Source organism: Secundilactobacillus silagei JCM 19001, assembly GCF_002217945.1.
GTDB classification, from domain to species: Bacteria; Bacillota; Bacilli; order Lactobacillales; family Lactobacillaceae; genus Secundilactobacillus; species Secundilactobacillus silagei.
Window position 1 is genome coordinate 1 of the sequence record NZ_BCMG01000009.1, and the last position, 57671, is coordinate 57671.

The following is a 57671-nucleotide window of genomic DNA, read 5'->3' on the forward strand; positions in this document are numbered from 1 at the left end:
CCGTTTGCGCGTCCTTGTTATGTTAAGGACAAAAACAAAACACCCAATCATCAAATAATGATTGAGTGCATTATGGTCGTTACCAACAACAGTTGACAGAGAACCACTTAACTTGTGCAATTAAACATGACCATACAAAAAGGTCCCATTCCAAAAGGAATAGGACCTAAATGACGTTGTTTTATATCGTTTTAATGTTAAAAATTAGCTTGCTTGGTGTTTTGAAGCAGCGTCTTCATGAGGCAGCTTTTCGTAAACGTAGCTCAGATCGGCAGGGTGGTAAACACCTTTGATCTCACCGACTTTAGTGAAGCCCATTTTAGCGATTAGATGTTGCATGGGTTTGTTGTCAGCATGAGTATCGATCCGAATCGACTTGATCTCTGGATGATCAGCGACAACGTGGTCGATCACTGCGTTGAACAGGCGGGTAGCATAGCCGTGACCAGCGTGCTGTGAATGGATGGCTACACGGTGAATGACAATGTAGTCGTCGCCGTTGTTTAGCCAAGTCCCGTTCATGGTGTCATACGATGGGTCAGGTGGGGTAACGACGGCAATAGCGCCGACCGTTTCGTTGTCATCGGACTGTGCCAGATAGGCAAAGCCGTTGTTGATATCAGAAGTGATCTGGTCACGGGAAGGGTAGTCGCCTTGCCATTGATCAACACCGCTTTCTGCCAGTTGGTTACTGCCGTCCTTTAAAATATCAATAATCGTATCTAGATCTGCTAACGTTGCTTTTTTTAATTTCATCATATCGACTCCCTTACTTAAAATCACTTTTACCAGATTACCCTAAGTTCTTACTAATTACCAGTAAAAGATTTCAATTAACCCAATTTTTGAAATGTTTCGTCACAAAAACGTGACATTCTCGTTATCGTGTATTAATCCACTTCCTTTATCCTTGTAACAAGTTATTAGAACTTGGAGGAGGTAAACATGAATAAACCGTTTAAATTATCAATGGGGCTCATCGTCTTGGCCAGTATCATCACCGTCTTAATGTTTGGTCAAAGTCAGGCCAGCGCCGCATTGAATCGTAAAACTTCGGCATTAAAACAGGCAGATCGGGCTTCAGTATCAACGAAGCGGGTGGCCTTAACACCAACTCATCAATTACACGTAGTCGTCACGGCTTACGATAAAAATCAAAATATTAGTCATCACAAGTATTCTTACAAGCTTTTCCGAAATGGCAAAAGCGTCCGCACAATTTCATTTTCTAACGGTCATACGACACGTGCGATTAAAGCTAAACCAGGAAATTATTCAGTACGTGTTTATAGTCACCATAAGAATATTAATTTCAGCGGTGGCGTTTCGACCTCTGATCAGCCGCACTTTGTATAAGCTGTAACAAACAGGGCATATTAATTGATTTGATCAAGATTAGCGTTCATACTTGAATTAGTTGGAAGTTGACCTTGTCAGTGTGGCTCGTTTCTGAGCTCGTTAAAGGAGTGATGACCATGTTTTCACATATTTTAGTGCCGCTCGATGGTAGTGATAATTCGAAATCTGCACTAAAAGTTGCCATTAAGATTAGTCGCTATTTTGGTTCCACAATTACTTTGATCGCAGTTATTGATCAGACTCGAGTTACCTTAGCTGCAGGTAACATTCCGATGGACTTACAAAATGATTTAAGAGGCCATGCGGTAACGGTCATTAACGAAGGTAAAAAATTGACTGAAGCAGCTGGTATCGACGCCAAAACGATGATTGAATCCGGCCCGCCTAAGAGTGTGATTGCTGAAACGGCTAACAAGCAGGACTTTGATTTGATCGTCATGGGCAAGTCAGGTGCTGATGCGTTTAACCGGCTACTGATTGGTTCAACCACCGCATACGTTGTGCGTCACGCAGACGTTCAAGTCTTAGTGGTTAACGCTGGAGAAAAAGTTGAATAATCACACAAAAACATCAGTCAGTCTCTCCTGATTTGGGAGAAATGGCTGATATTTTTTCGACTAATTTTGCTGTTAGATCATTCATTGAATTTGTGACTGGTTTAATGGCCACCGCTGATTGTCGACGGTTGGCATTAAGAGGAGCACGAATAACCAGATCGTCCCGATCACTGGAATGACGGAAATCACCAGCCACCAGTTACTGTGGTTAGAATCATGCAGGCGACGGGCCCGGATGGTGAAGTTAGCCAGCCACACTAAGGCTAGAATCAGGCCAAAAATGACCGAATTCGTATTGGCGGCGATCTCGTAATGACCGTTGACCATGTATTGCGATTGATGGGTCAGCACACTATATAGCCAGATCACGATGGCGTTAATAATGTAAGCCGTCCAGTATTGTTTGCGCGTTGCGGTTGCGTTGAAAACCGTTAATTTTGACCAGTATTCAATATAACTTTGCAATATTAAATACCCCCTTAAGAATTATTTAACGATAAAGTTAGATTTAAACAGATACCCGCAGGTGGGGCAATGGTTTATCCCATAGTAAATGGTCATTTCGTGGTGACATTGCGGACAGCTGCCAAGCATGCCACGACGGATCTTTTTGAAGGTGGTTGCCGGTTTTTTAGGTTTATCAGGCATATGAGTTCCTCCTTTTTGACAATTTTAGTATAGCATTATTGATGTTAAATGACTTCAATGATGCTGGTCAGTTCAAAGCAAAATGGCTGCTAAAACCAAACTTGGTTTTAGCAGCCATTTTATTAATCTTAATTGATTAGCGGTTAGGGTTCAGACCGGCGTGCAGATAGCCGCGCCAGATCCAGCCAGCATGTTGACCGTTACCGCTTCTCACGTGGTAGTAGATCGCGTAATGGTGCGATGACTTCCGGTACAATTTTTCATGACCGTCAGTGTACCAAGTGGTGTGCGGTAAGTTCTTCATGTCTGCGTATTTAATGCCCAAGTGCTTAGAATAACGGGCACCGGAAAGGGTCCAGTAAGCGTGCCGGTGCATTGAAGAACGCCAAATGAGCTTGACTGAATTTGAACGGGCTGCCGAGTAGTTAGATGATGAGCTCGAAGCTGTCGGTGTCGGCGTGGTTGGCGTTGTGGTTGATGACTTAGGCGCTGGTGCTGGCACCTTGACCAGAGTGGTCTTTGGTGTTGAGCTGCCAGAACTGGTGTGAACTGCGGCGTTGGCATCACCATTGACGTAGAAATCGTTGTTTAACTGACTGACATCGAGGTTCTGTGATTCGCCATTAAAGCGGTAATCAGAAGCCCATTGCCAGGCGTTAGCTGACGGATATTCCGTCCCAGTTGGGTTAGATGGCCATTGCGCGATCCAGCCCTTGTTGCTGTCATTAGTGTCGATCCGGCTGCCTAACCAGCTTGCCATGGTGTATAAGTCGGTCTTATTGTAGCCAGCAGCGTTTAAGGTGCTGTCAAAGGCGGCTAGATCAGCATCGTTAGTCGCTTTTGATTGCCGGCCTAATTCACTGGCTTCAAAATCAACGACCAGGACCATGTTCTTGGAGCTGGTCACTGATTGAACGGATTTAATAAAATTCTGGGCCTCAGCTTGCGCACTCGCTACCGAAGTAAAGTGGGCGAAGTGGTAGTAGTTAACGGCTAGTCCAGCATTTTGAGCAGCTGATGACTGCTGCTGCAGGACGGGGCTGGTATAAGAAGTTCCTTCAGAAGCCTTGATAGCAACGGCTTTAACGCCAGCATCGTGCAACTTTTGATAATCACTGGCACCCAGATTGGATTGCCAGCTGGAAAGGTCGACCATGTCCGTTCGCGGCTGTGAACTATTTGGGCTCAGTGCGTGGGCGGAATGACCGCCGACTAAAAGTACACTTCCCGCAACGGCGAGAGTGGTTAATAATTGTTTAGATAATTGCATAAAATTGATTCCCCTCAATCATTCTTGTTATAGTTATGGGTGACGCTGATTGGTTAAATAAGCGTCAAATTAACCGACTGCCATAAATTAAGTAGTCGGTTAATTGTCAAACGTTAAATTCTAGCTGCCATTTTGTGATCAACTAAGGTTGAAACGACCGATTCTAGCTGATCCGTGGTGCCGTCAACACTCAGTTCAATTTTGGCACCGTCTGGAACGCCCAGACTCATGACGCCCAGTGAACTGTTAGCAGTTGTTTTGGTACCGTTATAGGCCAGTGTAATATCAAAATCGTATTTGGCTAATTCATTGGTTAACTGGTTAACGATATCACCAGTTAATCCTTCTGATGAAATGACTTTAACAGTAGTACTTACCAATCTCAACACCTCATTTGGATAGAATTATGATCTGTTTCGAGTAATCCTGTGTTTCATTGAAAGCTAGATCCACTAGAAGAGCACCGCTTGGTAAGCGGTTATTACTATGATAGCATGGTATATGGATAAATCAAAAGCAGACGCAACAATTAATGGGATTTAATCAAAGGAGGGGTTAGGATGCGCTTTCAGGATTTAGTGCCGATCGAACTGAACACGATTGAGGCTTCAACCGTTTATCGAGCTGATAAGCCCCGACCAAAACAGCATGATTGGCAGCTGGACTGGGAACGGTTACGGCAGCTGATCTTAGATAATAGCGAACGGCTGGATGAAGTTAAAGCCGGTATCGCAGAGGACTGGGTGCGCACTCACGGGACCATCTGGGATCGCACCCGCGGCTTTTACCGCCAGCCCAATGATCACTACGATTACGATGATACAGTCTTTTGGGGCTATTCATCGTGGGGTACGCCGGCCATTTCGGTCATCTTTGCGGATGAAACGGAAGCTTCTTACCAGTTATATCGGGACGGTATGGATTATAATTACCATTATTTAGGGCAATGAATTTTAAAATGAGCGAGGATACAGTTATGCAAATTGGAATCGATCAACTGGCGTTTTATACGCCAAAAACTTATTTGGACCTGGTTGATCTGGCTCACGCACGTCATCAGGAGCCGGACAAATATCGAATCGGTATCGGTCAGTCGCAACAGGCCGTTATTCCGGTCACCCAGGACGCGGTGACTTTAGCAGCCAACGCGGCCGTGAAAATCGTGAATGCAACTAACCGTGACCAAATTGCCATGGTGCTATTTGGCACCGAATCGGGCATTGATAATTCTAAGTCAGCAGCGGTTTACCTGCAGCGGCTGTTGCACTTACCGGGCAATATTCGGACCATTGAACTCAAACAGGCCTGCTACGGTGCAACGGCTGGGGTGCAGTTTGCTCACGACTATGTACGGCTGCATCCCGATAAGCAGGTACTGGTCATTGGGGCGGACATTGCCCGTTATGGTCTCAACACGCCTGGTGAAGTGACGCAGGGCGGTGGGGCAGTTGCCATGACCATCAGTGCTGAACCGCGGTTGCTGAATCTGGATAATGAAACTGCCTTTAAGTCTGAAGACATTATGGACTTTTGGCGGCCGCTTTATCGAACGGAAGCACTGGTGGACGGCCGGTTTTCAGAGAACGTCTACATTGATTTCTTTAAGGCGGTTTGGCAGAATTATCAGCAGCAGACGGACCGCACCATTGCGGACTTCACTGCCTTTGCCTTTCACTTACCGTTTACTAAAATGGGCCTCAAAGCCTTACGGGCAATTTTACCGGAAGCAAATGAGATGCAGCAAAAACAGTTGATGGCTAACTTTGAAGCCAGTCGCGTCTATAATCGTCAGGTGGGGAACCTGTACACCGGCTCACTGTACTTAAGTCTGCGTTCACTGTTTGACAACGCGGCGTTAAAACCAGGGCAGCGTATTGGCTTGTTCAGCTATGGGTCTGGCGCAGAAGGCGAATTCTTCAGTGGCACGATCAGTGATCAATTTGACGCTCAGGCTTCACGGCAGTGGTTTACGGACTTCTTTGACGGCCGCCAACAACTGACCATGGCGCAGTACGAACAGGTCTTCTCACAAAAACTGCCTGACCATGATGTCTTGCTTGACCTGAGTCACGATGATGCCCGGTTTGTTTTAAGCGGAATCAAGCATGACCAGCGGCAGTATGTCGACCGTGGTCACTAAAATGAGATAAAAAATGAGGTTGATTCTCCTAATTTAGGGAATCAACCTCATTATTATTGATTAGTTAAAAAATTTCATCACGGTACAAACCGACGACCTTACCTAAAATGGTCACTTGATTGAGGATAATGGGGGCCATCGTATCGTTTTCGGGCTGCAGGCGGTAGTAGTGATCTTCCTTATAGAACCGCTTGCAAGTGGCTTCATTTTCTTCAGTCATGGCAATCACAATTTCACCGTTTTCGGCTGAATGCTGTTTCTTGACGATGACTTTATCACCATTCAAGATACCCGCATTGATCATACTTTCACCACGAATTTGCAGCATGAATAGCTCGCTGGCTTCATCTTCTAAGTTGTCTGGTACTGGGAAGTAATCCGTGGCTTCCTGAACGGCTAAAATGGGTTCGCCAGCCGCTACAGTGCCTAAGACTGGAATCTTGGTTGGCTTGGTGACGATACCTAGCGCTTCGATACCCTGATCAGTGACTTCCAGTGCCCGTGGCTTAGTGGCGTCTTTAATTAAAAGACCCTTTTTAGAAAGCCGGGCAATGTGACCATGCACGGTGGAAGTTGAACTGAGACCCACCTTTTCACCGATTTCACGAACGGTCGGCGGATAACCGTGGGACTGAGTCTGTTCATAAATAAATCGCAAAATTGCGAGTTGTTTTGATTCTGAAGATTTTGTCATGGTTTCACCTCTAACATTCGGTTTGATTTATCGCTATAATAGCATAGTTAGACCATTATTTCAAACAAGTGTTCGCATTTGACCTGAATTTGGAATGGTTGAAATTCCTGAATTGTATTTCCCCGGGAATTTTCTCGCCAGATATAAGCTTTCTTCCTTGAACCAGTAAGGGTTTGGATGTATTATATCAAAGTGTGTTTGTACAAGGGAGTGATATTAATGGCAGAAACTGAAATGAAAGATTTAATCGCCCGTATTAATGAATTGGCTAAGAAAGCCAAGTCAGAAGGTTTAACTGAGCTTGAAAAGGTTGAACGCAAAGACCTTCGTCAAAAGTACTTGAAAAAGTTCCGTGCGGGTTTTAAAAACGATATTGAAATGCTACGGGTCTTTGATAAGTCCGGTAAGGAAGTTACACCTAAAAAGGTTCAGGAGATTCAAAAAAAGAAGGGTTTACGGTAAATCGGTTGACCCTTTCCTGCAGAAGCCCTTTTAAATTAACCCAAACTTGTGTAATATGGTTAATTGGAAGTTACTGTAAAGGAGGCACAGCCACTTGAGCACTGGAATTTGGATTCTAATTGTAATCGTTGCTTTATTAGCCGGTCTGGCACTTGGTTTCTTCGGAGCTCGTCGGTACATGGAGAAGTACATTCGTGAAAATCCGCCGATCAGCGAAGATCAAATGCGCACAATGATGATGCAGATGGGCCAACGTCCATCCGAAAAAAAGTTGCGTCAGATGATGAACAGCATGAAACAGCAGCAATCAGAAAAGCGTTAAATCGCATTCGTGAACGAAGGCTTGGGGAATCCCGAGTCTTTTTTAATTTTGTCAGTAAAATCACACTTGATCAAAACTATTAATGAAGGAGGCGACCACTTATGAGTATCTTTAAAAAACTAGGCTGGTATTTTAAGGCGGAATGGAAGACTTATCTGTTCGGTCTATTAGGCCTTTTGATCACGGCCTTATTAGCCATTATTCCCCCGCGGATGATCGGGGTTATTGTCGATTCGATTCATAACCGTCAGTTAACTGGGCGACTGTTAACTATTGACCTGCTGATCTTGCTAGCAGCTGCCATTGGTCAGTACGGGTCACGTTATATGTGGCGAACGGCAATTTGGGGCGCGGCTGCTAAGTTGGAAAAAACGTTGCGGCAGCGTTTATTTGGCCATTATATGACGATGGATCAGACCTTTTATCAAAAATACCGGACCGGTGATCTCATGGCTCGGGCCACGAACGATCTGCAAGCGATTCAACGGGTGGCCGGTGGTGGCATCCTTCAATTCGCGGATTCCATTATCACTGGCGGAACCACGTTGATTGCCATGATGACGCTGGTCAACTGGCGGCTAACCTTGATCGCGGTCTTACCGTTTCCATTGTTAGCGGTGATGGCGTTTTACCTCGGGCAAAAGATCAACATTGCCTTTCGTGATTCCCAAGCGGCGTTTTCGCGGCTGAATAATAAAGCTCAGGAAAGTATCAGCGGCGTTAAGGTGATCAAGAGTCTCGGTCAGGAACAAGCAGACATCACGGATTTTAATCAGCAGGTTGACCAGACGATTAAAGTTAATCGGCGGGTCAATCGTCTCGATGCGTTATTTGATCCCATCACCACTTTGATCATTGGGTTAGCCTACGTGGCGACGATCGTCATGGGCGGCTCCTTAGTTGTCAGTCACGTGATCACGATCGGTAATTTGGTTTCATTTATTACCTATCTCTCCATGATGATCTGGCCGATCTTTGCGGTGGGGATGTTATTTAACACCATGGAACGTGGAAATGCCAGCTACGACCGGGTCATGAACCTGATCAATGAACGCTCACAAGTAATTGACCAAACGGATGGTAAAAGTGAGCGCCCAGCCGGTGATCTATCCTTTAATGTCGAAAAATTCAATTATCCAGACGATCCGCAAACCGCGCTAAGCAAAGTGTCCTTTACGATTCCAGCCGGCAAAACGCTGGGCATCGTGGGTCGGGTCGGTGCGGGGAAGACCACGATCATGCGGCTCTTGCTGCGTCAATTTGAACAGTATCAGGGTCACATCAAATACGGCGATACCGACATTTTGGACTATCAGTTAGACAGTTATCTGCCAGCGCTGGGTTACGTGCCGCAAGACAGCTTTTTATTTTCGGAATCGGTGCGTGATAACATTGCGTTTGCTAAGCCGGAAGCGACCGATGCTGAAATCGACGCAGTGGTCAAAGAGGCCGATCTGGCTGATCAAATTGACCAGTTTGAAAACGGTTTTGACACCTTAGTTGGTGAAGAAGGAGTCTCACTATCCGGTGGGCAGCGGCAGCGTTTGGCCATTGCCAGAGCCCTGCTTATTAAACCGGAACTGTTGATCTTAGATGATGCCTTATCAGCGGTGGACGCGGAAACTGAAAGTAAGATTTTAACTAATCTGCACGGCGAACGGGCCGGTAAAACGACCATTATTGCCGCGCACCGCCTGAGTTCAGTCATGCAGGCGGACGAAATTATTGTGATGGATCATGGTACGGTGACTGAACGCGGTAACCATGATCAACTGATGGCACAGGACGGCTGGTATCATCAGATGTTTGAACGCCAAGAACTGGAAATGCGCGTAAGGGGGGCTAATGGTGAAGAATAATAAACAGCAGTCCGCCTGGGCCAAAAGTATCCCGATCAAAGAACAAATGGGGATCGTCGCACGATTGATCGGTTACGCTAAGCCTTACTGGCGGCACTTTATTGTTGCCATTGTGTTAGCCGCCCTAATTAGCGTGGTTAACATTATGCTGCCAATGATTTTAAAGGACTACATGGATAACTACCTCAAAGTGGGCCGTGCCGATCTCAAGGTCATGTGGCTGTTTGCCGGTCTGTACTTCTTTGCCATGGTCGTGCGGGCGTTTATGCAATTTGGCCAGGCCTACCTCTACAGCATGGGGGCCGAATATATGCTGGAAAGTGTGCGCCGGCAGTTATTTGATAAGCTGCACCATCTGGGGATGCGCTTTTTTGATCAGGTGCCCAGTGGCTCAATCTTATCGCGGTTAACCAACGATACGATGTCGTTTAGCACCTTTTGGCAGTTGTTTAGCAGCCTCATTGTGGCGCTGTTTTCGGTGATTTCTTCAGTCATCGCGATGTTTTTGTTAAATGCGAAGGTGGCTGTCTGGTTACTGATTTTGTTGCCGCTGTTAGGGGCTACAATTTGGTATTACCAGCGTTACAGTTCTAAGGTTTACCGGCGGATGCGTGAGCGGCTCAGTGAACTTAATTCGCGGTTGTCAGAAGCGATTACTGGGATCAGCATTATCCAGCAGTTCCGGCAGGAAAAACGGATGAACCATGAGTTCGATGACGTGAACAGCGCCTACTTCAAATCACGGCAAGCCATGATCCGCATCAACTCACTCTTGCTCAGTCCGCTGATCGACCTCTTTTATGCTTTAGGTGTCGTGTTTGTGCTGACGCTACTGGGTGTTCGAGGCTTAAACGGTGTCGTCCCAGCTGGGATGATCTACGCCTTTGTCACTTATTTGGATAACCTCTTTAATCCCATGACCAGCATGATGGATAATCTGAGTGATTTCCAAGAGGGAATCGTTTCGGGTTCACGGGTGATGAAGCTGATGGCGGATAAAACCGCCGTGCCAACTCAAAAACCGGTTGCCGGCAGAGACATTACGCAGGGTAAGATTGAATTTAAACACGTGAGTTTTTCCTACGATGGCGAAAAGCCGATCTTAGATGATATTTCATTCGTTGCTAACCCCGGTCAAACGGTGGCGTTAGTCGGTGAAACGGGGAGCGGTAAATCGTCGATCATCAACGTGCTGATGCGCTTTTATGAATTTCAGTCTGGCCAGGTACTAATCGATGGCCACGATATTCGCGAGTATGATTACGCTACGTTACGGGCTAAAATGGGTCTGGTTTTGCAGGAACCATTCCTGTTTTACGGCACGGTGGCGTCCAATATCAGAATGTTCAATCAATCGATTTCTGATCGCCAGGTGCGAGCAGCTGCACAGTTTGTCAACGCGGATGACATGATTGAATCCTTGCCCCGGGGTTATGACTCCCGGGTGATCGAGCGTGGTAACGGTTATTCCAGCGGTCAAAAACAGCTGATTTCGTTTGCGCGAACGGTGGTTACCGATCCGAAAGTCTTAATTTTAGATGAAGCGACCGCTAACGTGGATACGGAAACCGAAGAGGAGATTCAAAAGAGTTTGGCTAAGTTGCAGTCCGGTCGAACGACGATTGCGATTGCCCACCGGCTGTCGACCATTCAAAACGCCGATTTGATCTTAGTGCTGCATCAAGGGCAAATTATTGAGCGTGGTACCAATGATGAATTAATGGCGAAAAAGGGTGCCTACTACGACATGATTCAGCTGCAAAATACGGCTCATTTGGATTAGACACAAATAAAGAAAGCCAACTTCGATTACTTGTTCGAAGTTGGCTTTCTTTTTAATGGTTTACGCTTTTGACTTGGCTTTAGGATCCACATAGTGAAAATTAGGATCGATATCGTGATCAAGCTGATCAAAGCCAACCTGCATTTTGGTTTCAATGATCTTAAAGCCGTCGTCGTTTAACTTCATTTTCGGATCAACGCTAAAGGGTTCACCAAAGGAAACGGTGATTTTCTGGCGGCTGAAGAGCTGCTTAAAAGTCAATGGTCCTTGATAAACGGTGGGAACGATGGGTACCTTTGACAGCTTAGCAATCACGGCCACGCCACCCTTTAAATCTTGGGAATGCCGGGTGCCGGAAGGAAACATGATCAGCGATAAATCGCTCTTCTTTAACAGCCGTACCGGGGTTTTAATGGCTGATGGGCCGGGATTCTTCCGGTCAACTGGAAACGCGTTGGCGTGGTTTAAAATCCAGCGCAGAATGGGGTTTTTAAATAACTCGATCTTTGCCATAAAGCTAAACTTTTTCGGACTGCCGGCCAGTGCGTAGTAGATGGGGTCAAACCAGGTGCGGTGCGGGCCAACCAGAATATAGTTGCCCTTGGGTAATCGTTCAGTGTGTTCAAAGCGGGGTTTACCGTTAATAATGTAAACGATGATGCGTGCAACCACGCGAATAAAAGAATAAAACATTGTGTAACCTCTCTTATGTCAGATTGTCTAGTAATTATTATAAACCAGTCGGCGTTAAAAGTCTTGGATGGTAATGACAACGGCATTTAACTGCCAGTCTTAGGACTTGATATGTTCTATAAAAATAGTAAGATAGTAAGGCATTGACCTATCGGACTTATGAACCGATATGATTTAACGTACAATAATGGCTATTATAAGGATAAATAGCTGAAACATCAACGAAATGGGTGATTATTTGACAACTCCAGAATTGCTGCCTGGTGAGCGTATTGACCAGCTTTATAGTGAAGATATTCAAATTATTCAAAGTCCGCAAGTTTTTTCCTTTTCATTAGATGCGGTTCTCTTGGCTAATTTTGCGAAACCGCCAATGAAACAAGCGAGTACCTTAGTGGATCTGTGTGCGGGAAACGGGGCCGTGAGCTTATTTATGGCACCAAGGGTAAAGGGAAAAATTGCCATGGTGGAAATTCAGCCGCGGTTAGCGGACATGGCGCGCCGCTCAGTGGCGCTCAATCAGCTGGACCAGCAAATTACGGTGTACCAGCAAGATCTAGCGACGATCTTTGACCAGATTCATAAGGATTCCATCGATGCCGTGGTCTGCAATCCGCCGTATTTTGCCGATCTGCCGGATAGTAAGAAAAATCCGAATCAGTACCTGGCTATTGCCCGTCATGAAATTGCCACGTCCTTGGAAACCGTTATTTCAGTCACTAGCGGGTTATTGAAAACCAATGGTAAAGCTTATTTTGTCCACCGGCCGGACCGGTTACCTGAGCTGATGTCGATGATGCAAAAACACCGGTTAGCCGTTAAACGCCTGCAGTTTGTTTACCCCAAAGTGGGTAAAGACGCTAATATCATGTTAGTCGAGGCCATTAAGGATGGGGGGACCAGTGGGTTAAAGGTCCTGCCGTCGCTCATGACTTACGATGAATCCGGCGAGTATTCGGCACCGGTAAAGAAGATGCTTTACGGTGACTAAACAACCTGCTCAGTATTACTTTTACGTGCTGCTCTGTGCTGATAACAGTCTGTACGGCGGTTATTCCACCGACGTTTACGCGCGGCTGGCCACTCACCAGGCCGGCAAGGGTGCCAAGTATACCCGCGTGAAAAGCCGCCACCCGTTAAAGCTGATCTATTTTGAGACCTTTGCAACCAAATCGGCTGCCTTGAAAGCGGAGTATGCGTTTAAACATCAACCAAGGGCTGCTAAAGTCGCTTATTTGCTGGCTCATGGGGTTCACGTTTGAAACAAAATGGTCAGTGTTAGCACTTGCTTTCAATTAAATTTATAAAATGAAACAATAAGTTGTCTTTTCTTTCATAATTCACTGAAGTCCTTATCAAGCTGATTAAAAAATGATAAAATAAAGCTATATCAGTGAATGGAGGAAACAATTGTGAAAATTATTGCATATGGTATTCGTGACGATGAAATGCCTTATCTGAAACAATGGTCAAAGGATAAGGGTATCGAGGTTAAAGCGGTTGCCGCTTTATTAGATGAGTCAACTGTCGACCAAGCTAAGGGGTATGATGGTGCTGTTGTTTACCAACAAAAGCCATACACCGCTTCTGTTTTGGACAAATTGGCTAGCTTCGGTATTAAGTCACTTTCACTACGTAACGTTGGTGTTGATAACGTTGATGCAGACGCTATCAAGCGTAATGACATCAAAGTTACTAACGTACCCGCATATTCACCAAGCGCAATCGCTGAATTGGCTGTTACCCAATTAATGCGTTTGCTACGCCAGACGAACACTTTTGACCGTAAAATTGCTCATGGTGATCTTCGGTGGGCGCCAACCATTGCTAAGGAATTAGATCAGATGACTGTTGGTGTGATTGCTACTGGTCGGATCGGTCGCAAAGTGATCAATATTTGCCGTGGCTTCGGCGCTAAGATCATTGGTTATGATGTTTATCATAATCCTGAATTGGAAAAAGACGGTATTTACGTTGATACTTTGGATGAACTCTATGCCAAAGCCGATGTCATTACAGTTCATTCACCAGCTACAAAGGAAAACGAACATATGCTTAACGATGCAGCCTTTGGCAAGATGAAAGATGGTGTGTTCATCATTAACGCTGCTCGTGGTGTTTTAGTTGACACTGATGCTTTGATCCGTGCCTTGGATTCAGGTAAAGTTGCCGGTGCTGCCCTCGATGTTTACGAAGACGAAGTTGGTATCTTCAACACCGATTTTGGTAGCTTCGATGCTATTCCAGACGAACGTTTGAAGAACTTGATCAAGCGTGAAAACGTTCTGGTAACACCTCATGTTGCCTTCTACACTGAAACTGCTGTTAAGAACATGGTTCAATATGCTTTGAACAGCAACGTAAACTTAATCGAAAAGGGTTCTGACGATAGCCAAGTTAAGTTCTAATATTATCAGAATAAAAGAAAAACGACCTGTGAGGGCCGTTTTTTTGTGTCATATAGCAAAAGCCAGTTGCGGATTATTTCGCAACTGGCTTTTTAATGTTTTAACAATTATTTATTTAACTTGAGCAATCTTTCAATGTTGCCATGAGCAATTTTTTCCTTATCCGTTTCACTAATTGGCGTATCACTCAAGAAGTCCGCAGCGTTACCCGTGACGTAGGGATAATCCTGGGCCCAGATAACGTGATCGGTACCCATTTCAGTGAGGACTAATTGCATCTGAGGCCACGTAAACATCCCGCTTGGGGTGACGTAAACGTTTTTCTTGTAGTAGTAAGATACCGGGTGTTTGAGCGGATTGCCAATGACCGGTGTCGTCGCTTCATCTAGCCGTTCGAGGAAGTAAGGGACAAACTCACCCCAGTGACCAGAGATCAACTTCAGGTTAGGTAACTTATCGAACAAGCCAGACAAGATCAGGCGTGTGACGTGCAAGCCAGCTTCCATGTGCCAGCCCCAACCTGGTGTGGACATGATGGCGTTAAAGCCAATCGGGTTCATGCCGCTGTAATAGTTATCACGGATGGTCTTAGACGGCATTGACGGGTGAATGTAGAGCGGCACATCTAACTTAGCCGCCATTTCAAAGATCGGCATGAACTTAGGGGCATCCAGAAACTCGTTATTCTTGGCAGTGCCCAAGATTAAAGCGCCCTTTAAGTCGAGTTCTTCAACGGCTCGCTGGAGTTCTTTAGCGGCAGCTTCCGGATCAGAAACGGGCAGGGTGGCAAAGCCTAAGTAACGGTCTGGGTGGCGTTTAACCGCAGCGGCGATCGTATCGTTGATTTTTTGACTTAATGCAATTGACTGATCTGATGGCAGCATGTCCGGATTGGTACTGGCATCACCGTAAGACAAGATCTGCATATCAATGCCGTTATCATCCATATACTTGAGCCGCTTTTCGTCAATGTCGCTCATGACTGCTGGATCCACGGCGTAGGCAACCAGACCTTCAGCAAATGACTTGCCAAATTTCTGCATTTCCTTGGGGTCAGCCGGAACGGTCTTTAAGTAATCATTGATTGCTTTGTGGGCAAAATCAGTACTGATGTGTTCTTCAGTTGTAATTAATTTCATTTTTAAGCACCTCTTATATTGAATAAGCCTAGTTTAGCTGATAAATACAAGAAGTTATGGACCGATTGTCACAGATTGTCGCAGAAGTTAGAAGATCTGATCCATGTTATTGGTTAAATGCAGTAGTAAATCGGTGGCCTGTTCCTGGGTCCACCGGTTTTTTAAGACGTAATCCCGTAACAACATGTAGGTCGCGGCGGCGTAAACGTTGCAGACCGTTTGCTCGTTGATCAAATTAACCTGGTTTTGGGTGGCAATTTGCTGGTTGAACTGGGCCAGCGCGCGAATAAATTCATAACGGGAATCCGACCATTCGACTAATTCTAAAACGGTCGTGCGGTCCCGCCAGATGGTCATTAGTTGGAGAACCATTTTACGTGCGGTGAGGTTTTGCAGCCGAAAGGTTTTTAAGAATTCATTCAAATGACGGTCAATCAAGTTGGTGATCACCTGTTTGGGGATTAGGTAGTAGCGGTAGAACGTTTGGCGAGAAATGCCAGCAGCGGCGGCAATTTTAGGGGCGGTCACCGTGGCAAAATTGACCTTACTTTGACACAGCGTGACCATGGCGGTTTCAATCTTATCTCTGGTTTTTAATCTTCGTTTGTCGGTTTTAGTCATGCTGATCACCTTATCCTGTTGGGTTTAGTACTTTAATTATAGCGCCTATTTGATCATGCAGATTAATTCAGTTTACCAAGTCAAGTTAATTGCTATTAAATCGGGGCCGTTCTATGATAATGACGCTTAAAATATTAAGCCAAAATTAATCTTACTATTCTTTTCTTGGAGGAGGAAATAACGATGGCAGAGACCATTAATTCGGGCGTAGCAGCCCTCAAGACGTTGGAAAGCTGGCAGGTCGATCATATCTATGGGATTCCCGGCGGCACGATCAATAATTTGATGTACGCCTTAGACCAGGAGCAGGAACGCATCAAGTACATCCACGTTCGCCACGAAGAGGTGGGAGCCTTGGCGGCTGTGGCGGATACGAAGTTAACGGGGCATATCGGGGTGGCGTTCGGCTCAGCGGGACCTGGGGCAACCCACTTATATCAGGGTGCCTATGATGCCATGGCCGATAAGGTACCCGCCTTATTTTTGATTGGTCAAAATCCTCAAGCACTCATGAATCAAGACTTCTTCCAGGAATTTGATGAAGATCCTTGGTTCAATGATCCAGGGGTGTACGCACGAACGGTGACCACGGCAGAAAGCCTGCCTCACGTCATCGATGAAGCGATTCGGCGGGCGTTTGCTCAGCACGGACCAGCCTTTGTGACGATTCCTAATGATTTAGCTAACAAGCCGATCCCAGCAGACGGCTACTACAGTTCCGCGGCTAACTTTGCGCGGCCGCAATTGGCGCCACCAGCTGATGACCAAATTGAGCAGGTCTTAGCGTCACTGAAACAGGCGAAGAAGCCTTTGATCTACGTCGGTCAAGGGACCATTGGTGCTGCGGATGAAGTGATGGCATTTGCACAAAAGTTTCAGGTGCCAATCATCACCACCGCGTTAGGGAAAGAAATTATTCCGTATAACTTTGAAGCTTTATTGGGTTCGGCTGCGAGAGTAGCTTCTAAACCAGCTAATGAAGCACTGCAGGAAACGGATCTTTTGCTATTTGTCGGCTCCAACTATCCGTTTGCTGAAGCGATGTTCAAGCCAAACATTAAATTTGTTCAAGTGGATACGAACCCGCAGATTTTGGGTAAACGGCACCATACGGATGTGGCCATTTTGGCTGATGCCAAACAAACGTTGCAGCGCTTGTTGGATCTCGGTGAGAAGGCACCGGTTTCGCCGTGGTATGCAGCGAATGTAATGAATGTCGCCAACTGGCACCAATATAATGATGACATGATGAACCGTGTGGCGGGTGATCTTAGGTTCGAGCCGGCGTTTAAGCAGATCAACCGGATTGCCAAGGATGACGCCATCTTCTCCATCGACGTTGGGGACGTGACGCAAAATGCGGTTCGGCTGTTAAAAGTCAACGGGCAGCAACCCTGGATCACTTCCGGCCTATTTGCGACGATGGGTGTCGGTCTGCCAGGGGCAATTGCCGCACAGCTGAATTACCCTACACGTCAAGTCTTTAACCTAGTCGGTGACGGGGCAGCAGCCATGGTGATGCAGGATCTGGCTACCGAGGTCACGTATGGTTTACCAATCATTAACGTGGTCTTCACTAACCTAGCGTTAGGCTACATTGAAGATGAGCAGGAGGACGACGGTCAAGAGTGGTTTGGTATCAGTCTGCCGCAGACTGATTTTGCCAAGGTTGCAGAAGCGCAAGGAATGACTGGTATCACGGTGACTAAAATCAGCGAGGTTGCCGATGCCTTTGATCAAGTTCTAAAGCTTTCGCAGTCTGGTAAGCCAGTGCTGATTGATATTCGAATGACCAATGAACGGCCGATTCCGGTTGAAAAATTAACGCTGGATCCGGACCGGTTTGACGCTGAAACGATTGCGGCTTTTAAGAAGCGCTATTACGCACAAAATTTGCAGCCGTTAAGTGCTTATTTAAAACAGTATGACGTACAGTAATTGGCGATGGCAACTAGGTTAACTTGCTGATCATTGCAATATACAAAAATAAAGCATGTCAAAGAATTTCATGACGCATTCTTTGGCATGCTTTTTAATCTGATGATCGAGATAATTTAACTTAAAGTGCCCGTTTCTTTGATTTGTTTAACAGTTTCTTAGCTTCACAGTCATAATCGCAGGCAGCGCATTCACCTTGCTTGGAACGCTTAACGGCCCGGTAAATTTGATAACCAGCTAAACCAATGATGGCAGCAATAATAATGATATTAATGAATAATCCCATGAATGATGACCTCTTTTCAAGTTAACAATGATCCAATTTGAAAGATGAGAAAGGCAAGTCCGTAGCTGATAAATAAGCTTGAAACCACGGAATAAGCAGCCCACTTGGCCGAACCAGTTTCGGATTTGATCGTCCCAATTGTGGCAAAGCAGGGAATGTATAGCAGAACAAAAACTAATAGGGCATACGCCGATAGCGCTGTGAAGCTGCCACCGATCATGCCAATCAGAGCACCTTGATTGGCGGTGTGGAACAGTACCATCATACTGGAGCTGATAACTTCCTTGGCCAGCACACCAGTCAGCAAAGCACTGATCGGCTGCCAAGTGGTAATCCCAATCGGTTTAAAGATCGGTAACAGGATCTGCCCCAGACTAGCTGCAAAACTGTGGTCGATCTGGGTAACGTAGCCGTGAGCGTTAAAGTTTGACAATAGCCAAATCAACACGGTACCGGCAAAAATAATCGTGCCGGCCTTTTTAATGAAGCCTTTACCCTTATCCCAAGTGCCATGCCAGACAATGCTGAGTTTAGGAATGTGGTACTGCGGCAACTCCACGATGAAAACGGAATGTTCCTTGGCTCTGAAGATCACGTGGTAAAACTTGGCCATGAGCAAGGCGACCACAATACCTAAAAAGTAAAGTGACAACACGATCACGGCTTGGTTCCGCGGAAATAGGGCGGCCACGAATAAACTGTAGATGGGCAGTCGGGCCGAACAGCTCATGAACGGCGAAATCAACGTCGTAATGAGGCGCTCTTTTGGCTGTTCAATGGTGCGGGCTGCCATGATCCCGGTGACGTTGCAGCCAAAGCCGATGATCAAGGGAATAAAGGCTTTGCCGTTTAAGCCGATCATTTCCATAATGCGGTCAGTGACCAGCGCGGCACGTGCCATGTAGCCGGAATCTTCCAAGATGGAAATACAGGCAAACAGGGTGAAAATTTGCGGAATGAAAGTCAAAACACCGCCCACGCCAGCGATTAAACCGTTGACGATCAAGGACCGCAGCATCGGTAAGGCGCCGACCTGGGTCAAAAACTGATTGGCCCAAGTTGAAATTGGACCGGATAATAGCTTATCTAATTGATGCGATAAGGGGGTGCCGACCCAGTCAAAGGACAGTTTAAACATCAGGAAAAAGATGCCCGCAAAAATCGGTAAACCAAGTATGGGATTGGTCACGACCTTATCGATCTTAGACGTTATAGCCACGTGCTTTGTGGAATGTAGCTGTTCAGTTGCAGTGGCCAAGGTGGCTTCAATAAAGGAAAGCCGCGTTTCAAAGATCTGGTCGGAAAACTTTTGTGCGTCGTAGTAAGCTTGCTGGGATAATAGCGGTTTTAAGTGGTGCGCGACAGCGTATTTACGAACGACTTTATTGTCATTAATGTATTGAATCGCCAGCCAGCGGGCAAACTTGGCATCGACTTGGTAATCGGTGGTTAACGCCTTGGTTGCTTGCCGAATCGCTTGGCTGACCATGATCGGATAATTTAATTGCAATGGCGAATTGGGTTTAATATCAGCCTGATTTTGGACTAAATCAGCTTTTAATTGCGGTAGTCCCTCTTTGTTCCGCGCGTTACTCGTGCGGACAGGACAGCCTAATTCAGTCGATAAAGTTTTTAAATCATAGTAGTGTCCGCTGCGCTTTAAATCATCGATCATGTTTAAGGTGATAATCACGGGGACGCCCAATTCCAGCACTTCAATTGACAGCAATAGATTACGTTTTAACTGACTGGCGTTAGTGACGTTTAAAATCAGGTCGGGTGAATCTCGCAGCAAATAATTAGTCACGACTGATTCATCCTTGGTAATGGGGCTCAAAGAATAAACGCCGGGCAGATCGATCACTTCAGTATTGGAATGACGGATCTGGCCAACCTTTTTTTCCACGGTCACACCGGTCCAATTACCCACGTAGGCGTATTTGTCAGTGAGTTCGTTAAACAGAGTGGTTTTCCCAGTATTGGGATTGCCAAGCAGGGCAACGGTCGTCAAGAGACGTCACCTCCTGTGAGCTGTTGAAATACCCGGTAGCGAATACCGATCTTTTGGTGATCAACTTGAATAATAACCGGGCCATGAAACGGGTAAAAGCGAACAGCAGTAACGTCACTGCCCACCTGTAGTCCCAGACTATGCAGCCGCTGTGTAGTGGCATCGTCAAGACCATTGAATTTTTTAATCATAAAGTGATTCATGATCATCAACCTACCTTTCAAGTTGTACCGGTAATATTCAAATATCACTTAATTAAGCGTATTCATAAAAGAATATCTTTCCCCCTATAGTAGCACAGAATATGAAATTTTTAGGTATCTTTTTTGATTTAAGGGTTGTTCCCGGTTTGAATCGACTGAGAAAACAACTATACTTTATAGGTGTAATGAACAATATTCACATAGGAATAATTGTGGTACTGGTTAAGGCAATATTCCGGCAATAATAATTTCGTGGAGGATGATTGATATGGCGACACTTGAAGTGAAGGATCTGCACGTTGAAGTTAAAGAAGAGAAAGATCAGACCCGAGAAATTTTAAAGGGTGTAAATCTAACGATGAAAACTGGTGAAATTCACGCCATTATGGGACCTAACGGAACCGGTAAATCAACGCTGGCACAGACGATCATGGGCAATAGCGCCTATCACGTTACTCAGGGTGACATCCTATTAAATGGTGACAGTATTTTAGGCATGCCAGTCGATGAACGGGCACGTAAGGGTTTGTTCTTAGGCATGCAGTATCCAGCTGAGATCAAAGGTGTGACCAACGCCGAATTTCTGCGGGCAGCGATTAACGCCCGGCGACCAGAAGATGATCAAATTTCAGTCATGGCCTTCTTAAAGGAATTGGATAAAAACTTGGAATTACTCGATATGAGTAAAGAAATGACGGAACGCTACTTAAACGAAGGCTTCTCTGGCGGTGAAAAGAAACGTAACGAGATCTTACAATTATTGATGATCAAGCCGTCCTTTGCCTTACTGGATGAAATTGATTCCGGTCTTGATATTGATGCGCTGCAAGTGGTTTCCAAAGGCGTTAACTCAATGCGCGGCGATGACTTCGGCTCATTGATTATTACCCACTATCAACGGTTGTTGAACTACATCGTACCAGACGTTGTTCACGTTATGATGGATGGCCAGATCGTTAAATCCGGTGATGCCGACCTTGCTAAGAAGCTGGAAAAAGAAGGTTACGCTGGTCTACGTGACGAATTAGGGTTACACGTTAATTTGGTTGATGATAACCGTTAAGGAGGGGTCGTTTTGATAAGTGCCGTTCAGGATTATGAAGCAATAAAAACCGCAGTTAAAACTGCTGCCGACGCGCACGGCGAGCCAGACTGGTTCGTGCAACGCCGTCTCGCAGCGGTTGATGCCATGCAAAAGCTCGCGTTGCCAGAAGTGAAGCGCTATGACTTTCACCGCTGGCCGTTAATGGATAACATGGATCTGAACTTTAGAAAGTCGGATACTTCATTAGCTAATGATCTGCCGCAATCTAAAGGCCAGATTCGGTTTGTTCAAGTGGGCCAGACGACCGTGGCAGTGAACGTTCCAACTGAGTTATCCAAACAGGGTGTTATTTTAACGGATATTTTCAGTGCCTTTAGAGATTATTCAGAATTAACGCAAAAGTATTTTATGACGAAGGTTACTAAATTTAACGAAAATAAACTGACTGCTTACCAGCAAGCCTTTTTAAATTCAGGGGTGTTCCTGTACGTTCCTAAGGGCGTTGAGATCAAGCAGCCAATTGAAGTTTATCTGATTCAAGACAGTACGGTAAAGCAGGCCATGGTCTCGCACGTGTTGATCATTGCCGATGAAGGCAGTCAGTTCTCCTTCATTCAGCATTTGAACACTAAGGGTGAGACTGAGAACGCTGCTCACTGCATGGTTGAAGTCATGAGTCAGCCTGATAGCCACGTGCACTTCTCCAGTGTGGATGAATTAGGTAAAAACACCTATTCATTCCTGCATCGGCGGGCGTATCTCAGCGACGACGCGCGCTTTGACTGGGCCGTTGGTATCGTTAACGAACAAAATACGTTGGGCGATATCACCAGTGAACTGGTCGGTAACGGTTCCCATTCAGAATCGAAAGTGATTGCCGTTACTACTGGTAAGCAATCTAACGGGATCAATAACCGGGTAGTCAACATTGGTAAACACACCACCGCTAACATCTCACAACGCGGGGTCCTACTGGAAAAATCCGAACTGATCTTTAACGGGATCGGTAACATTATTCACGGCGCTTCCGGTGCTAACGCGGAACAGGAAAACCGAGTTTTGATGATGTCAGATCAGGCACACGGTGACGCTAACCCGATTTTGTTAATTGATGAAAACGATGTGATTGCCGGTCACGCTGCTAGTGTTGGGCAAGTTGATGAAAATCAGATGTATTACTTGATGAGCCGTGGGATCGATAAGGAACTGGCTCAGCGGTTAGTTATTCGGGGATTCTTAGGCCCCGTACTAGAAGAGATTCCATTGCCGGAAGTTCGGCAAGAAATGATTGATGTGATTGAAAGGAAGATCGAGGATGGACAGCACTTTAAACAAAGTAATGAATGATTTTCCAATTTTGAATCAAAAGGTCAACGATGAACGGTTGGTGTATCTCGATAACGCCGCCACGGCGCAGCGCCCTAATCAAGTGATCAAAGCGTTGACCCATTTTTATCAAACCGATAATGCCAATGTTCACCGGGGCGTGCACACCTTAGCTGAACGGGCAACCGCTGATTATGAAGCCGCCCGGCGCAAGGTGCAAAAATTCATTAACGCACCGGAACCCGAAGAAGTGATTTTTACCAAGGGCTGTACTGATGGGTTGAACCTTGTTGCCAGTACTTACGGTGAAGCCAATATTTCGGCCGGCGACGAGATCGTGATTTCCATTATGGAACATCACAGTAATCTGATTCCATGGCAGCAATTAGCCAATCGCAAGGGGGCCACGTTAAAGTACATTCATTTAACGGACGATGGTGAACTTGATTTGGACGAAGCCGCTCAGCTGATTACCGATAAAACCAAGATCGTGGCCGTGGCGCATGCCTCAAACGTCATGGGAACAGTCAACCCAATCAAGCAGTTGGCTAAATTAGCCCATCAGCACGGTGCCGTCTTCGTTGGTGACGGTGCTCAGGCGGTACCTCACATGGCCGTTGACGTGCAAGATCTCGACGTTGACTTCTACGCGTTTTCCGGGCATAAAATGATGGGTCCCACCGGGATCGGCATTTTATACGGCAAACGCAAATTACTGGAAGCTATGCCACCTTATCAGTATGGTGGTGAAATGATCGGTTTCGTGCATGAACAGAGTAGTACCTGGGCGGAGATTCCCTATAAGTTTGAAGCCGGAACGCAAAACATTGCCGGAGCAGTTGGTTTAGGCGCTGCCGTTGATTACTTGACTGGTATTGGCATGGATGCCGTCCATGAACACGAACAGCAATTAGTTAATTACCTCTTACCAAAAATGGAAGCAATTGACGGTGTCCAGGTCTACGGACCACAAGATCCTGCCAAGCATACCGGGGTCATTGCCTTTAACCTAGAGAATCTACATCCGCACGATGTGGCCACGGCCTTAGACATGGAAGGGGTCGCCGTTCGAGCAGGCCACCACTGTGCACAGCCACTAATGGCCTATTTAGGTTTAACGGCGACTGCTCGTGCAAGTTTCTATCTATATAACACCCAAGCGGATGCTGATCGCTTGCTGGTGGCAATTCAAGAGACAAAGGAGTTCTTTAATCATGGGTCTAGAAAGACTAAATAGTTTATATCGCGAAGTCATTTTGGATCATTCAGATCATCCGCATCACAAGCACGCGTTACCAGACGCAACGCATAAGATTACGTTAAAAAACCCGACTTGCGGCGATGTGATCAATCTGGATATTGATCTGGACGACCACGATAAAATCAAAGATATTGGGTTTACCGGTGACGGCTGTACGATCAGCCAATCCAGTGCCAGCATGATGACGGACGCTGTGATGGGTAAGTCTAAAGAACAGGCGCTGCACATGGCTAAAACCTTTTCGGATATGGTCATGGGCAAGAAGCACCCGCAAGCTGATTTGGATGAACTGCAGGACGCTGCTATTTTGAGCAACGTCATGACGTTCCCCGCACGGATCAAGTGTGCCACGCTGTCGTGGTGGGCACTGCAACGTGCACTGTTGAAGCAGCCAGATGGTAATGTCGATTCTGATGATTCTGATAAGGGGGAATAACGTATGGCAAAAGGAAAAACTGCAGAAGATGTCCCAGATATCGTTGCCAAAGACCAAGATTATGAATATGGGTTTCACGATGATGTTAAGCCAGCGTACTCAACTGGCCGTGGACTAACAGAAGAAACGGTTCGTAAGATCTCCGCTGAAAAAAAGGAACCTAAGTGGATGCTGGATTACCGCTTGAAGTCTTACGAGGCTTACAAGAAGTTACCCATGCCAGATTATGGGCCCGATTTAAGCGAACTTGATCTAAAAGATATGCTGTATTATCAAAAAATGACTGATAAAAAATACCGGGACTGGAAAGATGTGCCGGATGATCTCAAGAAGACCTTCGACCGGTTAGGTGTGCCAGAAGCGGAACGGAAATACTTGGCTGGGTCATCGGCTCAGTACGAGTCCGAAGTGGTTTATCACAATATGCGTAACGACTTCGCCAAACTGGGGATTATTTTCACCGATACGGATACCGCGTTGCGGGAATACCCAGAACTCTTTAAGAAGTGGTTTGGCAAGTTAGTCAAACCAACTGACAATAAATTTGCGGCCTTAAATGGGGCTGTTTGGTCAGGTGGATCTTTCATCTACGTCCCAAAGGGTGTCCAAACTAAGACGCCAATTCAGGCTTACTTCCGGTTGAACGCGGAAAATTCCGGTCAATTTGAACGAACTCTGATCATTGTTGATGAGGGCGCCAAAATTGATTACGTTGAAGGCTGTACCGCGCCGAACTATTCTTCGGATAGTTTGCACGCTGCGGTGGTTGAAGTTAACGTTGCTAAAGACGCTTACTGCCGCTACACGACCATCCAAAACTGGTCCAATAACGTTTACAGTCTGGAAACGAAGCGGGCCTGTGCCCAAGAAAACGCCACGATGGAGTGGGTCGATGGCAACCTAGGTTCGAAAGTAACGATGAAGTATCCAAGTGTCTACCTCGATGGTGAAGGTGCCCGTGGGACGATGCTGTCGATTGCCGTTGCTTCCAATGGCATCCATCAAGACTCGGGTGCCCGGATGATCCATAATGCACCAAATACGTCGAGCTCGATCGTTTCGAAATCGATTGCTAAGACTGGTGGCTCGACCGATTACCGTGGGACAGTCCGCTTTACACCGAAGTCGGATGGTTCTAAGGCTCACGTTGAGTGTGATACGATCATTATGGATGATGAGTCGTCGTCAAATACGATTCCGTATAATGAAATCTATAATGGTAAGGTTGCGATGGAACATGAAGCCAAGGTGTCAAAGATTTCAGAAGAGCAGCTGTACTATTTGATGTCGAGAGGGATCTCGGAGTCAAAGGCAACTGAAATGATCATCATGGGCTTCGTGGAACCATTTACGAAGCAGCTACCAATGGAATATGCCGTTGAACTGAACCGTCTGATTAGTTTTGAGATGGAGGGGTCAATTGGATAAGGTGCGCAAGAAAGGCGCTTAACGACCGTAGCACAACAGGCGCTTACCGAAAACCCCGAACTTGGGTTTTGGGTAAGCGCCTGTTGTGTGCAGGTCGTTGCCTTTCTGAAGCCCGATTAGGCTAGATAACAGTGGCGAGCACCCCGAACTTGGGTTTTGGGTAAGCGCCTGTTGTGTGCAGGTCGTTGCCTTCTTGAAGCCCGATTAGGCTAGGTAGCAGTGGCGAGCACCCCGAACTTGGGTTTTGGTGGGAGCTTGTTATGTGCAGGTCGTTGCCTTCTTGAAGCCCGATTAGGCTAGATAACAGTGGAGCACCCCGAACTTGAACTTGGGTTGGAGTTGAACCGCAACGTTTTAAATTGACAAATGAAACCGCTTTAAAATTTGTTATAATTAACATAACGTTGTGAGGAGGAAAAATATGACAGAAGATATGCAAAATATGCACAATGGTAATCTTTATTTACCAGAGGATAAGGCAATTTTAAAGCGGCAGGAAGCGGCTCAGGAACTGCTATATGACTATAACCAAACGCGGCCTGGCGAACACGAAAAGCGGCAGCAACTGCTCAAAAAAATGTTTGCTAAGATTGGTGACGATTGTTACCTTGAGCCACCATTTAACTCTAATTGGGGTGGCAGTCACGTTTACTTTGGTGACCATATTTATGCCAATTATAATTTTACGGCGGTTGATGATACTTATATTTACGTTGGTGATTACACGATGTTTGGTCCCAACGTGACCTTAGCTTCTGCCGCCCACCCAGTGTTACCGGAACTGCGGGAAAAGGCCTATCAGTATAATCTACCCATTAAAATTGGCCGTAACTGCTGGTTTGGGGCTGGCGTCATTGTTTTGCCCGGCATCACCATTGGCGATAACAGTGTGATCGGCGCAGGCAGTATCGTGACCAAAGACGTCCCGGCTAACGTGGTCGCAGTGGGAAATCCGTGCCATATTTTGCGCAAAATTACGGCTAAGGATCACAAGTATTACACCCATAATCGTGAAATTGACTGGTCAAAGATCAACTGATTCAAAAATGTAAAAAGCCCTCGATTGTTAAAAATCGAGAGCTTTTTACTATCTATACGATGCGATTTTAGTGAAACAGTGGCTGACTACATTTTCATTCCCATCTTGCGGTAAGAATCCATGCCGGCCATCCAGAGATCTTTGGGATCAATGCCCCGTTCTTTGGCGAAGGCGTTCATTAGCGTATCCATATCCATGAGCTTGTATTTTGGCATCGGTTTATCCGGATAGTAGGTTTGAATCTGGGCCATCATGCCGCCATCTTCATGTTCAATAATGTGGCAGTGATACATGTAAACACCGGGCAGATCGAAGCGAACGAGGATCCGGACAGTTTCACCCGGATTGACGCCAACGGTATCCTTGAACCCGTGTTCATTGGGATACGGTGCCTGACCGTTCCGGGAAATGACTAAAAATTCAGTTCCGTGAACGTGGAACGGGTGAACCATGCCGGATTCAGGCGAATTAGCATTGGTAATATCCCAGTATTGGGCTTGACCCACGGGTTGGGTGGCATCGATGCGCTGCATACTGAATTTCTTGTTGTCCATCATGACGCTTTCGTCCATCCCGCTCATCACGATCTTACGGATTGGTGTTTTAGGATCAACTTTGGGTTTATCAATGGTCAATAGGTGATCTGGTAAAGCGGTGTTGTCGGGTGCAAATTGATGAATTCTGAATTTCACGATTGGGGTATCGTCGGTGAACAACGTGACGGTCTGGCCATCATGGTAGCCAGCAAAATCAACCACGATCTCTGCACGTTCAGCACAGGTGAGCATCAAATGATCGAGGTAGACCGGTTCAGGCAAGAGGCTTGAATCGCCGCCAACTTGGGCGAATTTAAGGTCGTCTGAAAAATGCAGGCGCCATTCGCGGCGGTTAGCGCCATCCAAAATCCGCAGCCGGATCTTTTGCGTAGTCACGTCAAAGACTGGGTTGACAGTGCCGTTGATCATGGCAGTTGGACCCTGAACACCATCTGGATCGTAGTCAGCGTGGTAGTCCAGTTGATTATTTTCGTGGAAGCGCCGGTCTTGAAGAACCAGTGGAATATCGTCCACACCGTAGTTATGTGGCAACGGCAAACTGTTAATGTGGTCGTCTTTGACCAGCACTAGGGTTGCCAGTCCGTGCCAGACCTGTTCAGCGGTCGATGGACACGGATGGGCGTGCAGCCAAGTTGTTGCGGCGGGTTGATCTAAAGTGAAATCAATGTGTTTAGTTTCACCTGGATAGACGGGGGCATGACAGCCGCCATCAACGTATGGGCCGGAAACAATTAGGCCGTGCCAGTGGAAAGTGGTGAGTTCTGACAGGTGGTTTTCCAAAGCAACGTGAATGTGTTTACCAACGGGATAGACAATTGTCTGACCCAGAATGGTGGCATTGTAGCCCCAGGTCTTGGTTTTTTGACCCGGCAAAATTTGGGTTTCACCGGCTTGAGCCGTTACGGTGTACCAGATATCAGTATCGGTTTCTTTATCGGGTTTTAGTAAGGCTGGAATTGCCAGCGGCTTTTCAGGCGCATCAGCGACTTCAAGCGGTACGTAACCCCCGTCATGAGTGTTAAATGCAGGTTCGTCAAAAAAATAGTTATGATAGATTTCTTTACTCATACTACTGTTCTCCTCTCATGTTCACCTCTATTATACCGCGATTATGCAAAAACATGATATTTTTAAGGAACACCTAAATAATTTGTATTATAATATAACAGTAGAAAGAGGGAAGATAAGATGAGTTTGATGTCTAAGGGCTTTTTATGGCTATTACTGGGTTTAAATATCATCTTAATTGGTTTTTTGATCAGTATGAATAATATGGCTGCCATGTGGATGATGGCCATCATTATGTTATTGGATTCAATTGGATCGCTGTTTGCGGTTTATCGAAGATAAGTGGGGTTAAAAAAGCAGCTCACAAAATCAGTTAAGATTTTGTGAGCTGCTTTGAATGTCCGGCCAAACGTAAATTGTCAGGACTAGTAATTCGTGACGTTCATGGCTTGCAGCAGTTCGGCCAGTTCAGCGGATGACTCAACCGTTTGATCGGGAATCAGCTCTGATTTTGGCATATCTAAATGCCGGTGGTTAAACCAAAAGGCGTGCCAGCCAGCTTGCTTAGCACCAACCATGTCCTTTTCAAAATTATCACCGATATAAACGACTTCGTTAGCTTGTAAATTCATTAGCCGGTTAAAGTGGGTGAAAATCCTTGGATCCGGTTTTCGTAAGCCAACCTCATCAGAGATCACAACGTTTTCTTTTTTGATCCAGCGCTGCAGATCAAGATGGGAGACTTTTTCGGACTGAGTAGAACTTTCACCATTGGTGATCACACCTAACTCATAGTGATTTTTCAAAAGTGGCAATTGGGCCTGAATATCTGAAAATAAAGTAATCTTTTTTGCCTCTGCATGGTAACGATCACAAAAGGCGAGCCAAACTGAATTGGCTAAAGTTGGCAGTTCATGCTGTGACAACACGTCATTAAGACGGTCGAAAACATGGTTCATTGTCAATGTTTCTAGGTTTGCGACTCGATCATTCATGTGCTTGAAGACCTTGAACAGGTCCGTCAGCACGTGACCGGAAACCGCTGGGTCGTTCCAGACTGAAAGTAATGCTTGCCGGAACGGTCGTTGTTGATCATAGAGCGTATCATCAAGATCAAAAACGATGGCTTTGAGCATAATCGGTTCCTCCTCGAAGTTCTGCGAAGTGTAGTGTAACACGAATGTAACATTTATTTCAAATATTTTTTATTTAAAAGGCGGCTAAGGGTTGCTATGAACGCATAAAACGAGTATACTAATTTTCGGCTGATTGCCACAATTCACACTCTGAGTAATATACTAAGCAGTGCTCGGAAGAGTTCTTAGTATAAATGACCTCAGGGGAGGAAAAAAACTTTGATGGAGGCTATTTCATGGCTGTTATTACAATGAAACAATTACTTGAAGCAGGTGTCCACTTTGGTCACCAAACTCGTCGCTGGAACCCTAAAATGAAGGATTATATCTTCACTGAACGTAACGGGATCTACATTATTGACTTACAAAAGACGGTTAAGTTGATCGACGTTGCCTACAACTTCGTTAAGGACGAAGCATCTAAGGGTGCTGTCGTACTTTTCGTTGGTACTAAGAAGCAAGCCCAAGATTCTATTGAAGAAGAAGCTACTCGCGCTGGTCAATTTTACGTTAACCACCGTTGGTTGGGTGGAACTTTGACCAACTGGAACACCATTCAAACCCGTATCAAGCGTTTGAAGGATCTTAAGAAGATGGCAACCGATGGTACTTTTGATCGTCTGCCAAAGAAGGAAGTTTCTTTACTGAAGAAGTCAACTGACAAGTTGGAACGGTTCTTAGGCGGTATCGAAGATATGCCTAAGATTCCTGACGTTATGTTTGTTGTTGACCCTCGTAAGGAACAAATCGCCGTTAAGGAAGCTCAAAAGCTGAACATCCCAATCGTTGCTATGGTTGATACTAACACCGACCCAGACGATATCGACGTTATCATTCCTTCTAACGATGATGCTATTCGTGCCGTTCGCTTGATCACAAGCAAGATGGCCGATGCCGTTATCGAAGGCCGTCAAGGTGAAGACGAAGCTGCTCAAGCAGATGCTGACAAAGATGCTGCTGACAGCAAAGACGCTTCAGAAAACGCTGCTAAATAGTTTATAACATTTGTTAAAAACCATCAGTGCTTAGGCTGGCTTGAAAATGTGGACCCGCGAGGCCTGATTATTTTCAGGCCAGCCTTTTGTGTTGGTGTGATGCGACTCATTTTTAATTCATTAAGGAGGCCATAACATGGCAAAAATTACTGCAAAAATGGTTAAGGAACTTCGTGACAAGACTAGCGTTGGGATGATGGACGCTAAGAAAGCCCTCGTTGCTACTGATGGCGACACAGATAAGGCCGTTGATTTCCTGCGTGAAAAGGGGATCGCTAAAGCCGAAAAGAAGAGCAGCAACGTGGCTGCTAACGGTTTAGCTGACATCGTTGAAAACGGCAACGTGGCTGCCATTACCGAAATTAACTCTGAAACTGATTTCGTGGCTTCTAACGACCGGTTCAAGAACTTGGTTAAGACCATCACTGATCTGATTGCTGCTAACAAGCCAGCTGATATGGATGCTGCTTTAGCATTGAAGAACGATGCTGGTCAAACCATCAACGAAATGATCATCGAACAGACTCAAGTGACTTCAGAACACACGTCACTTCGTCGTTTCCAAGTTGTTGAAAAGAACGACAACGAAGTCTTTGGTGCTTACCTCCATAACGGTGGCCAAATTGCTTCTTTAGTTGTTCTTGAAGGTGCTGATGCTAGCGTTGCTAAGAACGTTGCTATGCACGTTGCAGCCGTTAACCCAGAATTTGTTTCTCGTGACGACATTCCTGCAACTCGTTTGGATCACGAACGCGAAGTCTTGAAGAAGGAAGCCTTAAACGAAGGCAAGCCTGAAAAGATCGTTGAAAAGATGGTTGAAGGCCGTCTGCGTAAATTCTTGTCAGAGATCAGTCTTGCTGACCAAGAATTTGTCATGGATTCTGACCAAACCGTTAGCCAATACGTTGCTTCAAAGGGCGGCAAGCTGAAGAGCTTCGTCCGTTACGAAGTTGGTGAAGGTATCGAAGTTGAAAAGAAGAACTTCGAAGATGAAGTTAACGACCAAATCAACGGCTAAACTGACTTTTAAAAAAGGTGTACGTGCGACGTACACCTTTTTTTATGCAATTTAACCGGGTTACGACTGTTGGTCGATACTGGTTTATGATAGAATTACACAAGGAAACTAAAAAGAAAAATTGTGATAACGGTATTTTGCACTGCAGGCTAGAAAACAGAAAGAAGGAAAACTGCTACTGATTTGAACCTAGCCAAAATCCAGCCGAAAGTGCAACGCATTTCATTAATATTTTATTCATTAAAATGGTGATTGGGATGCTGTCTTAATATGAGAAATACTGAAAACTTTGTCTTAGCCGACTAAACAATAGGCTGCAAAGGGATGTACCGGCGGCTAGCCGGGAATTAACGCTTGTGGACTATCAGATTAACCGTCGTAGTGAGTTTAAACTAGCCGGGATAGGTTGAAGCAAGAATCATCAATAACTGTATCAGTTATTAGTAGCAGACACACGATGTCGGATTTAAAGTATAAACGCGTTGTTTTAAAGCTGAGTGGTGAAGCCTTAGCCGGTGATCAAGGCTTTGGAATCCATCCACCAGTCATTAAAACAGTTGCCAAGGAAATTAAAGAAGTTTTTGATTTAGGCCTTCAAATTGGGATCGTCGTTGGTGGCGGTAACATGTGGCGCGGTGAATCAGGTGCTCAGATGGGCATGGAACGCGCACAGGCCGACTATATTGGAATGCTGGCGACCATTATGAACGGTCTTGCTTTGCAAGATAATCTTGAATCGATCGGTGTTCCAACTCGGGTTCAGACCTCGATTGAAATGCGTGCCATTGCCGAACCCTATATTCGGCGCAAGGCAATTCGGCATTTAGAAAAAGACCGGGTCGTTATCTTTGCCGGCGGTACTGGCAGTCCGTATTTTTCAACCGATACCACAGCTGCTTTACGGGCAGCTGAAATCAGTGCTGACGCGATCTTAATGGCTAAGAACGGTGTCGACGGCGTTTATTCAGCTGATCCAAACGTTGATCCAAACGCGGTTAAATTCGATCACCTGACCCATATGGATATCATCAATAAGGGGCTGCACGTGATGGATTCAACCGCCAGCACCTTGTCGATGGATAACAATATTCCATTGGTCGTATTTAACTTGAATCATCCTGGAAACATTAAGAAGGTTGTCCTTGGTGAAAACATCGGGACAACGGTAAGGGGGAAATAGGTATGGCAAACCCAATTATTGACGAAGCAAAAGTGAAGATGCAAAAGGCAGAAAAGGCGTTAAACCGGGAGTTCGGTACGATTCGTGCCGGCCGTGCAAATGCCAGTCTGTTAAGTCGGGTAACGGTTCAGTATTATGGTGTTGAGACACCTATCAATCAGGTGGCTGCAATTACCGTGCCAGAACCACGGGTCATCTTAGTTACCCCATTTGACAAGTCTGCTTTGGAAGACGTACAAAAGGGCATTATGGAATCAGATCTAGGGATTACCCCAGCTAACGACGGTTCCGCACTGCGGTTGGTTGTTCCTCAACTGACTGAAGAACGCCGTAAGGAATTGGCTAAACAAGTCAAGGCCGTTGCTGAAGAGGGTAAGGTGGCTGTTCGTAACGTCCGGCGTGAAGCCATGGACGCCTTGAAAAAGGGTCATAAGAACGGTGATTTCACTGATGATCAAATTCATGATCTGGAAAAACAAGTTCAAAAAGAAACTGACGCTGCGGTTAAACAAATTGATAAGCAGACGGATGATAAAGAACAAGAAATTATTACTGGCTAGTCATTGAACGAAAGGAACTTATACATGGCAAATGACGATGAAACAGTTGAAATCACGCCCGGCACACCACAGTTTGCCAAAATGGTTTTTAAACTGAACGATGCTGTCACCGACGAAAACTTAGCGGTTTTGAATTATAACGGTAATGAGCTGACTCAAATTCAAGATGGTGTTTACGCACAACCCGCTTTTGTGAATGACAAGTTCAATCTTTTCTTTGTGATCACGCAGCTGATTGAAGAAGATTGGATCATTGCCTTTTCAAAAGCCACGATTGAAAACGATTCTGAAATTACGGATCTGAGCGAACCAATTCCAACCGGCGAAGGGTTGAACAAACTTGGTGAAGTTAGCCCAGATGATGCTAATAATTTGCTGCAGTATTTTAATACGTTATCTGATGCTAACCGTGGTGAATGGCGTTTACTTCAGTAGCTTATTTAAATTCTGTTAAATAATCGCTTAAAGCAGAGTTGGGATAGTCGACAACTCTGTTTTTTGGTATGATTAGACTTTGAAAGCTAATTTGGAGGTGCCATCTTGTTTTCTTGGCTTAATAATAATCAATCAGGGGAACCTGAAAAAATAGAATTAGATCCGAATAACATTCCAGCGCACGTGGCCATTATTATGGATGGCAACGGCCGCTGGGCCCAAAAGCGGCATTTACCACGAGTTGCCGGCCATAAACAGGGGATGGAGACCGTTAAGACCATCACGAAAGCAGCCAGTGATCTGGGCATTAAAGTGCTGACGCTCTATGCGTTTTCAACTGAAAATTGGAAGCGGCCAACCGATGAAGTGAATTATCTGATGAAGTTGCCCGTCGATTTCTTTGATACCTTCGTGCCGGAATTGATTAGTAATAATGTTCGGGTCAACGTTATGGGCTATACGGATCAATTACCAAAAAAGACTCAAAAGGCGGTTGCGGATGCGATCGAAGATACTAAGAATTGCGATGGCATGGTCTTGAACTTTGCTTTAAACTACGGCAGCCGTGCGGAAATTACGACTGCGGTGCAAGAAATCGCGCAATCGGTGCAGCAGGGTCAATTGAAGCCGGAAGAGATTACGGCAGACATGATCAGTTCACACCTGATGACGGCATCATTGGGGCAGTATCAAGACCCAGACGTGGTCATCAGAACGTCAGGTGAGGAGCGAATCTCTAACTTCTTGCTGTGGCAGATTGCTTATTCAGAATTTGTTTTCATGGCGCCGCACTGGCCGGAATTTACTGCCGACCTATTAGCACAAGCCATTTATGAGTATCAACATCGCAAACGTCGCTTTGGCGGGTTAACGAAATAACTGAGGTAAAAAGGAGTTTATAAATGAGACAACGGGTCATTACGGCGGTGATCGCCTTAATTATCTTCATTCCAATTATTATTGCTGGGGGCGTTTGGGTCGATATTGCGGCTAGCGTGCTTGGTTTGATTGCACTTTCAGAGATTTTAGTGATGAGAAAAAAGCTGGTTATTTCATGGGAGGCCGTTTTATCAGGGCTGACTTTGTTACTGATCATCCTGCCAGATTTCTGGCACGATATTTTGCCAGGACACTTGAATTTAACCTTCGTGATTTACGGGTTCATCGTGTTACTTTTGATGTACACCGTTTTTTCCAAGAATCGGTTTTCGTTCGATGATGCAGCGGTGTTAACCATTGGTGCCATTTATATTGGCATGGGGTTTCACTACTTCATCGTGGCCGATGCAACGAGTTTATCAACCATTTTCTTTGCGCTCTTTACCGTTTGGATCACGGATAGCGGTGCTTACATGATCGGCCGTAAACTCGGCCGGCATAAATTGGCGCCGCACATCAGTCCCAATAAAACGTGGGAAGGGTCAATTGGCGGTACCATAGTGGCCACCATTATTGTGGCAATCTACGTTTATTTCTATCCCCAAGGCGACTATAGTTGGCTAGTAACGGTATTGTTCACAATTGTACTGTCAATTATCGGTCAAATTGGTGACCTAGTGGAATCGGCATTAAAACGCTATTACGGGGTCAAAGATTCTGGCAAGATCTTACCAGGTCACGGCGGTATTTTAGACCGCTTTGACAGTCTCTTATTAGTATTGCCAGCCTTACATTTGCTGGGCTTTATGTAAACATTAGCAAATCGAGTTTATTACGAAAGGATCGACGTCTGTGATTACAACCATTATTACTTTCATCATCGTGTTCGGCCTGATTGTTTTTATTCACGAGTTTGGTCATTTTTACTTTGCCAAACGGGCGGGGATCCTCGTGCGTGAATTTTCAATCGGGATGGGTCCCAAGCTGTTTAATTACCGGACGACCGATACCACCTACACGATTCGGTTACTGCCAGTTGGTGGCTACGTTCGAATGGCGGGCGCTGAAGATGATGAAGATGAGTTAAAACCGGGGACACCTGTCAGCCTGTACGTGGGTGATAATGATCAGGTGACCCGGATCAATACGAGTAAAAAATCCACGTTGTTTAACGGTATCCCCATGGCAGTCACAGCTACCGATCTGGAAGATGAACTCTGGATCGAGGGCTATGAAAACGGCGATGAGAGCACAGTTAAACGATACAATGTTGCCCACAACGCGACGATCATCGAAACTGATGGCACGGAAGTCAGGATTGCTCCGCGTGATGTTCAGTTTCAATCAGCCAGTTTAGGCCATCGTTTGATGACCAACTTTGCTGGTCCCATGAATAACTTTTTCTTAGCGATCATCGTTTATACGATTCTGACGTTTGTCGCTGGTGGTGTGACCAACAACAGTAACCGGGTCAGCCCAACCACGTCAGACGTGACGGTGGCCCGTTCTGCCGGGGTTAAAAACGGCGATTACATTACCGCTGTCAATGGTAAAAAGGTTAACGACTGGAATCAAATTGCCATCCAGATTCAGGATCGCGCCCATAAGCAGACCACTTTTAAGGTTAAACGCGGCAGTCAGTCCAAGACCATTCAGATGGTACCGGCAGCTACCAAGGTCAACAACAAGACGATCGGTGCGATTGGGATTACCCAGTATCGCAATCACGATGTTGGCGCCATGCTGGTCTCCGGTTTTACGCAGACTTGGCAGATGACCGTCCGGCTGTTAGCAGCCATTTGGACGATGATCTCAGGGCACTTTAGTCTGAATGATCTAGGCGGTCCAGTGGCGATCTTTGCCACGACTTCTACGGCGGCCTCCGAAGGGATACTGGGAATTTTAAGTTTTCTAGCGTTCTTGTCGCTTAATTTAGGAATTGTGAACTTATTGCCAATTCCAGCACTTGATGGTGGTAAAATATTAATTAACGTGATTGAGGGTATTCGACGCAAACCGCTCTCAGAAAACGTTGAAACAGCGATTACCCTAGTAGGGGTAGCCTTCTTAGTTGTTTTGATGTTGCTGGTGACGTGGAATGACATCGAACGCTATTTCATTAAATAAAACCAATATAAACGGTTAAAAAGGAGTTCAATTGAGTATGAAACAGTCAAAATTGCTGATTCCAACATTGAAAGAGGTACCCAGTGGTGCGGAGGCTTTAAGTCATCAGATGATGCTTAGAGCCGGCTACATTCGCCAGGTGACTGCAGGGATGTATGCTTATTTACCTCTGGCATTTCAAGTCCTGAGCAATATTGAAAAGATCGTTCGGGAGGAAATGGCCAAGATCGATGCTGTTGAAATGGTGGTCCCAACTGTTTTACCAGCGCAACTCTGGAAGGATTCAGGTCGGTATGATACATACGGCCCAACCTTGTTTAAGTTCAAGAACCGGCACGACACGGACTTTATCTTAGGCCCAACTCATGAAGAAACGTTTACCACGTTGATTCGTGACAGTATTAAATCATATAAGAAATTACCATTGACCTTATATCAAATCCAAGCTAAGTACCGTGACGAAGAACGTCCCCGTTACGGTTTGTTACGTGGTCGGGAATTCATCATGAAGGATGCCTACTCATTTTCAACTAATTACGATGATCTGGATAAGGTCTATCGTCAAATGGAAGGTGCTTATCGACGCATCTTTGACCGGATCGGCCTAAATTACCGGACGATCATTGGTGATGCCGGTGCCATGGGCGGGAAAGATTCCAAGGAATTTTCCGCCATTGCACCAATCGGTGAAGACACCATTGTTTATGTCGATGAATCAGATTACGCGGCTAACCTGGAAATGGCCACTAACCTGTACACCCCAAAGAAGTCCCATGCAGCGCAACAGGACCTCGAAAAGGTGGCAACTGGTGATGCCAAGACCATTGATGACGTGGCTAAAAAGCTCGATGTCAGTCCCGATAATCTGATCAAGAGCATGCTGTACATTGCTGACGACAAGCCCGTTTTGGCCTTGCTGCGCGGTGATGATGAACTGAATGAAGTAAAACTCAAGAACTTCTTGCACGCTGACTTCTTCGCACCAGCTACCAATGATGATGCTGAAAAGTATTTGGGCGCTTCATTTGGTGCCCTGGGTCCCGTGGGCGTTGGCGAAGACGTAACCATTGTGGCTGACCGCTACGTTCAAGACATGGTCAATGCCGTCGTGGGTGCCGATGAAGATGGCTTCCATTACAAGAACGCTAACGTTGAACGTGATTTCCGGGTCGATCAATTTACCGATATCCGGACCGTTAAGGAAGGCGATATTTCGCCTGATGGCGCCGGCAAGCTGAAGTTTACCCGCGGTATTGAAATTGCGCATATCTTCAAGCTGGGTACCCGTTATTCAGAAGCCCTCAATGCCAAAGTTCTCGATGAAAACGGCCGTTCAGTGCCAGTGATCATGGGGTCTTATGGGATCGGTGTGAGCCGGTTATTGTCAGCCATTACTGAACAGCAGGCTGACGAACATGGGTTGGTATGGCCACGCGCCATTGCACCGTATGACCTGCACGTGATTCCTGTGAACATGAAGAATGATACACAGGTTGACCTGGCTAACCAATTAACGGACAGTCTAACGGATGCTGGTTATAGTGTTCTGATCGATGACCGTAAGGAACGGGCCGGTGTTAAATTCGCCGATTCTGACCTGATTGGGTTACCGATCCGCATTACGGTGGGTAAAAAAGCCAGTGACGGCATCGTGGAAGTTAAGATCCGTAAAACTGGTGAAACCGTTGAAGTTAAGGCTGATGAAGTCGAAAATACGGTGGCTATTCTGTTAAAAGAAACGGATGTTAAACCAGAAGATTCAGATACGACGAACGATTAAAAATTTGTGTGGGACGGGCTCGAGAAATCAAAACAATTTTTGTTTTGTCTCGGGTCCGTTTTTACGTTAAAATAACGGCACTAAACAAAAATAAAGGGGGCAGTTTGGTGTGGCCTTAGATCATCAGGCATTATTCGAAAAATTATTACAGCAACTCCAATTATCAGATTTGGCTGACCAGCCATTCTTTAAGGGGGCGGCACTGGAAAAGCTGACGGTTCATGAAAAGTCCAAACGCTGGCATTTTAACTTTAACTTACCAACGATCTTACCCTACGAAGCGTTTACGACGTTTTCGGGGCAGCTTGAAAAGGCCTTTCAATCAATCGCTAAGGTGGACTTTGAGATTCATACTGATCAGGCCGACTTGGATAACCGGCTGATCGGGGACTATTGGAACTGGGTCGTGCAGCATAGTGGGGTCACCTCACCGTTGCTGCAGGAGCTTTGCCGCGATCAAGTCCCCAAGGTTCAAGACGACCGGGTGATCTTCATGGCTGAAAATGAAGTGGTGAAGAACTTCTTGGTAGGCCAAGCATTAGGACCGATTGAAAATCAGTATGAGGCCGTGGGTTTTCCCAAATTTGCGATTCATACGATGGTTGATGAATCAGCTTCACAGGCTAAGATTCAGGAATTTAAACAGCAAAAGGCCCAGTCGGATGCGCAGCTGGCTCAAAAAGCCGTGGCTGCCATTAAGGTGGCTAACGAAAAGCGGGAAAAGCAGGGGGTTGCACCGGCTAGTGGTCCAACTGTGATTGGCCGCAAGATCAAGGCTGATGATGAGCCCGTTCAGCTTTCAACCATTGAAGATGAAGAAAAATCAGTCACGGTTCAAGGTTACGTCTTCAATAAAGAAGTTCGTGATCTGCGTTCCGGCCGAAAATTGATGATTCTGGAGATCACCGATTATTCGTCTTCGATCGCGGTGAAGAAATTCTCCCGTGATGAAAGCGATGAAGCCCAGTTTGAAGGCTTAAACGAGGGTGACTGGATCAAAGTTCGTGGCAGCGTTCAGGAAGATAATTTCATGCGTGACCTAGTGTTAAACGCCTATGACATTAACCAAGTCACGGTGCCAGCCCGTCAGGATAAAGCTCCTGAGGGTGAGAAACGTGTTGAACTCCACCTGCACACGAATATGAGTACCATGGACGCGACCAACTCGATTTCTGACTTTGTTAAGACGGCTAAACGGTGGGGTCATAAAGCAATCGCGATTACCGACCACGCTGGGGTACAAGGCTTTCCAGAAGCGTACCGGTCGGCCTCGAAAAGCGACATCAAGATGATCTACGGGGTGGAAGCTAACCTGGTAGATGATGGCGTGCCAATCGGGTATAACAATGAACACCGGGCACTTGAAGGCGCAACCTACGTGGTCTTCGATACTGAAACTACCGGATTGTCGGCCATCTATGATCGGGTGATCGAACTCTCCGCGGTGAAAATGCAGGGTAAAGAAGTCATTGATCAGTTCGAAGAATTTATTGACCCTGGATTCCATCTGTCGGATCAAACCACGAATTTGACCAGTATTACTGACGATATGGTGCACGGATCAAAGTCGGAAAAAGAAGTCTTTGAACTCTTCCGAAAATTTTACGGCGATGCGATTATCGTTGGTCATAACGTCACGTTTGATATTGCCTTTATGAATGCCGGCTATCAGCGCTATGACCTGCCAGAAATTACTAATCCGATCATTGATACGTTAACGCTGGCACGATTCTTGTATCCCAACATGAAGGGGTACCGGTTGAACACGTTGGCCAAGAAGTTCCACGTGTCTCTGGAACACCATCACCGGGCGATCTACGATGCGGAATCCACTGGTCATTTGAACTATATTTTCTTAAAGGATGCAGAAGACCGCTATCACATCCAATACCACGACCAGTTAAACGATCACATGAGTGAAAACGATGCGTATAAACACGCGCGACCGTCTCACGCCATTGTTTTGGCGCAGACTCAGGCTGGTTTGAAGAACATGTTTAAGCTTGTTTCCATGTCTAACGTGGATTACTTCTACCGGGTACCGCGGATGCCAAGAAGCCAGATTGAGAAACTGCGTGATGGTCTGCTGATTGGCTCCGCCTGCAGTTCTGGTGAAGTCTTTACCGCGATGATGCAAAAGGGCTATGCCGAGGCCCGTGATAAAGCCAAGTTTTACGATTACCTTGAAGTTCAGCCCTTGGCCGCTTACAAGCCATTGATCGATTCCGGGCTGATTCAGAACCGCAAAAACCTCGAAGATATTTTAACGAACATGGTCAAACTGGGTGAAGAATTAGGTAAACCAGTGTGTGTCACCGGTGATGCCCATTATCTCAATCCAGAAGACGCCATTTACCGGAAGATCTTGATCAATTCACAAGGTGGGGCTAACCCACTGAACCGGCAAGAACTACCCGATGCACATTTTCGCACCACTGATGAACTGTTAGACGATTACAGTTTCTTAGGCGAAGAGAAAGCCAAAGAGATCGTGGTGACGAATACCAACGCCATCGCTGATGAGATTGATGACGTTCACCCGCTGAAAGATAAGCTGTACACGCCACGGATGGAAGGCGCGGAAGACGAAATTCGGGAACGGACGATGAACACGGCACACGCCTTTTATGGTGATCCGCTGCCAGAACTCGTTCAGCACCGGCTTGACCGGGAACTGAAGAGTATCATCGGTAACGGGTTCGCCGTGATTTATCTGATTGCCCAACGGCTGGTAGCCAAAAGTAACAAGGACGGCTACTTAGTTGGTTCCCGTGGTTCAGTGGGGTCCAGTCTGGTGGCGACCATGACTGGGATCACTGAAGTTAACCCGTTGCCACCGCATTACCGCTGCCCCAACTGTCAGTACTCGAAGTTTTATACCAAGGGTGAATACAGTTCCGGGTATGATCTACCGGAAAAGAAGTGTCCTAAATGCGGCACCTTGATGATCGGCGACGGCCACAACATTCCGTTTGAAACCTTCTTAGGGTTCACTGGAAATAAGGTGCCTGATATTGATCTGAACTTCTCGGGGGATTATCAGCCAATCGCCCATAACTACACGAAGGTCTTGTTCGGTGAAAAGAACGTTTACCGGGCTGGGACGATCGGTACGGTGGCTGATAAGACGGCTTACGGCTACGTGAAGGCGTATGAACGGGATAAGGAAAAGCACTTCCGCAACGCTGAAATCGACCGGTTAGCCAAGGGTGCTACCGGGGTCAAGCGGACCACTGGACAACATCCGGCCGGGATCATCGTTGTGCCGGATTACATGGACATCTATGATTTCACACCGATCCAATACCCAGCCGATGATCAAAATGCGGCTTGGCAAACGACCCACTTTGATTTCCATTCGATCCATGACAATATTTTAAAAATTGATATTTTAGGTCATGATGATCCCACCATGATCCGGACCCTGCAAGATTTAAGCGGAATCGATCCCAAGTCGATTCCAATGGATGATCCGGGCGTCATGGCACTGTTTTCCGGTACCGATTCACTGCACGTCACTCCGGAACAGATCCAGTCCAAGACGGGGACGCTGGGCGTGCCTGAATTTGGGACTCGGTTTGTCCGGGGCATGCTGGAAGAAACCCACCCGAAAAACTATTCAGAACTGCTACAAATTTCCGGGCTGTCTCACGGGACTGACGTGTGGTTAGGTAACGCGGAAGAACTGATCAAAAACGGCACTGCCACAATTGCCAACGTCATTGGGTGCCGTGATAACATCATGACCGACTTGATCAACTGGGGGATGGATTCTGAAACGTCCTTCCAAGTGATGGAGTCGGTTCGTCACGGTCGTGGAATTCCCGATGAATGGCAGCAAAAGATGCGCGAATCTGAAGTTCCGGACTGGTACATTGATTCCTGTCTGAAGATCAAGTACATGTTCCCACGGGCCCACGCGGCGGCTTACATTTTGATGGCGCTGCGGGTGGCTTACTTTAAGGTGTACTTCCCACTGGTCTACTACGCAGCTTACTTCTCAGTGCGTGCGGATGACTTTGACGTCGTGGCCATGGCCCGCGGCAAGGAGTCCGTTAAGGCCAAGATGAAAGAGATCAACGATGAGGGCATGGACGCTTCTACCAAGGACAAGAACCTGCTCACCGTGATGGAGTTAGCCAACGAAATGCTGGAACGAGGCTTTAAATTCAAGATGATCGACATTGAAAAATCGGCTGCCAGTGAGTGGCTGATCGATGGCGACACCTTGATTGCACCGTTCAATTCGGCACCTGGCTTAGGGCTGAACGTGGCTAAGCAGATTGTGGCCGCCCGTGAAGATAAACCGTTCCTATCAAAGGAAGATCTGGCTAAACGCGGGAAAGTTTCCAAGACGCTGATCGAATTCATGACCGATAATGGTGTTTTGGACGGATTACCAGATGAAAACCAACTGAGTCTGTTTGATATGATGTAGTCAAAACAAGGCCAAGTGGGCATAGCAGCGCGCTTTTGGTTTGCTATTATGCTAAGCTTGTGCTATCATACAACTTGTAGATATTTCGGAAAGGAGTGAGCAGCGATGCTCGCTCTTTTTATTGGAAAAATGGTATTGGAGGTAAAAGATTGGAGAACGTCGTAGACATTGTTTCGGCTCTGGCGGAACCGATTGTAGAGACGCATCATTTTGAACTGGTGGACGTGGAATTTGTTCACGAAGGCAAAAGCTGGTACTTACGGCTCTACATCGACAAACCGGGTGGCATTACGATCGATGAATGTGCATTAGTGAGTGATGAGTTAAGTGAAAAACTGGATGATATCGATCCCGATCCAATTCCCCAAGCGTATTTCTTGGAGGTATCCTCTCCGGGTGCTGAACGGCCGCTGAAAAAAGAAGCTGACTATGAACGGGCGGTCGATCATTACGTTCACGTTTCGCTTTATCAGAAAATGAACGGCGAAAAAGCATTTGAAGGAACACTGACCGCTGTTAATGCCGATGAATTAGGCTTAAAGATCAACCTAAAAGGCCGAATGAAAAACCTGGTCATTCCAAGAAAAAACGTTGCCAAAGCAAGATTAGCAATTAAGTTTTAACAGCTAAAGGAGACTATACGTAATGAGTAAAGAACTAGTAGGTGCCCTTGACACACTGGAAAAAGAAAAGGGTATCAAAAAAGAAATTGTGATCGATGCACTTGAAGCGGCATTGACCTCTGCTTACAAGCGGAATTACGGTCAAGCGCAAAACGTTGAAGTGGACTTCGACCAAAAGAAGGGCGACGTTCATGTTTACGCGGTTAAGAAAGTCGTTGATCAAGTGTATGACTCCCGGTTGGAAGTGAGTCTAGACGATGCACTGCAAGTCAGCCGCGGTTATGAATTAGGCGATGATATCAAGTTTGAAGTAACGCCCAAAAACTTCGGCCGCATTGCTGCTCAGACTGCTAAGCAGGTCATCATGCAGCGGGTTCACGAAGCCGAACGGTCACTGGTCTTTGACCAGTACAGCCAGTATGAAAACGAAATTATTACTGGTGAAGTTGAACGTCAGGATAACCGTTTTGTTTACGTTAATCTAGGTGACGTGGAAGCCGTTATGAGCCGTCAAGACCAGATGCCTAACGAAACTTACCGGATGCACGATCGAATCAAAGTGTACGTGACGCGTGTTGAAAATGCCGCTAAGGGACCGCAAGTGTTCGTTAGCCGAACGGATTCAGGACTGCTGAAGCGGTTATTTGAAGAAGAAATTCCGGAAATCTACGATGGTACCGTAGAGATCATGTCGATTGCCCGTGAAGCGGGTGACCGGGCTAAAGTTGCGGTACGTTCAAATAACCCCGATGTTGACCCAGTGGGAACCAGTGTTGGCCCCCGTGGACAACGGGTTCAAGCTATCGTTTCAGAACTTGATGGCGAGAACATGGACATTGTCGAATGGACGGATGACGAAGCGAAGTTCATTGCTAACGCCTTGAACCCAGCTGAAGTGATCGACGTGGTCTTTGATGAGAACAACGAACGGGCATGTACCGTGATCGTGCCGGACTATCAATTATCATTGGCCATTGGTAAGCGGGGTCAAAATGCCCGTTTAGCAGCCAAGCTGACCGGCTATAAGATCGATATTAAGTCTGAAACTGAAGCTGAGACGATTTTTAAGGATAAGGACCAGCCTGCTGATAGTGATGATACTGATAGCGATGATACCGACAGCACCGAGACGGATGCTGAAGCACCGCAAGCAGACCAATCAACTGAACCGGCTACTGACGAAACTGCGACTGACGCAGCCGATAACACAGTTGCGTCAGAACCTGAAGATACCCCGGATGATTCTGAGGATGATGGGACTGAAGACTAAGGAGGTCAGCGTACATGAAGAAACGTAAGGTACCAATGAGAAAAGACATTGTGACCGGTGAAATGGCGCCGAAAAAAGACTTGGTCCGAATCGTCCGTGACAAGGATAATAACGTGTCCGTTGATCCAACGGGAAAGAAATCAGGTCGTGGGGCCTACATTTCATTAGACGTTGCGATTGCTAAACGGGCGCAAAAGGAACGGACTTTTGATCAAGTCTTTGAGACCAAAGTCGATGCGAAATTTTACGATGACCTGGTGGACTACGTGGACCATCAGCAAGCGCGTCGCAAACTTTTTGAAGATGGAAAAGCCTAACCGCTTTTTACAGCTTTTAGGACTCGTTCGCCGGGCTAATCAGTTAGTCACGGGTGAGGGATTTGTCTTAAAAGCGATTCGCAGCCAGAGCATTTCAGTGGTGATACTTGCCAGTGATGCCGGCCCCAGCAGCATGAAAAAGTTAAGTGATAAGGCCACGTTTTACCACGTTGACTTAATTACCGCGTTTACAAGGGAACAGCTTAGCCAAGCGACTGGTATGAACCGGTCAGCTTACGGCGTAAAAGATCCTGGATTTGCTAGGAAGTTAATTGAACTAGTTAATACCAAAGGAGAGTGAAGATATGGGAAAAAAGCGAATTTACGAATTAGCTAAAGAACTCAACGTCTCAAGTAAAGCCATTCTCGACAAAGCTCAAGAAAAAGGTTTTGACGTTAAAAATCATATGTCATCATTAGGAAGCAACGAGGAACGACAATTGCGAGAAAACTTCTCTAATAAAAATAAAACAACAACTAATAAGCATCAATCAAGTCAGGCTAAGCCAGCACACGCAGCACAGTCGGCTAAACCGGCCCAAAACCGTGACCATCATCAAACCACTAGCAACAATAACCAAGCCACGCACAGTCACAGCGGTCAGGCTAACAATACTGGTGCACATAATCGGACACAGTCCAGCAATGGCAACCGCTCAAACGGGCAAAACCATTCAACGAACAGCCGCAACCAGTCGACCAACCACAGCAATAACCAATCGGCTAACCGCAGTCAGTCCAATAACCGCAACCAATCAACGAACCACAGTCAATCAGCTAATCATGGCCAGTCCAACAATAACCGGTCACAATCAAGCAACAGCAACCGCAGTCAATCTAACAACCACTCTAACGGTAATGGCAGCAACAATAACCGCGGTGGCGGTCGTTTTGGTGGCAGCTTAAACAGCGGTAACGGCCGTAATAGCCGAAACAACCGTAATAACCGCAACAACAATCGTCGTCGTAACAACAATAACAAGAAGTACAAGCGCAACCAGCGGATCAAAGAAACGAATCATCCAAAGGGCGCACCAGAACGTAAGAATAAGGCGCTGCCAGAAACTTTGATCTATCAAGTGGGGATGAACTCTCAAGAAATTGGGAAGCTTCTTCACCGTGAACCAGCTGAAATCGTGAAGAAGTTATTCATGTTAGGCGTTATGGTTAACCAAAACCAGTCATTGGACAAGGATACCATTGAAGTTTTGGCTTCAGAATACGGGATCGATGCTAAGGAAAAGGTCGAAGTTGATGTTGCTGATATTGACAAGACCTTTAAAGAAGAATCGAATAATACCGATCATCTTGAAACCCGGCCACCAGTTGTGACTATCATGGGTCACGTTGACCATGGTAAGACAACGCTGCTGGACCACTTACGTCATTCTCACATTACTGCCGGTGAAGCTGGTGGAATCACGCAAGCTATCGGTGCTTATCAAGTGAAGCACCAAGGTAAGACCATTACCTTCCTGGATACCCCAGGACACGCGGCCTTTACTGAAATGCGGGCGCGTGGTGCTGACATTACCGATATTACGGTCTTAGTCGTTGCTGCCGATGATGGGGTTATGCCGCAAACCATTGAAGCTATCAACCATGCTAAAGCCGCTAAGACACCAATCATTGTGGCGGTCAACAAGATCGATAAGCCAGGTGCAAATCCAAACCACGTCATGGAACAATTGACTGAATACGGTCTGATTCCAGAAGATTGGGGCGGTGAAACGATCTTCGTTCAGATTTCAGCTAAGTTCGGTAAGAACATTGATGAATTGCTGAACATGATCTTACTGCAAGCTGAAGTGATGGAATTGAAGGCTAACCCACAGCAACACGCTGCTGGTTCAGTCATCGAAGCCAAGTTGGATCCCGGCAAGGGCTCTGTAGCCACGCTCTTGATTCAACAAGGTACCATGCACGTTGGTGATCCAATCGTGGTTGGGAATACCTTTGGTAAAGTTCGGACCATGGAAAATGAAAATGGTAAAGCCATTAAAAAGGCCTTACCATCCACACCAGTTGAAATTACTGGTTTAAGTGATGTGCCAGAAGCCGGGGATCGTTTCGTTGTCTTTGACGATGAAAAGACCGCTCGTGCAGCTGGTGAAGAACGGGCTAAGAATGCCTTAATGGAAGAACGTCGCTCGAAGAATACGGTCACCTTGGATAACCTCTTTGATACCATGAAAGAGGGAGAAATGAAGGAAATCGACCTGATCATCAAAGCTGACGTTCAAGGTTCTGTTCAAGCATTAGCTAATAGTCTGAACAAGATCGAAGTTGAAGGTGTACGGGTCAACATCATCCATACTGCCGTTGGTGCGATCAACGAAAGTGATGTGACGTTGGCTGAAGCAAGTAACGCCATCATCATTGGGTTCAACGTACGGCCAACACCACAGGCCAAAGCCCAAGCTGACTCTGACAACGTGGATATTCGCTTGCACCGGGTTATCTATAACGCCATCGATGAAATCGAACACGCGATGAAGGGTAAACTTGAACCAACCTATAAAGAAGAAGTCATTGGTGAAATTGAAGTTCGTGAGATCTTCAAGGCTTCTAAGATTGGGACGATTGCCGGTGGTATGGTGACTGACGGTCACATTACCAGTGACAGCGATGTCCGTTTGATCCGTGACTCAGTGGTCGTTTATGAAGGTAAATTAGGTAGTTTGAAACGGTTTAAAGATGACGTTAAAGACGTTAAACAGGGCCATGAATTAGGCTTGACCATTGAGAATTACAACGACATTAAAGTCGGTGACGTTGTTGAAGCTTACATTATGAAGGAAGTTCCAATAGAATAAAGAGCTAACGAGGTGTTAGAATATGGCACATTATCGTCTAGGACGGCTAGAACAAGAAATTCAGCGAGAAGTTAACGATATCTTACTGAAACGGGTTCGCGATCCGCGAGTACAGGGCATCACCGTGACTGGTGTTGTTGCCACTGGTGATTATCAGCAGGCGACGATTTATTACAGTATCTTGTCTGATAAGGCTTCTGATGGTGAAAAAGCTGCTCAGGGATTAACTAAAGCCACTGGATTGATCCGTAGTGAATTAGGTTCCCGCTTGAATATTTTCAAGGTGCCGGAACTGACATTTGAACGTGATGAATCCGTCCAATATGGGAGTCACATCGATGAATTGCTCAATAAGCTTCACCGTGACGACGCTAATCGGTAATTGAAAAAAGTCGCCTGCAGAAAGTTCTGCGGACGACTTTTTTCGTGTCGTTATCACGTACTCACGTGATATAATGGCAAAGTTAGACAGTTTATACGAAATGGAGTGGTCATATATGGATGGCATTATTCCACTATATAAAGAACGGGGCATGACAAGTCATGACTGCGTGAATCACGTACGTAAAATTATTCATATGAAAAAAGTTGGCCATTCAGGGACGTTAGATCCCAATGTGGATGGGGTGCTGCCGATTTGTGTAGGCAGTGCCACTAAGGTCGTCGATTATTTGATGACCCATAAAAAAGTTTATCGTGGCAGTGTGACGTTAGGTTTTGCCACCGAAACAGAGGATTTAGACGGGGCGGAAATTAAGCGTGTGACCATGGCTAAACCGGTGGCTGATGCACAGATCGATGCCGTTATGGCCGGCATGGTCGGTGAATTGGACCAGGTACCGCCCATGTATTCGGCCGTTAAGGTGAACGGCCGAAAACTGTACGACTATGCGCGAGCGGGTGAACCGGTCAAACGACCTGTTCGAACAATCACGATTTTGGACTTTAAACGGACCAGTGACAGTCAGTTTGACGCGAAGGCCGGCACCCAGCGCTTTGATTTTGAAGTGGCCTGCACTAAGGGGACGTATGTCCGGACGTTAGCCGTTCAAATTGGGACTGACCTGGGTCTGCCAGCCGTAATGTCATCGTTGACCCGAGTTGAGAGTGGCGGTTTTAAGATCGATGAAACGATTTCGTTAGACACGCTACGAGAACAGATAGCTAATGGTACAGCGGATTTTCTGTATCCCATCGACCGGGTATTGACCCAGTATCCCACCATTGAGATTTCCGATGAGATCTGGTCCGTTGTGCAGCATGGTGTTTGGCTGCTGCCGGATGAAGTCGATACGGATGCACCAATCATTTCACTCAAGTATCAAGGGCAGATCAAGTGTCTATATCAACGGGTGGAAAACCGGTATAAACCATTAAAAATGTTTAGTATTAAGTAGAAAGTTGGGACAATAATATGCGAGTCATTCAGATTCATCATCCATTAACAGCGGCCAAAGTTATTGATCGACCGGTGGTTTTGGCGATGGGCTTCTTTGATGGGGTGCATCGCGGCCATCAGGCAGTGATCAACCGAGCTCGCACCATTGCGGATGAACGCGGGTTAGCGCTCGCCGTTTTGACCTATGATCATCATCCGGCGCTGGTTTATCAAAAATTGACCCCGGAACGCAACCGTTATTTAACGGTTAATGCACGCAAAATGGCGCTTTTTGAACAGCTGGGCGTAGACATTGTGTATCAAGTCAACTTTGCCAGCCAGTTTGCGGCTCAGACACCGCAAGAATTTGTCGATCATTACCTGATTGGCCTGCACGCTGCGGTAGTGGTTGCGGGTTATGACCATACCTACGGACCAAAAGATGTGGCGACGATGGACAAATTGCCAAAATATGCCCAGAATCGCTTTGAAATCGTGGTCGTTGGTGAAAAGGAGCTGCAGTCGAAAAAAATCGGTTCATCGCGAATTCGCCACAATTTGGACCAGGGTGATCTTAAGACGGTCAATGACCTGTTAGGCTACCGGTATCAAACTACGGGGACCGTCATGCACGGTGAGGCCAGAGGACGCACGCTGGGTTTTCCAACTGCTAATGTCAGCCATGATGCGCAGTATTGGCTACCAGGAATCGGCGTTTACGTGACCCGGGTCAAAGTGAACGGCAAATGGTATCAGGCGATGACGTCGATCGGCCGTAACGTGACCTTTGGCGAAGGGCGTCCGGTGACCGTTGAAGCTTATCTATTAGATTTTAAGCAAGCCATTTACGGTGAAATTGTGACCGTTGAGTGGGATTACCGACTACGCGGCGAAATTAAGTTTGACTCAGTTGCGGGATTGATTCAGCAGTTAAATCAGGATGCTCAGGATACCAAAGCTTATTTTGAGGCGCATCCGATCACCAAATTAGCACTCGAATGAATTAATTGCTAAAAATGTTAGCTGAATACTTGACTTAAAAAACAGTGTTTGATACATTATATATGTGTCTTAGCACTTGTACTATGGGAGTGCTAAAAAGAGGTGATGATCACGTTAACGGACAGACAGAATATGATTTTAAAAGCAATTGTTCGTGATTATACGAGCAGTGGCGTTCCTGTGGGTTCGAAGGCGCTAGCAGCACAGTTACCGATGCACGTGAGCTCGGCGACGGTGCGTAACGAGATGGCCGCTCTAGAAGAGCTGGGTTTGATTGCGAAGACCCATTCTTCTTCCGGCCGGATCCCTTCCGTGAAGGGCTATCGTTATTACGTGGATCATTTGGTTCAGCCGGATCCAATCAAAGCCAACGACATTGATATCATTAAGTCTTCACTTGAAGGTCAATTTCTTAAAATTGACGAAATTATTGAAACATCGGCGAAAATTTTATCGAATTTAACGTCATATACCGCCTTTTCACTTAAACCGGAGCATAAGCAAAGCCGGTTAAGCGGTTTTCGGTTAGTGCCATTGGGTAAGCGGCAAGTGATGGCCGTACTGGTGACGGATAACGGCGATGTTGAATCACAAACGTTCAATATCACGTCTAAGATCACTGGTGACCAGCTTGAAGCGGTGGTGCGCCTGATTAACGACCAGTTAGTCGGCAAACCGCTAGACGAGGTGTTAACCGCACTGAAGTCGGATATCCCCATGCAGGTTGCCCATTATTTGCAGCAGCCTGAAGGGTTCCTCAAGATCTTTGGCGACGTGCTGACCAAGGCCGCTCAGGAGCGGTTCTACGTTGGCGGCCGTCTGAATCTGCTGAACTTTTCTGACAGTAATGACGTGGATGAATTAAAGTCGTTGTATACCTTAATGGATCACAGTGATGATATGGCCGACGTTTTAGGCCAGCCCACTGATCACATTCAGGTGAAGATCGGCAGTGAAATGACCAACGATATCTTAAAGGATTACAGTTTGATCACTGCCACCTATGATGCGGGGAATCATGGTACCGGCGTCATTGCTCTTTTAGGGCCGACGCGGATGCCGTACTCGCGGATGATTGGTTTAGTTGGTGCTTTTCGGCAAGAGCTAGCGCAGCGACTCATCGATTATTATCGATATTTTGATCAGTAGTAAAGGGGTGTTATAGTGGCTGAAGATAAAGCAGACCAAGCAGCAAATAAAAAGGCGGATAAGCAAAAAGACACCAAAAAATCCGCTGCAAAAAACGCACAGGTAGACGACCAGCAATCTTCAGCTGACGCAAGCAAGTCAGCTGATCGATCAGCCTCAACGGGTAAGAAGAAGTCCGCAGATGACGCTTTGACAAAAGCGCTCGCACAAGTCGGCAGCTTGCAAAAGCAGTTAGACAAGGCTTCTGATCAATATCTTCGGGCTGAAGCTGAGATTCAGAATATTCAGGCGCGCAATAAAAAAGACCAGGCTGCGTTAATCAAGTATGATGGCCAGCAATTGGCACATGATATTTTACCGGCACTGGATAATTTGGAACGCGCTTTGAGTACGCCGGTTGAAGGCGAACAGGCTGAGTCGTTGAAAAAGGGAATTGAAATGGTTCAAAAGCACTTGATGGATGCCTTAACCAGTAATGGCGTGACTGAAATCAAGGCTGAAGGCGAAAAGTTCGATCCGAATATTCACCAAGCTGTTCAAACGGTAGCGGCAGAATCTGATGATCAAAAAGACCATGTTACTAAGGTCCTGCAAAAGGGTTACCGTTTGAAAGACCGAATTTTACGTCCAGCGATGGTAATGGTTGCACAATAACGTAATCAATTTGAATCTAATTTAAATAAAGAGGGTAAATTATTCATGGCAAGTAATAAAATTATTGGTATTGACTTAGGTACTACGAACTCAGCGGTAGCGGTTCTGGAAGGTAACGAACCAAAGATCATTCCTAATCCAGAAGGTGGCCGTACGACGCCATCAGTTGTCGCTTTTAAAGATGGTAAACCATCCGTTGGTGCTGTGGCTAAGCGTCAAGCGATCACTAATCCTAACACGGTTTCTTCAATCAAGAGTCACATGGGTGAAAAGGGCTACAAAGTTACCATTGAAGGTAAGGATTACACCCCAGAACAAATTTCTGCAGACATTTTGCAGTACATTAAGGAATTTGCTGAAGATTACATTGGCGACAAGGTCACCCAGGCGGTTATTACCGTTCCTGCTTACTTCAACGATTCTCAGCGTCAAGCGACTAAGGATGCCGGTAAGATTGCTGGCTTAGACGTTAAGCGGATCATCAACGAACCAACCGCTTCTTCATTAGCTTATGGCCTTGATAAGAAGGATGCTGATGAAAAGATCTTGGTTTATGACCTTGGTGGTGGGACCTTTGATGTTTCCGTCCTTGACTTAGGCGACGGCGTGTTCGATGTCCTTTCTACTAACGGTGATACTCACCTTGGTGGTGATGATTTCGATAAGCGCATCATGGACTGGATGATCGACCAATTTAAGGCTGATAACGGCATTGACCTTTCTAAAGATAAGATGGCGATGCAACGGCTGAAGGAAGCTGCTGAAAAAGCTAAGAAGGACTTATCCGGTGTCACTGAATCATCAATCAGCTTGCCATTTATTTCTGCCGGCGACAATGGTCCGCTTCACTTGGAGACCACGTTGACCCGTGCTAAGTTCAACGAATTAACTTCTGACTTAGTTGAAAAGACCCGTGTTCCAGTTGAAAACGCCTTAAAGGATGCTAAATTATCTGCTGATGACATTAACGTTGTCATCTTAAACGGTGGTTCAACTCGGATCCCAGCCGTTCAAGAAGCCGTTAAGAAGTGGACTGGCAAGGAACCTAGCCACTCGATCAACCCTGACGAAGCCGTTGCTTTAGGTGCTGCTGTTCAAGGCGGTGTCTTAACTGGTGATGTTAAGGACGTTGTTTTGCTGGATGTTACCCCACTTTCACTTGGTATTGAAACCATGGGTGGTGTCTTCACTAAGCTGATCGACCGTAACACAACCATTCCAACCAGCAAGTCACAAGTCTTCAGTACTGCTGCTGACAACCAACCAGCCGTTGATATTCACGTGCTGCAAGGTGAACGGCCAATGGCTGCTGATAACAAGACATTAGGAAACTTCCAGCTCGCTGACATTCCAGCTGCACCTCGTGGTGTTCCTCAGATCGAAGTTACCTTTGATATTGACCGTAACGGTATCGTTAACGTTTCAGCCAAGGATAAGGGAACTAATAAGGAACAAAAGATTACCATCAAGAGTTCTGGTGGCCTGTCTGACGAAGAAGTCGACAAGATGATGAAGGAAGCCCAAGAAAACGAAGAGGCCGACAAGAAGCGTAAGGAAGAAGCCGACTTAAAGAACGAAGTTGACCAATTACTCTTCACTGTTGACAAGACCTTGGACGAAGTTAAGGGTAAAGTTTCAGACGATGAGATCAAGAAGGCTAAGGACGCACGTGATGCCCTTAAGAAGGCCCAATCAGATAACAACGTCGAAGAAATGAAGACGAAGAAGGACGACTTGAACAAGATCGTTCAAGACCTTTCAGTTAAACTTTATCAACAAGCTCAAGATCAAAAGGGCGCTAAGGGTGCAGATGGTGCTAAGGCTGATGCCGGCGCAAACGGTGCTAAGTCTGATGATCAATCTGGTAAGACAGATGACAAGGGCGACGGTAAGACCTTTGACGGTGACTTCTCGGAAGTTAATGATAAAGATAAGAAGTAATGATTAACTAGATAGCAGACAGGAAGTCAAGGCTCAAACGCGGGCTTTGGCTTTTTGTTTTGATGGAATTATGCTATTCTATTTGAGTGAACGATTATTGGTTCAAATGATCATTTAAGTGAAAAACGGTCATTTCAAATAGGCCAAATACACTGTCGTGAATCGTTATGATTGAAAATGACGGTGCACGCAATGCTTACTTTTAGGAGGTTAACATGGCTGGTAAAGATTATTATGAAGTGCTTGGGGTCTCAAAAGATGCGTCCCAAGCTGAGATTAAAAAGGCCTACCGCCAATTATCAAAGAAGTACCATCCCGATATTAACAAGGCGCCTGGTGCTGAAGAGAAATTTAAAGAGATCACTGAGGCTTATGAGGTCTTAAGCGACGAACAAAAACGGTCGAACTACGATCAATACGGCTCAGCCGATGGTCCCCAAGGCTTTGGTGGCGCTGGTGCTGGTGGCGCCGGTGGCTTCGGCGGCTTTGGTGATGCTGGCGGTAGTTTCGGCGGTGGCGGTTTCGAAGACATTTTCAGCCAATTCTTTGGCGGTGGTGGCGGCGGTGGCCGTCGCAACCCGAATGCACCGCAACCGGGACGTGATCTGCAGTATGAAATGACACTGAAGTTTGAAGAAGCGATCTTTGGTAAGAAGACCAAGATCAAGTATAATCGTCAAGCACAATGTCATACCTGTCACGGTAGTGGTGCCAAGCCTGGTACCAGTCCAGAAACGTGTCACAACTGTGGCGGTTCTGGTTACGTGACGACGGAAACCAATACACCATTGGGCCGGATGCGCAGTCAGCAGCCTTGCCCAGTCTGTCATGGTACTGGTAAAGAAATTAAGGAAAAGTGCCCAACTTGTGGCGGCTCTGGCCACGAGGAAGAGCGGCATGAAGTTGAAGTCAATATCCCAGCTGGGGTGGATGACGGTCAGCAAATGCGGCTGCAAAACCAGGGTGAAGCCGGTGAAAACGGTGGCCCTTATGGTGACTTGTTTATCCTGTTCAGTGTCCAACCAAGTAAGGTCTACACCCGTGATGGTGCTGATATCTACTTGGACAAAGACATTAGCTTTACGCAGGCGGCATTGGGTGATGAAATTAACGTTCAAACGGTTCACGGTGACGTTAAGCTGAAGATTCCGGCTGGAACGCAAACTGGTTCAGTCTTCCGTTTGAAGGGTAAAGGGGCTCCGCGTCTGCGTGGTAACGGTACTGGTGACGAGCGTGTCACCGTCAAGATTGCTACACCAAAGAACCTGAATAAAGCACAAAAAGTGGCATTAAAAGCATATGCCGAAGCCAGCGGTGAGAAAGTTGGCAACGGTAAAGGTCATTTTTTTGACAAGATGAAAGATGCATTTGATAATTAGTTCAGCGGAGTGATGACCACTTACTCTAACGGACGAACAAAAAGCCGCATGGTCGATCATTGACCACGCGACTTTTTGATGTTTCCGGGTGAATTTTAACCGGCCGTCATGGGTGGTTATCCTTGGTTTCTGTTATAATAAATAATATGTTTGAAATTAAAAGGTAGGAGAAATGCAAATGGATCTTGAACAAATGAAGGCGCACCAACGAGACATCCGGAATTTTTCAATTGTCGCTCATATCGATCACGGGAAGTCGACTTTAGCTGACCGCATTTTGGAAATGACGGATACCGTTGCTAAGCGCGATATGCAAGACCAAATCTTGGATAATATGGACCTGGAACGGGAACGCGGCATTACGATTAAGTTAAACGCGGTTGAATTGACGTATGACGCCAAAGATGGCCATACCTATGAGTTTCATCTGATCGACACCCCTGGGCACGTGGACTTTTCGTACGAAGTTTCACGGAGTTTGGCTGCCTGTGAAGGCGCGGTGTTAGTCGTTGATGCTGCTCAGGGGGTCGAGGCCCAAACCTTAGCCAACGTTTATTTGGCAATCGACGATAATTTGGAAATTCTGCCAGTGATCAATAAAATTGATCTCCCATCAGCTGAACCCGAAAAAGTCCGCAAAGAAATTGAAGATGTCATCGGTATCGACGCTTCGGATGCGGTCATGGCCAGTGCTAAAAAAGGCATTGGTATCGAAGACCTGCTGGAACAGATTGTTCACAAGATCCCGGCACCGGATGGTGATCTGGAAGCACCGTTGCGGGCGTTGGTCTTTGACTCCATTTACGATGATTACCGCGGGGTTGTTTTGAGTGTCCGCTTGTTTGAAGGGACCGTTAAACCCGGCGATAAAATTAAATTGATGAACTCCGGTTCGGAATACGAAGTGACTGAAGTTGGGGTGAACTCACCGAAGCCACTGAAACGTGATCAGCTGATTGCCGGCGAAGTTGGTTATATCACCGCCAGCATCAAAGACATCACGGATACTCGAGTGGGTGATACTGTTACCAGTGCGGATAATCCAGCAGACAAGCCGTTACCCGGTTACCGGGAAATGGAGCCCATGGTCTATGCGGGGCTCTACCCAACTGACAATGCCAAGTACCAAGATCTGCGTGAAGCGCTGGAAAAGTTGAAGCTTAATGATGCTGCACTGGCATTTGAACCCGAATCTTCGCAAGCACTGGGCTTTGGTTTTCGTTGCGGGTTCTTGGGCATGCTGCATATGGACGTGGTTCAAGAACGGCTGGAACGGGAATTTAACCTCGAACTCATTACCACGGCGCCATCCGTGACGTATCGGGCTAATCTAACTGACGGTACGGTCAAGGAAGTGGAGAACCCTTCTGAAATGCCGGATACTTCAGCGGTTAAAACGATTGAAGAACCCTTTGTTAAAGCCACGATTATGACGCCTAACGACTATGTTGGCCCAGTCATGGAACTGTGCCAGCATAAGCGTGGGCAGTTCGTGACGATGGAGTATTTGGACGATTACCGGGTAAATGTCGTCTATAAGATGCCACTGTCCGAAATCATCTTTGATTTCTTTGATAAATTGAAGTCTTCTACAAAGGGTTATGCATCGTTAGATTACGAATTAGACGGCTACCGTGAAAGTGACCTGGTTAAGATCGATATTTTGCTCAATGGTGATAAGGTCGATGCGTTGAGTTTCATTTCTCACCGGCAGTTCGCTGAGAAACGTGGCCGTGATATTGCCACTAAGTTAAAGAAGATCATTCCCCGGCAAAACTTTGAAATTCCGATTCAAGCGGCGATTGGTGCTAAAATCATTGCCCGGACCACGATCAAGGCTTACCGTAAGGATGTTACCGCCCGGATCCATACTGGTGATCCCGACCGGCGTGCCAAGTTGCTGGAAAAGCAAAAACGTGGGAAAGAGCGCATGAAGTCTGTGGGGACAGTGGATATTCCTCAGGAGGCGTTTATGGCGGTCTTGCAAACGGATGAGGAAGAAAACAACAGTAAATAGGTATTTTTATGATAGTGCTGTTGTCCTATGCTTGAGTCAGAATGATACAAGATATAAAAAGCGTCATTTATCCGTTACGTGTGT

56 protein-coding genes are annotated in these 57671 nt (G+C 46.2%); 42 read left to right on the top strand and 14 right to left on the bottom strand.

The window, feature by feature from the left end; genetic code table 11:
- Positions 1–204: 204 nt before the first annotated feature.
- Positions 205–756 (bottom strand): GNAT family N-acetyltransferase, encoded by a 552-nt coding sequence (locus tag CES79_RS08565; RefSeq protein ID WP_089136918.1) that lies wholly within the window; start codon positions 754–756, stop codon positions 205–207.
- 189 nt (positions 757–945) lie between these two features.
- Between CES79_RS08565 and CES79_RS08570 the strand changes: the two genes are divergently transcribed.
- Together CES79_RS08570 and CES79_RS08575 are read left to right on the top strand one after the other, a co-directional pair.
- Positions 946–1356 carry a hypothetical protein gene (locus tag CES79_RS08570; RefSeq protein WP_054655504.1) on the top strand — a complete coding sequence of 137 codons (411 nt, stop codon included), beginning with the start codon at positions 946–948 and terminating at the stop codon, positions 1354–1356.
- Between the two features lie 119 nt (positions 1357–1475).
- A complete protein-coding gene (locus tag CES79_RS08575) occupies positions 1476–1916 on the top strand; it encodes a universal stress protein (protein ID WP_089136919.1) in 441 nt (146 codons plus the stop codon).
- Between the two features lie 81 nt (positions 1917–1997).
- Here CES79_RS08575 and CES79_RS08580 read toward each other — a convergent pair whose 3' ends face one another.
- The 4 genes from CES79_RS08580 to CES79_RS08595 form a co-directional block, all read right to left on the bottom strand.
- Positions 1998–2381 (bottom strand): DUF805 domain-containing protein, encoded by a 384-nt coding sequence (locus CES79_RS08580; RefSeq protein ID WP_054655498.1) that lies wholly within the window; start codon positions 2379–2381, stop codon positions 1998–2000.
- 21 nt (positions 2382–2402) lie between these two features.
- Positions 2403–2564: a hypothetical protein gene (locus CES79_RS08585; protein WP_054655496.1), complete on the bottom strand. Its 162-nt coding sequence runs from the start codon at positions 2562–2564 to the stop codon at positions 2403–2405.
- A 136-nt stretch (positions 2565–2700) separates the two neighbouring features.
- Positions 2701–3834 (bottom strand): GH25 family lysozyme, encoded by a 1134-nt coding sequence (locus tag CES79_RS08590; protein ID WP_089136921.1) that lies wholly within the window; start codon positions 3832–3834, stop codon positions 2701–2703.
- A gap of 113 nt (positions 3835–3947) precedes the next feature.
- Positions 3948–4214: an HPr family phosphocarrier protein gene (locus CES79_RS08595; protein WP_054655494.1), complete on the bottom strand. Its 267-nt coding sequence runs from the start codon at positions 4212–4214 to the stop codon at positions 3948–3950.
- A gap of 180 nt (positions 4215–4394) precedes the next feature.
- On the opposite strand from CES79_RS08595, the gene CES79_RS08600 reads away from it, so the two are divergent.
- A complete protein-coding gene (locus CES79_RS08600) occupies positions 4395–4784 on the top strand; it encodes a hypothetical protein (RefSeq protein ID WP_054655492.1) in 390 nt (129 codons plus the stop codon).
- A 26-nt stretch (positions 4785–4810) separates the two neighbouring features.
- A complete protein-coding gene (locus tag CES79_RS08605; RefSeq protein WP_054655490.1) occupies positions 4811–5974 on the top strand; it encodes a hydroxymethylglutaryl-CoA synthase in 1164 nt (387 codons plus the stop codon).
- A gap of 64 nt (positions 5975–6038) precedes the next feature.
- Here CES79_RS08605 and lexA read toward each other — a convergent pair whose 3' ends face one another.
- Positions 6039–6668, bottom strand: a complete 630-nt coding sequence (gene lexA / locus CES79_RS08610; RefSeq protein WP_089136923.1) for a transcriptional repressor LexA — start codon at positions 6666–6668, stop codon at positions 6039–6041.
- Between the two features lie 219 nt (positions 6669–6887).
- On the opposite strand from lexA, the gene CES79_RS08615 reads away from it, so the two are divergent.
- The 4 genes from CES79_RS08615 to CES79_RS08630 all read left to right on the top strand — a co-directional run bounded on the left by CES79_RS08615 (position 6888) and on the right by CES79_RS08630 (position 11094).
- Complete coding sequence (locus CES79_RS08615; RefSeq protein WP_089136924.1) at positions 6888–7130, top strand: DUF896 domain-containing protein; 243 nt, start codon at positions 6888–6890, stop codon at positions 7128–7130.
- A 94-nt stretch (positions 7131–7224) separates the two neighbouring features.
- Complete coding sequence (locus CES79_RS08620; protein WP_089136925.1) at positions 7225–7452, top strand: YneF family protein; 228 nt, start codon at positions 7225–7227, stop codon at positions 7450–7452.
- Between the two features lie 101 nt (positions 7453–7553).
- Positions 7554–9311, top strand: a complete 1758-nt coding sequence (locus CES79_RS08625; RefSeq protein WP_089136926.1) for an ABC transporter ATP-binding protein — start codon at positions 7554–7556, stop codon at positions 9309–9311.
- Entirely contained in the window at positions 9298–11094 is a 1797-nt protein-coding gene (locus CES79_RS08630; protein ID WP_089136927.1) for an ABC transporter ATP-binding protein, read from the top strand. The genes CES79_RS08625 and CES79_RS08630 overlap by 14 nt, the downstream gene beginning before the upstream one ends.
- Positions 11095–11154: 60 nt before the next feature.
- Here the strand turns inward: CES79_RS08630 and CES79_RS08635 are convergent, their stop codons facing one another.
- Positions 11155–11787, bottom strand: coding sequence for a lysophospholipid acyltransferase family protein (locus CES79_RS08635; RefSeq protein WP_054655486.1), 633 nt, complete (start codon positions 11785–11787; stop codon positions 11155–11157).
- 238 nt (positions 11788–12025) lie between these two features.
- Between CES79_RS08635 and CES79_RS08640 the strand changes: the two genes are divergently transcribed.
- The 3 genes from CES79_RS08640 (at position 12026) to CES79_RS08650 (ending at position 14195) form a co-directional block, all read left to right on the top strand.
- A complete protein-coding gene (locus tag CES79_RS08640) occupies positions 12026–12778 on the top strand; it encodes a tRNA1(Val) (adenine(37)-N6)-methyltransferase (RefSeq protein WP_225362370.1) in 753 nt (250 codons plus the stop codon).
- Positions 12771–13049 carry a GIY-YIG nuclease family protein gene (locus CES79_RS08645; RefSeq protein ID WP_054655484.1) on the top strand — a complete coding sequence of 93 codons (279 nt, stop codon included), beginning with the start codon at positions 12771–12773 and terminating at the stop codon, positions 13047–13049. The genes CES79_RS08640 and CES79_RS08645 overlap by 8 nt, the downstream gene beginning before the upstream one ends.
- A gap of 150 nt (positions 13050–13199) precedes the next feature.
- On the top strand, positions 13200–14195 hold the full coding sequence (locus CES79_RS08650) for a D-2-hydroxyacid dehydrogenase (protein WP_089136929.1): 996 nt from the start codon (positions 13200–13202) through the stop codon (positions 14193–14195).
- A 107-nt stretch (positions 14196–14302) separates the two neighbouring features.
- Here the strand turns inward: CES79_RS08650 and CES79_RS08655 are convergent, their stop codons facing one another.
- Complete coding sequence (locus CES79_RS08655) at positions 14303–15334, bottom strand: amidohydrolase family protein (protein ID WP_089136930.1); 1032 nt, start codon at positions 15332–15334, stop codon at positions 14303–14305.
- Between the two features lie 87 nt (positions 15335–15421).
- Positions 15422–15955 (bottom strand): TetR/AcrR family transcriptional regulator, encoded by a 534-nt coding sequence (locus CES79_RS08660; protein WP_089136931.1) that lies wholly within the window; start codon positions 15953–15955, stop codon positions 15422–15424.
- Between the two features lie 183 nt (positions 15956–16138).
- Here CES79_RS08660 and spxB point away from each other — a divergent pair, with 183 nt between their 5' ends.
- On the top strand, positions 16139–17893 hold the full coding sequence (gene spxB, locus CES79_RS08665; protein WP_054655476.1) for a pyruvate oxidase: 1755 nt from the start codon (positions 16139–16141) through the stop codon (positions 17891–17893).
- A gap of 121 nt (positions 17894–18014) precedes the next feature.
- On the opposite strand, the gene CES79_RS08670 is transcribed toward spxB, so the two are convergent.
- From CES79_RS08670 to CES79_RS08680, 3 genes are read right to left on the bottom strand one after another with little or no spacing between them, the layout of a single operon-like run.
- Positions 18015–18179 (bottom strand): FeoB-associated Cys-rich membrane protein, encoded by a 165-nt coding sequence (locus CES79_RS08670; RefSeq protein WP_089136933.1) that lies wholly within the window; start codon positions 18177–18179, stop codon positions 18015–18017.
- Between the two features lie 16 nt (positions 18180–18195).
- Positions 18196–20190 carry a ferrous iron transport protein B gene (gene feoB, locus CES79_RS08675; protein WP_089136934.1) on the bottom strand — a complete coding sequence of 665 codons (1995 nt, stop codon included), beginning with the start codon at positions 20188–20190 and terminating at the stop codon, positions 18196–18198.
- Positions 20187–20399 (bottom strand): FeoA family protein, encoded by a 213-nt coding sequence (locus CES79_RS08680; protein ID WP_089136935.1) that lies wholly within the window; start codon positions 20397–20399, stop codon positions 20187–20189. The genes feoB and CES79_RS08680 overlap by 4 nt, the downstream gene beginning before the upstream one ends.
- Positions 20400–20661: 262 nt before the next feature.
- Between CES79_RS08680 and sufC the strand changes: the two genes are divergently transcribed.
- The 6 genes from sufC to CES79_RS08710 all read left to right on the top strand — a co-directional run bounded on the left by sufC (position 20662) and on the right by CES79_RS08710 (position 26928).
- On the top strand, positions 20662–21456 hold the full coding sequence (gene sufC / locus CES79_RS08685) for a Fe-S cluster assembly ATPase SufC (RefSeq protein ID WP_054655474.1): 795 nt from the start codon (positions 20662–20664) through the stop codon (positions 21454–21456).
- A gap of 15 nt (positions 21457–21471) precedes the next feature.
- Positions 21472–22785: a Fe-S cluster assembly protein SufD gene (sufD, locus tag CES79_RS08690; RefSeq protein WP_054655510.1), complete on the top strand. Its 1314-nt coding sequence runs from the start codon at positions 21472–21474 to the stop codon at positions 22783–22785.
- Positions 22754–24001, top strand: coding sequence for a cysteine desulfurase (locus CES79_RS08695; RefSeq protein WP_054655472.1), 1248 nt, complete (start codon positions 22754–22756; stop codon positions 23999–24001). The genes sufD and CES79_RS08695 overlap by 32 nt, the downstream gene beginning before the upstream one ends.
- The gene (gene sufU / locus CES79_RS08700) at positions 23979–24461 is read left to right on the top strand and encodes a Fe-S cluster assembly sulfur transfer protein SufU (protein WP_089136936.1); all 483 of its coding nucleotides are present in this window, start codon (positions 23979–23981) and stop codon (positions 24459–24461) included. The genes CES79_RS08695 and sufU overlap by 23 nt, the downstream gene beginning before the upstream one ends.
- A 3-nt stretch (positions 24462–24464) precedes the next feature.
- The gene (sufB, locus tag CES79_RS08705; RefSeq protein ID WP_054655470.1) at positions 24465–25889 is read left to right on the top strand and encodes a Fe-S cluster assembly protein SufB; all 1425 of its coding nucleotides are present in this window, start codon (positions 24465–24467) and stop codon (positions 25887–25889) included.
- Between the two features lie 421 nt (positions 25890–26310).
- The gene (locus CES79_RS08710; RefSeq protein ID WP_089136937.1) at positions 26311–26928 is read left to right on the top strand and encodes a sugar O-acetyltransferase; all 618 of its coding nucleotides are present in this window, start codon (positions 26311–26313) and stop codon (positions 26926–26928) included.
- Positions 26929–27014: 86 nt separating this feature from the next.
- Here the strand turns inward: CES79_RS08710 and CES79_RS08715 are convergent, their stop codons facing one another.
- Positions 27015–28553, bottom strand: a complete 1539-nt coding sequence (locus CES79_RS08715) for a multicopper oxidase family protein (RefSeq protein ID WP_089136938.1) — start codon at positions 28551–28553, stop codon at positions 27015–27017.
- 120 nt (positions 28554–28673) lie between these two features.
- On the opposite strand from CES79_RS08715, the gene CES79_RS13025 reads away from it, so the two are divergent.
- A complete protein-coding gene (locus CES79_RS13025) occupies positions 28674–28835 on the top strand; it encodes a hypothetical protein (RefSeq protein WP_089136939.1) in 162 nt (53 codons plus the stop codon).
- Between the two features lie 83 nt (positions 28836–28918).
- Here the strand turns inward: CES79_RS13025 and CES79_RS08725 are convergent, their stop codons facing one another.
- Positions 28919–29629 carry an HAD family hydrolase gene (locus CES79_RS08725; protein ID WP_089136940.1) on the bottom strand — a complete coding sequence of 237 codons (711 nt, stop codon included), beginning with the start codon at positions 29627–29629 and terminating at the stop codon, positions 28919–28921.
- 236 nt (positions 29630–29865) lie between these two features.
- Between CES79_RS08725 and rpsB the strand changes: the two genes are divergently transcribed.
- From rpsB to lepA, 23 genes are all read left to right on the top strand, one after another.
- On the top strand, positions 29866–30624 hold the full coding sequence (gene rpsB, locus CES79_RS08730; protein ID WP_089136941.1) for a 30S ribosomal protein S2: 759 nt from the start codon (positions 29866–29868) through the stop codon (positions 30622–30624).
- 136 nt (positions 30625–30760) lie between these two features.
- Positions 30761–31642, top strand: a complete 882-nt coding sequence (gene tsf / locus CES79_RS08735; protein WP_054655462.1) for a translation elongation factor Ts — start codon at positions 30761–30763, stop codon at positions 31640–31642.
- Between the two features lie 457 nt (positions 31643–32099).
- Complete coding sequence (gene pyrH, locus CES79_RS08740) at positions 32100–32822, top strand: UMP kinase (protein WP_054655460.1); 723 nt, start codon at positions 32100–32102, stop codon at positions 32820–32822.
- 2 nt (positions 32823–32824) lie between these two features.
- On the top strand, positions 32825–33382 hold the full coding sequence (frr, locus tag CES79_RS08745) for a ribosome recycling factor (RefSeq protein WP_089136942.1): 558 nt from the start codon (positions 32825–32827) through the stop codon (positions 33380–33382).
- A gap of 24 nt (positions 33383–33406) precedes the next feature.
- Positions 33407–33817 (top strand): hypothetical protein, encoded by a 411-nt coding sequence (locus CES79_RS08750; RefSeq protein WP_089136943.1) that lies wholly within the window; start codon positions 33407–33409, stop codon positions 33815–33817.
- 105 nt (positions 33818–33922) lie between these two features.
- Positions 33923–34696, top strand: coding sequence for an undecaprenyl pyrophosphate synthase (uppS, locus tag CES79_RS08755; RefSeq protein WP_054655458.1), 774 nt, complete (start codon positions 33923–33925; stop codon positions 34694–34696).
- Between the two features lie 23 nt (positions 34697–34719).
- On the top strand, positions 34720–35508 hold the full coding sequence (locus CES79_RS08760; RefSeq protein WP_089136944.1) for a phosphatidate cytidylyltransferase: 789 nt from the start codon (positions 34720–34722) through the stop codon (positions 35506–35508).
- A 40-nt stretch (positions 35509–35548) separates the two neighbouring features.
- Positions 35549–36823 (top strand): RIP metalloprotease RseP, encoded by a 1275-nt coding sequence (gene rseP, locus CES79_RS08765; RefSeq protein WP_089136945.1) that lies wholly within the window; start codon positions 35549–35551, stop codon positions 36821–36823.
- Between the two features lie 37 nt (positions 36824–36860).
- Complete coding sequence (locus CES79_RS08770) at positions 36861–38603, top strand: proline--tRNA ligase (RefSeq protein WP_089136946.1); 1743 nt, start codon at positions 36861–36863, stop codon at positions 38601–38603.
- A 109-nt stretch (positions 38604–38712) separates the two neighbouring features.
- The gene (locus CES79_RS08775) at positions 38713–43041 is read left to right on the top strand and encodes a PolC-type DNA polymerase III (protein WP_089136947.1); all 4329 of its coding nucleotides are present in this window, start codon (positions 38713–38715) and stop codon (positions 43039–43041) included.
- Between the two features lie 149 nt (positions 43042–43190).
- Positions 43191–43664: a ribosome maturation factor RimP gene (rimP, locus tag CES79_RS08780; RefSeq protein WP_089136948.1), complete on the top strand. Its 474-nt coding sequence runs from the start codon at positions 43191–43193 to the stop codon at positions 43662–43664.
- Between the two features lie 22 nt (positions 43665–43686).
- The gene (gene nusA, locus CES79_RS08785; RefSeq protein WP_089136949.1) at positions 43687–44934 is read left to right on the top strand and encodes a transcription termination factor NusA; all 1248 of its coding nucleotides are present in this window, start codon (positions 43687–43689) and stop codon (positions 44932–44934) included.
- Positions 44935–44948: 14 nt separating this feature from the next.
- The gene (rnpM, locus tag CES79_RS08790) at positions 44949–45251 is read left to right on the top strand and encodes an RNase P modulator RnpM (RefSeq protein WP_089136950.1); all 303 of its coding nucleotides are present in this window, start codon (positions 44949–44951) and stop codon (positions 45249–45251) included.
- The gene (locus tag CES79_RS08795) at positions 45184–45552 is read left to right on the top strand and encodes a L7Ae/L30e/S12e/Gadd45 family ribosomal protein (protein ID WP_225362371.1); all 369 of its coding nucleotides are present in this window, start codon (positions 45184–45186) and stop codon (positions 45550–45552) included. Before rnpM ends, CES79_RS08795 begins: the two co-directional genes overlap by 68 nt.
- A gap of 4 nt (positions 45553–45556) precedes the next feature.
- A complete protein-coding gene (gene infB, locus CES79_RS08800) occupies positions 45557–48067 on the top strand; it encodes a translation initiation factor IF-2 (protein WP_089136951.1) in 2511 nt (836 codons plus the stop codon).
- Positions 48068–48089: 22 nt separating this feature from the next.
- Positions 48090–48449, top strand: coding sequence for a 30S ribosome-binding factor RbfA (gene rbfA, locus CES79_RS08805; RefSeq protein ID WP_054655454.1), 360 nt, complete (start codon positions 48090–48092; stop codon positions 48447–48449).
- 115 nt (positions 48450–48564) lie between these two features.
- The gene (gene truB, locus CES79_RS08810; protein ID WP_089136952.1) at positions 48565–49464 is read left to right on the top strand and encodes a tRNA pseudouridine(55) synthase TruB; all 900 of its coding nucleotides are present in this window, start codon (positions 48565–48567) and stop codon (positions 49462–49464) included.
- 17 nt (positions 49465–49481) lie between these two features.
- Entirely contained in the window at positions 49482–50447 is a 966-nt protein-coding gene (ribF, locus tag CES79_RS08815; RefSeq protein WP_054655452.1) for a riboflavin biosynthesis protein RibF, read from the top strand.
- Between the two features lie 105 nt (positions 50448–50552).
- Positions 50553–51596: a heat-inducible transcriptional repressor HrcA gene (hrcA, locus tag CES79_RS08820; protein ID WP_054655450.1), complete on the top strand. Its 1044-nt coding sequence runs from the start codon at positions 50553–50555 to the stop codon at positions 51594–51596.
- A 15-nt stretch (positions 51597–51611) separates the two neighbouring features.
- Positions 51612–52250: a nucleotide exchange factor GrpE gene (gene grpE / locus CES79_RS08825; RefSeq protein ID WP_089136953.1), complete on the top strand. Its 639-nt coding sequence runs from the start codon at positions 51612–51614 to the stop codon at positions 52248–52250.
- A 45-nt stretch (positions 52251–52295) separates the two neighbouring features.
- Positions 52296–54191 (top strand): molecular chaperone DnaK, encoded by a 1896-nt coding sequence (dnaK, locus tag CES79_RS08830; protein ID WP_089136954.1) that lies wholly within the window; start codon positions 52296–52298, stop codon positions 54189–54191.
- Positions 54192–54406: 215 nt separating this feature from the next.
- Positions 54407–55570, top strand: coding sequence for a molecular chaperone DnaJ (dnaJ, locus tag CES79_RS08835; protein WP_089136955.1), 1164 nt, complete (start codon positions 54407–54409; stop codon positions 55568–55570).
- Positions 55571–55748: 178 nt separating this feature from the next.
- Entirely contained in the window at positions 55749–57587 is a 1839-nt protein-coding gene (lepA, locus tag CES79_RS08840; RefSeq protein WP_089136956.1) for a translation elongation factor 4, read from the top strand.
- Positions 57588–57671 lie beyond the last annotated feature (84 nt).

Coding starts and splice junctions, on each gene's coding strand:
- frr (WP_089136942.1), top strand. CDS start 32,825: ATGGCAAACCCAATTATTGACGAAGCAAAAGTGAAGATGCAAAAGGCA.
- CES79_RS08570 (WP_054655504.1), top strand. CDS start 946: ATGAATAAACCGTTTAAATTATCAATGGGGCTCATCGTCTTGGCCAGT.
- sufB (WP_054655470.1), top strand. CDS start 24,465: ATGGCAAAAGGAAAAACTGCAGAAGATGTCCCAGATATCGTTGCCAAA.
- lexA (WP_089136923.1), bottom strand. CDS start 6,668: ATGACAAAATCTTCAGAATCAAAACAACTCGCAATTTTGCGATTTATT.
- CES79_RS08605 (WP_054655490.1), top strand. CDS start 4,811: ATGCAAATTGGAATCGATCAACTGGCGTTTTATACGCCAAAAACTTAT.
- CES79_RS08590 (WP_089136921.1), bottom strand. CDS start 3,834: ATGCAATTATCTAAACAATTATTAACCACTCTCGCCGTTGCGGGAAGT.
- CES79_RS08695 (WP_054655472.1), top strand. CDS start 22,754: ATGGACAGCACTTTAAACAAAGTAATGAATGATTTTCCAATTTTGAAT.
- CES79_RS08770 (WP_089136946.1), top strand. CDS start 36,861: ATGAAACAGTCAAAATTGCTGATTCCAACATTGAAAGAGGTACCCAGT.
- tsf (WP_054655462.1), top strand. CDS start 30,761: ATGGCAAAAATTACTGCAAAAATGGTTAAGGAACTTCGTGACAAGACT.
- CES79_RS08615 (WP_089136924.1), top strand. CDS start 6,888: ATGGCAGAAACTGAAATGAAAGATTTAATCGCCCGTATTAATGAATTG.
- CES79_RS08795 (WP_225362371.1), top strand. CDS start 45,184: ATGACCTGGTGGACTACGTGGACCATCAGCAAGCGCGTCGCAAACTTT.
- CES79_RS08760 (WP_089136944.1), top strand. CDS start 34,720: ATGAGACAACGGGTCATTACGGCGGTGATCGCCTTAATTATCTTCATT.
- lepA (WP_089136956.1), top strand. CDS start 55,749: ATGGATCTTGAACAAATGAAGGCGCACCAACGAGACATCCGGAATTTT.
- CES79_RS08635 (WP_054655486.1), bottom strand. CDS start 11,787: ATGTTTTATTCTTTTATTCGCGTGGTTGCACGCATCATCGTTTACATT.
- ribF (WP_054655452.1), top strand. CDS start 49,482: ATGCGAGTCATTCAGATTCATCATCCATTAACAGCGGCCAAAGTTATT.
- rnpM (WP_089136950.1), top strand. CDS start 44,949: ATGAAGAAACGTAAGGTACCAATGAGAAAAGACATTGTGACCGGTGAA.
- CES79_RS08565 (WP_089136918.1), bottom strand. CDS start 756: ATGAAATTAAAAAAAGCAACGTTAGCAGATCTAGATACGATTATTGAT.
- hrcA (WP_054655450.1), top strand. CDS start 50,553: ATGATCACGTTAACGGACAGACAGAATATGATTTTAAAAGCAATTGTT.
- sufC (WP_054655474.1), top strand. CDS start 20,662: ATGGCGACACTTGAAGTGAAGGATCTGCACGTTGAAGTTAAAGAAGAG.
- rpsB (WP_089136941.1), top strand. CDS start 29,866: ATGGCTGTTATTACAATGAAACAATTACTTGAAGCAGGTGTCCACTTT.
- CES79_RS08710 (WP_089136937.1), top strand. CDS start 26,311: ATGACAGAAGATATGCAAAATATGCACAATGGTAATCTTTATTTACCA.
- dnaJ (WP_089136955.1), top strand. CDS start 54,407: ATGGCTGGTAAAGATTATTATGAAGTGCTTGGGGTCTCAAAAGATGCG.
- sufU (WP_089136936.1), top strand. CDS start 23,979: ATGGGTCTAGAAAGACTAAATAGTTTATATCGCGAAGTCATTTTGGAT.
- pyrH (WP_054655460.1), top strand. CDS start 32,100: ATGTCGGATTTAAAGTATAAACGCGTTGTTTTAAAGCTGAGTGGTGAA.
- CES79_RS08660 (WP_089136931.1), bottom strand. CDS start 15,955: ATGACTAAAACCGACAAACGAAGATTAAAAACCAGAGATAAGATTGAA.
- CES79_RS08625 (WP_089136926.1), top strand. CDS start 7,554: ATGAGTATCTTTAAAAAACTAGGCTGGTATTTTAAGGCGGAATGGAAG.
- spxB (WP_054655476.1), top strand. CDS start 16,139: ATGGCAGAGACCATTAATTCGGGCGTAGCAGCCCTCAAGACGTTGGAA.
- CES79_RS08750 (WP_089136943.1), top strand. CDS start 33,407: ATGGCAAATGACGATGAAACAGTTGAAATCACGCCCGGCACACCACAG.
- CES79_RS08600 (WP_054655492.1), top strand. CDS start 4,395: ATGCGCTTTCAGGATTTAGTGCCGATCGAACTGAACACGATTGAGGCT.
- CES79_RS08655 (WP_089136930.1), bottom strand. CDS start 15,334: ATGAAATTAATTACAACTGAAGAACACATCAGTACTGATTTTGCCCAC.
- CES79_RS08670 (WP_089136933.1), bottom strand. CDS start 18,179: ATGGGATTATTCATTAATATCATTATTATTGCTGCCATCATTGGTTTA.
- CES79_RS13025 (WP_089136939.1), top strand. CDS start 28,674: ATGAGTTTGATGTCTAAGGGCTTTTTATGGCTATTACTGGGTTTAAAT.
- truB (WP_089136952.1), top strand. CDS start 48,565: ATGGATGGCATTATTCCACTATATAAAGAACGGGGCATGACAAGTCAT.
- rbfA (WP_054655454.1), top strand. CDS start 48,090: ATGGCACATTATCGTCTAGGACGGCTAGAACAAGAAATTCAGCGAGAA.
- CES79_RS08715 (WP_089136938.1), bottom strand. CDS start 28,553: ATGAGTAAAGAAATCTATCATAACTATTTTTTTGACGAACCTGCATTT.
- CES79_RS08575 (WP_089136919.1), top strand. CDS start 1,476: ATGTTTTCACATATTTTAGTGCCGCTCGATGGTAGTGATAATTCGAAA.
- dnaK (WP_089136954.1), top strand. CDS start 52,296: ATGGCAAGTAATAAAATTATTGGTATTGACTTAGGTACTACGAACTCA.
- nusA (WP_089136949.1), top strand. CDS start 43,687: ATGAGTAAAGAACTAGTAGGTGCCCTTGACACACTGGAAAAAGAAAAG.
- infB (WP_089136951.1), top strand. CDS start 45,557: ATGGGAAAAAAGCGAATTTACGAATTAGCTAAAGAACTCAACGTCTCA.
- CES79_RS08630 (WP_089136927.1), top strand. CDS start 9,298: ATGGTGAAGAATAATAAACAGCAGTCCGCCTGGGCCAAAAGTATCCCG.
- CES79_RS08585 (WP_054655496.1), bottom strand. CDS start 2,564: ATGCCTGATAAACCTAAAAAACCGGCAACCACCTTCAAAAAGATCCGT.
- CES79_RS08680 (WP_089136935.1), bottom strand. CDS start 20,399: ATGATCATGAATCACTTTATGATTAAAAAATTCAATGGTCTTGACGAT.
- CES79_RS08725 (WP_089136940.1), bottom strand. CDS start 29,629: ATGCTCAAAGCCATCGTTTTTGATCTTGATGATACGCTCTATGATCAA.